Origin of the sequence: Amycolatopsis sp. lyj-109, assembly GCF_046548995.1 — a bacterium.
In the GTDB taxonomy this organism is placed as follows: Bacteria; Actinomycetota; Actinomycetes; order Mycobacteriales; family Pseudonocardiaceae; genus Amycolatopsis.
Genome location: NZ_JAJPWR010000023.1, coordinates 1 through 57,671, shown reverse-complemented (window position 1 = coordinate 57,671; position 57,671 = coordinate 1). Strand labels below are relative to the sequence as shown.

Annotated in this window: 39 protein-coding genes (1 of these 39 running past the window's edge); 21 read left to right on the top strand and 18 right to left on the bottom strand. The window is 71.7% G+C overall.

Annotation, left to right across the window (positions count from 1 at the left end; genetic code table 11):
* The 3 genes from ACLJQF_RS37835 to ACLJQF_RS37825 all read right to left on the bottom strand — a co-directional run.
* Positions 1–365: the beginning of a glycoside hydrolase family 13 protein gene (locus ACLJQF_RS37835; protein ID WP_410615093.1), read on the bottom strand. 1,186 nt of this gene lie to the left of the window's left edge; only the first 365 of its 1,551 coding nucleotides appear in the window; the start codon lies at positions 363–365; its stop codon lies beyond the left edge, outside the window.
* Positions 365–766, bottom strand: a complete 402-nt coding sequence (locus tag ACLJQF_RS37830) for a globin (RefSeq protein ID WP_410615145.1) — start codon at positions 764–766, stop codon at positions 365–367. Before ACLJQF_RS37830 ends, ACLJQF_RS37835 begins: the two co-directional genes overlap by 1 nt.
* Positions 767–857: 91 nt before the next feature.
* Positions 858–1,808, bottom strand: coding sequence for a mechanosensitive ion channel family protein (locus tag ACLJQF_RS37825; RefSeq protein WP_410615092.1), 951 nt, complete (start codon positions 1,806–1,808; stop codon positions 858–860).
* Between the two features lie 394 nt (positions 1,809–2,202).
* Between ACLJQF_RS37825 and ACLJQF_RS37820 the strand changes: the two genes are divergently transcribed.
* Positions 2,203–2,700: an HNH endonuclease gene (locus ACLJQF_RS37820; protein WP_410615091.1), complete on the top strand. Its 498-nt coding sequence runs from the start codon at positions 2,203–2,205 to the stop codon at positions 2,698–2,700.
* A 108-nt stretch (positions 2,701–2,808) separates the two neighbouring features.
* Here ACLJQF_RS37820 and ACLJQF_RS37815 read toward each other — a convergent pair whose 3' ends face one another.
* Complete coding sequence (locus ACLJQF_RS37815; RefSeq protein WP_410615090.1) at positions 2,809–3,180, bottom strand: hypothetical protein; 372 nt, start codon at positions 3,178–3,180, stop codon at positions 2,809–2,811.
* A gap of 286 nt (positions 3,181–3,466) precedes the next feature.
* On the opposite strand from ACLJQF_RS37815, the gene ACLJQF_RS37810 reads away from it, so the two are divergent.
* Entirely contained in the window at positions 3,467–3,721 is a 255-nt protein-coding gene (locus tag ACLJQF_RS37810; RefSeq protein ID WP_410615089.1) for a hypothetical protein, read from the top strand.
* Positions 3,708–4,196, top strand: coding sequence for a DUF5130 family protein (locus tag ACLJQF_RS37805; protein WP_410615088.1), 489 nt, complete (start codon positions 3,708–3,710; stop codon positions 4,194–4,196). Before ACLJQF_RS37810 ends, ACLJQF_RS37805 begins: the two co-directional genes overlap by 14 nt.
* Before the next feature lie 77 nt (positions 4,197–4,273).
* On the opposite strand, the gene pepN is transcribed toward ACLJQF_RS37805, so the two are convergent.
* On the bottom strand, positions 4,274–6,841 hold the full coding sequence (gene pepN / locus ACLJQF_RS37800) for an aminopeptidase N (RefSeq protein WP_410615144.1): 2,568 nt from the start codon (positions 6,839–6,841) through the stop codon (positions 4,274–4,276).
* A gap of 153 nt (positions 6,842–6,994) precedes the next feature.
* Here pepN and ACLJQF_RS37795 point away from each other — a divergent pair, with 153 nt between their 5' ends.
* Positions 6,995–7,615, top strand: coding sequence for a DsbA family protein (locus ACLJQF_RS37795; RefSeq protein ID WP_410615087.1), 621 nt, complete (start codon positions 6,995–6,997; stop codon positions 7,613–7,615).
* A gap of 40 nt (positions 7,616–7,655) precedes the next feature.
* On the opposite strand, the gene ACLJQF_RS37790 is transcribed toward ACLJQF_RS37795, so the two are convergent.
* On the bottom strand, positions 7,656–8,465 hold the full coding sequence (locus ACLJQF_RS37790) for an MBL fold metallo-hydrolase (RefSeq protein ID WP_410615086.1): 810 nt from the start codon (positions 8,463–8,465) through the stop codon (positions 7,656–7,658).
* Positions 8,462–9,184, bottom strand: a complete 723-nt coding sequence (locus ACLJQF_RS37785; RefSeq protein ID WP_410615085.1) for a 2-phosphosulfolactate phosphatase — start codon at positions 9,182–9,184, stop codon at positions 8,462–8,464. The genes ACLJQF_RS37790 and ACLJQF_RS37785 overlap by 4 nt, the downstream gene beginning before the upstream one ends.
* A gap of 45 nt (positions 9,185–9,229) precedes the next feature.
* On the opposite strand from ACLJQF_RS37785, the gene ACLJQF_RS37780 reads away from it, so the two are divergent.
* Together ACLJQF_RS37780 and ACLJQF_RS37775 are read left to right on the top strand one after the other, a co-directional pair.
* Positions 9,230–9,703 carry a ribose-5-phosphate isomerase gene (locus ACLJQF_RS37780; RefSeq protein ID WP_410615084.1) on the top strand — a complete coding sequence of 158 codons (474 nt, stop codon included), beginning with the start codon at positions 9,230–9,232 and terminating at the stop codon, positions 9,701–9,703.
* Positions 9,703–10,512 carry an Fpg/Nei family DNA glycosylase gene (locus tag ACLJQF_RS37775; RefSeq protein ID WP_410615083.1) on the top strand — a complete coding sequence of 270 codons (810 nt, stop codon included), beginning with the start codon at positions 9,703–9,705 and terminating at the stop codon, positions 10,510–10,512. Before ACLJQF_RS37780 ends, ACLJQF_RS37775 begins: the two co-directional genes overlap by 1 nt.
* Before the next feature lie 107 nt (positions 10,513–10,619).
* Here ACLJQF_RS37775 and ACLJQF_RS37770 read toward each other — a convergent pair whose 3' ends face one another.
* Positions 10,620–11,432: a hypothetical protein gene (locus tag ACLJQF_RS37770; RefSeq protein ID WP_410615082.1), complete on the bottom strand. Its 813-nt coding sequence runs from the start codon at positions 11,430–11,432 to the stop codon at positions 10,620–10,622.
* 145 nt (positions 11,433–11,577) lie between these two features.
* Between ACLJQF_RS37770 and ACLJQF_RS37765 the strand changes: the two genes are divergently transcribed.
* The 9 genes from ACLJQF_RS37765 to ACLJQF_RS37725 all read left to right on the top strand — a co-directional run bounded on the left by ACLJQF_RS37765 (position 11,578) and on the right by ACLJQF_RS37725 (position 22,855).
* On the top strand, positions 11,578–12,453 hold the full coding sequence (locus ACLJQF_RS37765) for a TIGR03619 family F420-dependent LLM class oxidoreductase (protein WP_410615081.1): 876 nt from the start codon (positions 11,578–11,580) through the stop codon (positions 12,451–12,453).
* A 5-nt stretch (positions 12,454–12,458) separates the two neighbouring features.
* Positions 12,459–12,905, top strand: a complete 447-nt coding sequence (locus tag ACLJQF_RS37760; protein ID WP_410615080.1) for a nuclear transport factor 2 family protein — start codon at positions 12,459–12,461, stop codon at positions 12,903–12,905.
* A 91-nt stretch (positions 12,906–12,996) separates the two neighbouring features.
* Positions 12,997–13,593, top strand: a complete 597-nt coding sequence (locus tag ACLJQF_RS37755) for a TetR family transcriptional regulator (RefSeq protein WP_410615079.1) — start codon at positions 12,997–12,999, stop codon at positions 13,591–13,593.
* 12 nt (positions 13,594–13,605) lie between these two features.
* Positions 13,606–14,094: a hypothetical protein gene (locus ACLJQF_RS37750; protein WP_410615078.1), complete on the top strand. Its 489-nt coding sequence runs from the start codon at positions 13,606–13,608 to the stop codon at positions 14,092–14,094.
* A 666-nt stretch (positions 14,095–14,760) separates the two neighbouring features.
* Positions 14,761–17,613, top strand: coding sequence for an AAA family ATPase (locus ACLJQF_RS37745; protein WP_410615077.1), 2,853 nt, complete (start codon positions 14,761–14,763; stop codon positions 17,611–17,613).
* A gap of 277 nt (positions 17,614–17,890) precedes the next feature.
* A complete protein-coding gene (locus ACLJQF_RS37740) occupies positions 17,891–18,919 on the top strand; it encodes a GDP-mannose 4,6-dehydratase (protein ID WP_410615076.1) in 1,029 nt (342 codons plus the stop codon).
* Between the two features lie 5 nt (positions 18,920–18,924).
* Positions 18,925–20,289, top strand: coding sequence for a glycosyltransferase (locus ACLJQF_RS37735; protein WP_410615075.1), 1,365 nt, complete (start codon positions 18,925–18,927; stop codon positions 20,287–20,289).
* On the top strand, positions 20,286–21,338 hold the full coding sequence (locus ACLJQF_RS37730; RefSeq protein ID WP_410615074.1) for a DegT/DnrJ/EryC1/StrS family aminotransferase: 1,053 nt from the start codon (positions 20,286–20,288) through the stop codon (positions 21,336–21,338). The genes ACLJQF_RS37735 and ACLJQF_RS37730 overlap by 4 nt, the downstream gene beginning before the upstream one ends.
* Positions 21,339–21,622: 284 nt before the next feature.
* Complete coding sequence (locus ACLJQF_RS37725) at positions 21,623–22,855, top strand: DUF222 domain-containing protein (protein ID WP_410615073.1); 1,233 nt, start codon at positions 21,623–21,625, stop codon at positions 22,853–22,855.
* Positions 22,856–23,846: 991 nt separating this feature from the next.
* On the opposite strand, the gene ACLJQF_RS37720 is transcribed toward ACLJQF_RS37725, so the two are convergent.
* From ACLJQF_RS37720 to ACLJQF_RS37700, 5 genes are all read right to left on the bottom strand, one after another.
* Complete coding sequence (locus ACLJQF_RS37720; protein WP_410615072.1) at positions 23,847–24,506, bottom strand: response regulator; 660 nt, start codon at positions 24,504–24,506, stop codon at positions 23,847–23,849.
* Between the two features lie 72 nt (positions 24,507–24,578).
* Positions 24,579–25,379, bottom strand: a complete 801-nt coding sequence (locus ACLJQF_RS37715; protein WP_410615071.1) for an ABC transporter permease — start codon at positions 25,377–25,379, stop codon at positions 24,579–24,581.
* On the bottom strand, positions 25,376–26,371 hold the full coding sequence (locus tag ACLJQF_RS37710; RefSeq protein ID WP_410615070.1) for an ABC transporter ATP-binding protein: 996 nt from the start codon (positions 26,369–26,371) through the stop codon (positions 25,376–25,378). The genes ACLJQF_RS37715 and ACLJQF_RS37710 overlap by 4 nt, the downstream gene beginning before the upstream one ends.
* A gap of 120 nt (positions 26,372–26,491) precedes the next feature.
* On the bottom strand, positions 26,492–27,685 hold the full coding sequence (locus tag ACLJQF_RS37705) for a macrolide family glycosyltransferase (RefSeq protein ID WP_410615069.1): 1,194 nt from the start codon (positions 27,683–27,685) through the stop codon (positions 26,492–26,494).
* 39 nt (positions 27,686–27,724) lie between these two features.
* The gene (locus ACLJQF_RS37700) at positions 27,725–28,396 is read right to left on the bottom strand and encodes a VC0807 family protein (RefSeq protein ID WP_410615068.1); all 672 of its coding nucleotides are present in this window, start codon (positions 28,394–28,396) and stop codon (positions 27,725–27,727) included.
* A gap of 300 nt (positions 28,397–28,696) precedes the next feature.
* Here ACLJQF_RS37700 and ACLJQF_RS37695 point away from each other — a divergent pair, with 300 nt between their 5' ends.
* The 3 genes from ACLJQF_RS37695 to ACLJQF_RS37685 all read left to right on the top strand — a co-directional run bounded on the left by ACLJQF_RS37695 (position 28,697) and on the right by ACLJQF_RS37685 (position 32,851).
* Positions 28,697–30,010: a histidine kinase gene (locus ACLJQF_RS37695; RefSeq protein ID WP_410615067.1), complete on the top strand. Its 1,314-nt coding sequence runs from the start codon at positions 28,697–28,699 to the stop codon at positions 30,008–30,010.
* A 15-nt stretch (positions 30,011–30,025) separates the two neighbouring features.
* On the top strand, positions 30,026–30,334 hold the full coding sequence (locus tag ACLJQF_RS37690) for a hypothetical protein (protein WP_410615066.1): 309 nt from the start codon (positions 30,026–30,028) through the stop codon (positions 30,332–30,334).
* Positions 30,335–30,439: 105 nt separating this feature from the next.
* A complete protein-coding gene (locus ACLJQF_RS37685) occupies positions 30,440–32,851 on the top strand; it encodes a beta-glucosidase family protein (RefSeq protein ID WP_410615065.1) in 2,412 nt (803 codons plus the stop codon).
* 207 nt (positions 32,852–33,058) lie between these two features.
* On the opposite strand, the gene ACLJQF_RS37680 is transcribed toward ACLJQF_RS37685, so the two are convergent.
* From ACLJQF_RS37680 to ACLJQF_RS37660, 5 genes are read right to left on the bottom strand one after another with little or no spacing between them, the layout of a single operon-like run.
* On the bottom strand, positions 33,059–34,279 hold the full coding sequence (locus tag ACLJQF_RS37680) for a cytochrome P450 (protein ID WP_410615064.1): 1,221 nt from the start codon (positions 34,277–34,279) through the stop codon (positions 33,059–33,061).
* Positions 34,276–36,021, bottom strand: coding sequence for a non-ribosomal peptide synthetase (locus ACLJQF_RS37675; RefSeq protein ID WP_410615063.1), 1,746 nt, complete (start codon positions 36,019–36,021; stop codon positions 34,276–34,278). The genes ACLJQF_RS37680 and ACLJQF_RS37675 overlap by 4 nt, the downstream gene beginning before the upstream one ends.
* Positions 36,018–38,789 (bottom strand): condensation domain-containing protein, encoded by a 2,772-nt coding sequence (locus ACLJQF_RS37670; protein WP_410615062.1) that lies wholly within the window; start codon positions 38,787–38,789, stop codon positions 36,018–36,020. The genes ACLJQF_RS37675 and ACLJQF_RS37670 overlap by 4 nt, the downstream gene beginning before the upstream one ends.
* On the bottom strand, positions 38,776–40,203 hold the full coding sequence (locus ACLJQF_RS37665) for a methyltransferase (protein ID WP_410615061.1): 1,428 nt from the start codon (positions 40,201–40,203) through the stop codon (positions 38,776–38,778). The genes ACLJQF_RS37670 and ACLJQF_RS37665 overlap by 14 nt, the downstream gene beginning before the upstream one ends.
* Before the next feature lie 35 nt (positions 40,204–40,238).
* Complete coding sequence (locus ACLJQF_RS37660; protein ID WP_410615060.1) at positions 40,239–41,030, bottom strand: hypothetical protein; 792 nt, start codon at positions 41,028–41,030, stop codon at positions 40,239–40,241.
* A gap of 222 nt (positions 41,031–41,252) precedes the next feature.
* Between ACLJQF_RS37660 and ACLJQF_RS37655 the strand changes: the two genes are divergently transcribed.
* The 3 genes from ACLJQF_RS37655 to ACLJQF_RS37645 all read left to right on the top strand — a co-directional run.
* Positions 41,253–42,734 carry an FAD-binding oxidoreductase gene (locus ACLJQF_RS37655; protein WP_410615059.1) on the top strand — a complete coding sequence of 494 codons (1,482 nt, stop codon included), beginning with the start codon at positions 41,253–41,255 and terminating at the stop codon, positions 42,732–42,734.
* 22 nt (positions 42,735–42,756) lie between these two features.
* Positions 42,757–45,504, top strand: a complete 2,748-nt coding sequence (locus tag ACLJQF_RS37650; RefSeq protein WP_410615058.1) for an acyltransferase domain-containing protein — start codon at positions 42,757–42,759, stop codon at positions 45,502–45,504.
* 38 nt (positions 45,505–45,542) lie between these two features.
* The coding region (locus ACLJQF_RS37645) for a type I polyketide synthase (RefSeq protein ID WP_410615057.1) at positions 45,543–57,671 on the top strand (12,129 nt) is incomplete at its 3' end.

The window sequence follows — 57,671 nt, the reverse complement described above, 5'->3', positions numbered from 1 at the left end:
CTGCCCGGCTCGGCGGCCATCGCCGACTTGAACCAGGCGTGCTGGTTGCTGGTGTGGTTGGGGACCACGTCGACGGTGACCTTGATGTTCCGCTTGTGCGCCTCGGTGAGCAGCACGTCGAAGTCGCCGAGGGTGCCGAACATCGGGTCGACGTCGCGCGGGTCGGCGATGTCGTAGCCGTGGTCGGCCATCGGGGAGCGGTAGAACGGCGTCAGCCACAGCGCGTCGACGCCCAGCAGCTCCAGGTAACCGAGCCGGGAGTGGATGCCTTCCAGGTCTCCGACGCCGTCGCCGTCCGAATCGGCGAACGAGCGTACGTAGACCTGGTAGAAGACGGCATCGCGCCACCAGGCCGCCGGTCTCATCAGACGAAACTGTTCATCATGCTGTGCGCGGCCATCTCCAGGTAGGCCCAGAGCCGGCTGCGGTACGGCTCTTCGAGGTTCTCTTCGTCGACGGCGATCCGGATGCACCGCAGCCAGGCATCCCGCTCGAGCGGCCCGATCTTGAACGGCCCGTGCCGCATCCGCAGCCGCGGGTGCCCGCGCTGGTCGGAGTAGGTGTGCGGGCCGCCCCAGTACTGGATGAGGAACAGCCGGAAGCGTTCCTCGGCGGGCCCGAGGTCCTCTTCGGGGTAGAGCGGACGGAGGATCTCGTCGCGCGCGACCTCTTCGTAGAACCGCCCGACGATCCGGCGGAAGGTCGGTTCGCCGCCGACCGCTTCGTAGAGGTTCGCCGGTTCGCTCACTGCAGACACGCCTTCCATTTTGCCCTTGGGGTGCGGGTTCCCGACGCCCGGTCCATTCATTACCGCTTCGTCGCGAACCCGCTCCCCAGCGTAATGGCGTCCGCGGCCGCTACTTCCCGCCCGCCGACGCCGACGGCGGGAACAACCGGCCGAGAGGCGGGTCGAAGCCGGCCTCCTCCAGGGCCGCCAGCAGCTGGGCGCGCAACGCCCGCTGCACCGCCCACTGCTTGCCGGGCCGCACCTTCACCGTGAGACGCAGCTGGAGGCCTTCCGGTGTGACGCTTTCCACACCCAGCATCTCCGGCGGCTCGAGGATGTTGTCCTTCAGCGCGTCGCTCTCGGTGGCGGTGGAGGCCGCGGCCGCGAGCACGGCCGCCGCGCGCTCGACGTCGGCGGTGTAGCCGAGGGGGACGTCGACGAGTGCCACCGCGAAGCCCTGGCTCGAGTTGCCGACGCGCAGCACCTCGCCGTTGCGGACGTACCAGACCGTGCCCTTGACATCGCGCAGCGTCGTGATCCGGAGACCGACGGACTCGACCGTGCCGGACGCCTCGCCGACGTCCACGACATCGCCGACGCCGTACTGGTCCTCGACCATCATGAAGATCCCGGACAGGAAGTCCTTGACCAGGTTCTGCGCGCCGAACCCGATCGCGACGCCGATGATCCCCGCCGAGGCGATGATCGGGCCCAGGTTGATGCCGAGTTCGCCCAGTACGAGGATGAACGCCAGGCCGTAGACCAGGAACGTCGACATCGACTTCAGCACCGAGCCGATGGTCATCGCGCGCTGGCGGCGCCGTTCGATGATCGCGGAGCCGAGCACCTCCGGGGCGCGCTCGCGCAGGGGGCGCAGCATCGACGGGAGCTTGCCGCCCGTCTTCGGCAGGGTCGTGACGCGGTTGATCAGCCTTCTCAGGATCAGGCGGACCAGGAACGCGATCACGATGATCATCAGGATCTTGACCGGCTTGGTGATCAGCCAGTTCGCCGAGCCCGCCAGCCACAGGTTGTTCGTGACGTCATACACCGTGTAACAGAACGTGCTGGGGTCCTTCACGCACGGCGGATCGGCGGAGGGAAGCAGGGAGAGCACGGGGGTTCGTTCATCCTTCCGATCGGGTCGGCCGCCCCAACGCCGAGTGGATGTTGGGTCGCGCGGATGTGACACGTCTTGTAACACACGTGCGCTGGGGGCCTGTTCTGTGGTCGACTATGCCTACGCCCCTGGAGGTGGTCGAGTGCCAGACCGACAACCCAGCCCCCGCGGCGTCTCCGGCCAAGCCACGGCCGACGAGACGCCAGAGGTGGTTCTGCGCGCCTATCCGGGGGGTTCCGCATCCGGCGGAGCCGTCCCGGCCGGGCCGGGGACCCGCCCAGGGGGAGTGACCCGCCCGCCCGGACAGCGTAGTAGAGGCCGGGATCCGGCCGCCCCGGCCTGGGGCCGGCGCCGGGTGCTCCTGCTCAACGCCACCTTCGAGCCGCTGACCGCGTTGCCGCTGCGGCGCGCGGTCGTGCTCGTGATGTGCGGCAAGGCCGAAGTGGTCCACGGTGACCCCGGCGGGACCGAGCTGCATTCGGCGAAGGTTTCGCTGCCGGTGCCCTCGGTGATCCGCCTCAGCACGTACGTGCGGGTGCCTTATCGGGCCAAGGTGCCGCTCACGCGCGCCGGGCTCATGCACCGCGACCGGTACCGCTGCGCCTACTGCGGAGGGCGGGCCGAGACGATCGACCACGTCGTCCCGCGCAGCCGGGGTGGCCCCCACAGCTGGACCAACTGCGTCGCGTGCTGTGCCAAGTGCAACCACCGCAAGGCGGACCGGCTGCTCTCGGAGATCGGCTGGCGGCTGCGGATCGTCCCGCGGGCGCCCCACGGCCCGCACTGGCGGCTGCTCGCGCACTCCAAGGAGGCCGATCCGCTCTGGCGGCCGTATCTCGGCTCTGCCGCCTGACCGCCGGACGACGGTAGAGCCCTGGACAAGCCGGCGCCCCGGCTGCCTGTGCGGCGGCCGGGGCGAGCCGGGTGCTTGCGCCGTGCGCGGGGGTCCTGGAGTACGGGGTCAGGCAGCGAGCGTGTAGTCGCTCTGGCAGGTGACGCGCGTGCCCATGGTGACGCGCGTGCCGCGAGTGACACGGGTGCCTCGCGTGACGCGGGTGCCGCAGGTGACTCGCGTGCCGGCCGTCACCCGCGTGCCCATCGTGACACGAGTGCCGCGCGTGACCCGGGTCCCTCGGGTGACTCGCGTGCCCGCCGTCACCCGGGTGCCCATGGTGACGCGGGTTCCTGCTGTGACGCGTGTACCGCGAGTGACGCGTGTACCCCGCGTAACCCTTGTGCCCGCCGTCACACGTGTTCCGGGCGCGAATTCGATGTCGCTCAGTGACGAGAAGGTTTCGGTGATCGCCTGTGCGGGCGTCTGGACGCTGTTCATGGCAGGGCCTCCTGGGACCGGTGCGTTACCTGCTGGAGCTGAGGAGCGGGGCGCAAGGCCCGTACAGGTGAAAAAGCTACGAGGATTTCAAGGTCCCGACAAGACGACAGCGGCGGGTGCGGCCGCCTGTACGTTGAGTTGCAACCTTTCGGCCCGACGGTCTTCGCCCCAACGTTCCAGTGGCCGCGAGCCAAGCGGCGGACGGCACTCGGCTTACGACGAACGGTCGAGTGCGCCGCGCGCGGTGGCTGAAGTGTTCTCGAGGTCATCCGATACGCTCACCGCCGTGAACGTTGTCGAGACGATCGTGGTCTTCGCCGTGATCCCGCTGGCCATCTACGGCCTCGCCGGGCTGCTGACGCTCCGGCGCAGGTCCGGCAGTGCCTCGCGGCACCGGTCCGGCCAGGCCTGGGAGTACCCGGCCATGTGGTGGAGCGCCAACCCCGAAGGGGCGGGCACGACCCACCGGCACGCCGGCACCGAGAACAGCGCGCCCGAGGGCGCCCCGACCGCGGCGGGAGGCGCTCGTGGCAACTGGTGAGCTGACGAAGCGCGTCGACGAGTCCGAACTGGGCTACGGCGAGGCCCTGATGGCCACCGGACGGGTGTCCGCGGCCAAGATGTACGAGCCGGAGGCGCCGTCCGGGCCGTTCACCACCCGCCAGCTGGCCCGGCTCGACGAGGCGCTGACGTTCGCGAGCCGCGAGACCGGCCTGGACTTCAGCCTGTACCTCGGCGAGCTGGGATCGGACAGCCGGGTGGCGGCGGAGAAGCTGCACGCGACGACGGCGGACCCGGCGAACGCGGTGCTGATCGCGGTCTCCCCGGGCGAGCGGCTGATCGAGATCGTCACCGGCAAGTCGGCGCACCTGCGCCTGCCGGACCGCGGCGCCAAGCTCGCGGTGGCGAGCATGGTGGCGTCGTTCAAGGAGGGTGACCTGGTCCGCGGACTGGTCAACGGCCTGGCGAACGCGCTGCGGATGCTGTCGGACCAGGCGGGCCCCGCGCCCCGCTGACCCGAGACACGAGAAAGGCCCCGCACGCCCCGGCTGGAACCGGGGAGTGCGGGGCCTTTTCAGGTCCGCGCTTGCGGTCAGGCTTGCGCGTCGAAGTCCCGCGCGGCCAAGGCGCGGACGATCCCCGCCCGCCCCTCGGAAACCAGCCGGCGCAGGGCCTGCGGGTGCTCGCCCGCCAGCCACTCGTCCGAAGCCGTCACCGTCTCGGGGCCGACCGCCCAGGACGGGTACAGCCCGATCGCGATCGGCTGCGCCCGCTCGCTCGAGCGTCGCTGCCACACCTCGTCGATCACCTCGAAGTACTTCGCCACGTACGACCCCAGCAGCGCCTTCTGCCCCGGGTGCGAGAAGCCCGAGATCAGCGAGTCGCTGACCGCGTTGGGCAGCTCGTCGTCGTGCACCGCGCGCTCCCACGCGTCCGCCTTGGCCTCCGTCGTCGGGCGCAACGCGCGAGCGCGCTCTGCCTGGCGACGGCCCGTCGCCGTGTTGTCGCGGGCCAGTTCCGCGTCGATCTCCGGCGCGGCCGCCTTGTCGTGGGCCACCAGCGCGTGCAACAGCCGCCAGCGCAGGTCCGTGTCCACCGTGAGACCCGGCAGCGGGGCCGACTCGTCCAGCCAGCCCGCCAGCACGTCCAGCGTGGCGGCGTCCAGCACCGACCCGGCCAGCGAGTTGACGAACGCCAGCTGGTGGTCCGAACCGGGCTCGGCAGCCCGGACCAGCTCCAGCAGCCGCGTGGTGAAGGCCGGCCAGCCCGTCGAGGCCGCCCACTCCTGCTCCGCGTACGAGTTCAGCGCCGTCTGGGCCTGCAGTAGCAGCCGCTGGACCACACCGACCTCGGTCTCCGTGTGGATGCCGCGCTGCACCAGCGTGACGAAGTCGCGGGCCTTCAGCTCGGCTTCGCGGGTCATCTCCCACGCCGCCGACCAGCACAGCGTGCGCGGCAGCGGCTCGGTGATGTCGGCGACGCGGTCGATCAGCGTGGTCAGCGACGCCGGGTCGAGGCGCATCGTGCAGTACGTCAGGTCGTCGTCGTTGACCAGGACCAGCCTGCCCGCGGGCAGGCCGACCAGGTCCGGCACCTCGGTGCGCTCGCCGTCGACGTCCAGCTCGACCCGCTGCGTCCGGACGATCTTGCCCGAGCCGTCCTCGTCGTAGATCCCGACGGCGACGCGGTGCGTGCGCAGCTCACCGGCGCCCGGCTTCGCCCCCGACTGCACGACGGCGAACGACGTGAACTTGCCGTCGGCGCCGACCTCGTAGCGCGGGCTCAGCGAGTTCAGCCCGGTGGTCTCCAGCCACTGCGCGCTCCACCACGACAGGTCGCGCCCGGACGCCTCCTCCAGCGCGCCCAGCAGGTCCGCCAGCGTCGCGTTGCCCCAGGCGTGCTTGCCGAAGTACACCTTGAGGCCGTCGAGGAAGTGGTCCAGACCGACGTAGGCGACGAGCTGTTTGAGCACGCTCGCGCCCTTGGCGTAGGTGATGCCGTCGAAGTTGACCTCGACCGCGTGCAGGTCGACGATGTCGGCCGCGATCGGGTGCGTCGAGGGCAGCTGGTCCTGCCGGTAGGCCCACGACTTCTCGATGTTCGCGAAGCTGGTCCACGCGTTCTTGTACTCGGTCGCCTCGCCCTGGGCCAGGACGCTCGCGAAGGTCGCGAACGACTCGTTCAGCCACAGGTCGTCCCACCAGCGCATGGTGACCAGGTCGCCGAACCACATGTGCGCCATCTCGTGCAGCAGCGTCTCGGCGCGCCGCTCGTAGGCGTAGCGGGTGACGCGGCTGCGGAAGACGTAGTCCTCCAGGAACGTCACCGCGCCGGCGTTCTCCATCGCGCCCGCGTTGAACTCCGGCACGAACAGCTGGTCGTACTTGGAGAACGGGTAGGGCGTGCCGAACTTCTCGTGGTAGAAGCCGAAGCCCTGCTTGGTCTCGGTGAAGAGGCGATCGGCGTCCATGTGCTCGGCCAGCGACGCGCGGCAGTAGATGCCGAGCGGGATGGTCTTGTGGTCGTCGGTGTACTCGTCGTGCCATTCGGCGTACGGGCCGGCGACCAGCGCGACGAGGTACGTCGAGATCCGCTCGGACACCTTGAACACCGTGCGGACGGCGCCTTCCGGCGTCTCTTCGGCGGACTCCACGATGGCGTTGGAGACGACCTTCCAGTCCTTCGGCGCGATCACCGTGAGCCGGTAGACCGACTTCAGGTCGGGCTGGTCGAAGCAGGCGAACATGCGCTTGGCGTCCGCCGTCTCGAACTGCGTGTACAGGTAGACGCCGTCGTCGACCGGGTCGACGAACCGGTGCAGGCCTTCGCCGGTGTTCATGTACCGGCAGTCCGCGGTCACGGTGAGCTCGTTGGACTCGGCCAGCCCGGCCAGCGCGATGCCCTTGTCTTCGACGTATGCGCTGACGTCGACGTCCGCGCCGTTCAGGGTGGCCGAGTGCACGCGGTCGGCGACGATGTCGACCCACGTCGATTCGCCGGCCCGGGCGCTCGAGAACCGGACGGTCGTCGTCGACGCGAAGGTCTTCTCCCCGGGTCCGCCGTGGCCGTCGGTCAGATCGAGCTCGATGTCGTAACCGGTGACTTCGAGCAGATCCGCGCGCAGCTTGGCTTGGTCGCGGGTCAGGTTGGGGGCGGGCACAGGCACCTCTGGTCGTTGGTATCGGTTTTCAACTCCCCGCATCCAATCATGGGGACGGGGTGGTGGGCGATAAGGGAACAACCCCGCGTTTCCCGGTGTTGGCCCGTCGTGTGGGGGTCCGCCCACATCGAGACGTGACTCAGGAGTGCCCCGATGACCGCTGCCGAGCAGCCCACGAAGGTCGATTTCTACTTCGACCCGATCTGCCCGTTCGCGTGGATCACCTCCCGCTGGATCCTGGAGGTGGAGAAGCACCGCAACCTGGACCTGAACTTCCGGATCATGAGCCTGTCGGTGCTCAACGACGGCCGGGACGAGCTGCCCGAGCAGTACAAGGAGCTGCTGGCGAAGGGCTGGGGCCCGGTGCGCGTGGCCGTGGCGCTTTCCCAGCTCAAGGGCGAAGAGGTGCTGCGGGAGTACTACACCGAGTTCGGCACCCGCTACCACAACCAGGGCATCAAGGACTACGACGCGGTGATCAAGGAGGCCCTCGCGGCGATCGGCGCGCCGGCCGAGCTGGCCGACGCCGCCCACTCGACCGAGTACGACGAGGCGCTGAAGAAGAGCCACCACGAGGGCATGGACCCGGTCGGCCAGGACGTCGGCACCCCGACGATCCACATCGACGGCGTGGCGTTCTTCGGCCCGGTCCTGACCTCGATCCCGCGTGGCGAAGACGCGCTGAAGGTGTTCGACGGCGCGGTGGCGCTGGCGAGCTACCCGGACTTCTTCGAGCTCAAGCGCACCCGGACGGGCGAGCTCAACTTCGACTGACGGGAAAGGGGGCACTTTCACGTGAAAGTGCCCCCTTCCGTCAGGGGGTGGCGAGGGCGGCCAGGGTGACGTCGCCGGGGTAGCGGGAGGCTGCCACGGCGGCCACCTCGGTCGTCTCGCCGCGGCCCACCCCCGCCTTCAGCGTGATCAGCTCGTGCAGGCCGTCGCGGTGGTAGCGGACGAACTCCGCGTCGACCGGTTCGCCGTGGCCGGGCACGACCACGCGGGGGGCCAGCGCGAGGATCGCGTCGAGGGCGTCCGGCCACGCGGTCAGGTCGGTCTCGTCGCTGAACGAGCCCGTGGTGAACCCGGACTCGGCGTGCTCGACGACGTCGCCGGCGAAGACGACCGCCGCGTCCGGGACGTGCACCACCAGGTCGTGGCCGGTGTGCGCGGGGCCGGGGTGGAGCAGCACCGCCGTGCGGCCGCCCAGGTCGAGCTCGACGCGGTCGGTGAGCGTGCGGTCCGGGGCCGTGATGGTCGTGCGCGCGATCGCCTCGGCGATCTCCGGCTTGCCCTCGCCGCGGTAGTGGGCCATCCACGAAGCACGGGTGGCTTCGGTGTCCCCGGACAGCTCGGCCGCGCAGCGCTCGTGCGCCCAGACCTCGCACGGCAGGAACGCCTCGGTGCCCCAGGTGTGGTCGAAGTGCGCGTGCGTGTACGCCACGGCCCACGGCAGCGGCGTGATCTCCCGGATCGCCGCGGCGAGCTCCGCGCCCTGTTCCACGTCGCCGCGCGTGTCGACGACCAGGCAGCGTTCGGTGCCGACGACCAGCCCGACGGTCAGGTCCAGCTCCTCGTAACGGCGTGCGTGCACGCCCTCGGCGACCTCGATCCAGCGGCCGGTCATGCGAGTATCCCTTCGTTCAGGACGGGAGCGGCATCGCTCACGTCGGATTGGGCGGCCAGGGCGACGTCGCCGCCGTGGCCGGATTCGATCAGTTCGCGCCCGGACACGCAGGTCGTCACCGCCGTGACGTCGACGGACCGCGCGGCGAGCGCCGCTTCGGCGGACAGCGAAAGGCCGAGCGCGGCCAGTGCGGCGGCGATCGCGCCGGCGCCCAGCTGGTCCTCGACGCACGGCCGCAGCGGCCCGGACGTTTCGCCCTGGCCGAAAATGTTCACTCCCCAGCGTTCCCCGGCCGCGATCAGCCCGATCGGGCCGCCCGCCTCGGCGGCCTTCGCGGCGACGGCGGAGGCGTTGCGCAGACAACCCGCGAGCACCTGCGCGCCGGTCGCCGCGGCGGCGTCGCACAGCGTCGCGCCGTTGGGCGAGGGGAGCGCCAGGAGGGTCCCCGGAGGGATTTCCGTCACAGAAGACGGCCGCAGGGTGAATTCGCCTTCGCCCGCGATGACCGCGCCGGCCGCGCGCGCCCGGGCGACGCCGCGTTCGTCGCGCCACCGGACCGGCAGCACGCGCCCACCGCGGCCGACCACCAGATCCGTGGTGGTGCCGAAGGAAAGCACGTCGACCACCACCAGCACCGCACATTCGCGACCGAGGGCGGCGACTCCTTCGGCACCCCAGTCGAGGCGCACGTCGCTGCCGGTCTGCTCCCAGATCCCCACCCCCGGAGCATGCCCGAAACCGGCCGTGGTGGCAGACTCCTGACCGTGCGTGTCTATTTGGGATCCGACCATGCCGGTTTCGAGCTGAAGAACCACCTGGTGGCTCACCTGGAGAAGCAGGGCCACGAGGTGACCGACATCGGCCCGCACGTCTACGACGCGGCCGACGACTACCCGGCGTTCTGCGTCGAGACGGCGCTGCGCGTGGTGGCCGACGACGGCAGCCGCGGCATCGTCGTCGGCGGCTCGGGCAACGGCGAGCAGATCGCCGCCAACAAGGTCCCCGGTGCCCGCGCCGGCCTGGCCTGGAGCGTCGAGACCGCGAAGCTGTGCCGGGAGCACAACCACGCCCAGCTGATCGGCGTCGGCGCCCGGATGCACACCGCGGAGGAAGCCGTCGAGATCGTCGAGGCGTTCCTGGCGACGGAGGTCTCGCCGGAGGAGCGGCACGCCCGCCGCGTGCAGCAACTGCTCGACTACGAGCGCACCGGGACCCCGCCGGCGTTGCCGGAGGCCTGATGCCCGAAGGGCACACGCTCCACCGGCTCGCGCGGCTGCACAAGCGCCGGTTTTCCGGCGCGCCGGTCGCGGTGAGCAGCCCGCAGGGCCGGTTCACCGCCGAAGCGTCCCGTTTGGACGGTCGGGTGTTCGTCGGCGCCGAGGCGTACGGCAAGCACCTCTTCCACGACTACGGCCCGCACGGCATCGTGCACATCCACCTCGGGCTCTACGGCATCTTCGGCGAATCCCCGCTGCCCGCGCCCGAACCGGTGGGCCAGGTCCGGCTGCGGCTGGCCGGCCGGACACATTGGACGGACCTGCGCGGGCCCACCCGCTGTGAACTGCTGGCCCCCGAACAGGCCGACGCGATCAAGGCCCGGCTCGGTCCCGACCCGCTGCGCCGCGACGCGAAACCCGAGCTGGCCTGGGCGCGCATTTCGCGGTCCAGGACGTCGATCGCGGCGCTGCTGATGGACCAGGCGGTGCTCGCGGGGGTCGGCAACGTCTACCGCGCCGAGGTGCTGTTCCGCCACGGCGTCGCGCCGCTGACGCCGGGCCGCGCGCTGGACCGCGCGTTGTGGGACGAGATGTGGGCCGACCTGGTGACCCTGATGCGCGACGGCGTCCGCGTCGGCCGCATCGACACCGTCCGGCCGGAGCACCTGCCGGAGGCAATGGGCCGCGCGGCCCGGGTGGACCGCCACGGCGGCGAGGTCTACGTCTATCGCCGCGCCGGCGAGCCGTGCCTGATCTGCGGGACGCCGGTGGCGAACTCCGAACTGGTGGGCCGCAACCTCTACTGGTGCCCTCGCTGCCAGCCGGCCTGACCGTCCGAAGCGCCCCAATGTGGCCTTCGGTGCGTCTGACGCACCCAAGGCGGCCTTCGGTGCGTCAGACGCAACCAAGGCCGCCTTGGGGCGCTTGAAGCCGGGGGTCAGAAGTCGAAGCCGCCCCCGTCGAAGCCTCCGCCGTCGAACCCGCCTCCGTCGAAGCCGCCGCCGCCCCAGTCGCCGCCGCCGTCGCCACCGTCGCCACCGAAGTCGCCGCCGCCGTCACCGCCGTCGCCGCCCGCGTCACCGGAGTCGAGCGCGTCCTGCTGGCCCGCGTCGTAGCCGGACTCCCAGGCCGAGGCGCTGGCGATGCCGCCCATGCCGGAGAACATCGCGCTGAACAGGAACATCGACCCGAGGCCCCAGGCACCGGCGACGAGCGCGGGCTTCCACCACGGCTCGCTGTACCAGCCCTGCGGCACCGGACGGCCCGCGACGCGGCCGCCGGGGTAGTAGTACGGCGTGTCCTGGCCGGCGTCGGGGGACGCGGCGTAGTGCTGGCCCTCGACGTCGACGTCCCGGCGCTCGGTGACCTTGCCGGCGCGCTCGCGCTCGGCTTCCTCCGGCAACTGCGGGCCGGGGTCCATGCCCATCGCGACGCGCGCGGCGCGGACGTAGTAGAGGCCTTCGACGGCGGTGTCCTTCACCAGCCGGGCCTGCTCGATCGTGCGGGCCTGCTCCATCTGGGAGCCGGCCGCGTTGTAGCGCTCGGCCGCGTCGGCCATCGCCTGCTGCGACGCGGTGTCCGTGCCGTTGAGGTTGAGGACCTGGCCGCCGAGCCGCTCGACCAGGCGCCGGGCGTCGGCCTTGGCGTCATCCAGCTCCCGCTGCCGGGCCGCGGCGCGCTGCCGCGAGAAATAGAGGCCGCCACCGACGATCACGACGACGAGCACGATCAGGAAGATCGCGGTGCCCATGGACCACTCCCAGAAGTTCGGGGCTCGGTGACCGGTGGTCACCTTTGAAACGGACAACGCGGACGCTACGCGCTGGGTTCCCGCCGAGTGATCAGGCCCACCGCGAGGCCTGGCCGAAGAAACTAGAACACGTTATAGTTCGGCCATGAAGTTCACCCTGTCGATCGCGATGAACCCCCTCGATCAGCTGGGCGAGCTCGCCCGGGCCGCCGAAGAGGCCGGCTTCGCCTCCATCGCCCTGCCCGACTCGCTCTTCTACGCCGAGACGGTGGACACGGACTACCCGTACACCCCCGACGGCAGCCGGTTCTGGACCGGGGAGACGCCCTGGGTGGACCCGCTCGTCGCGACCGCGTCGATGGGCGCGGTGACCAGCCGGATCCACTTCTACACGTCGGTGCTCAAACTCGGCTCGCGCAACCCGGTGCTGCTGGCCCGCCAGGTCGGCTCGGCGGCGGTGCTCACCGGCGGCCGGTTCGGCCTCGGGCTCGGCGTCGGCTGGCTGCCCCAGGAGTTCGAGTACTGCGGCGTGCCGTTCGAGCGGCGCGGCAAGCGCGTCGACGAGGCCATCGACGTGCTGCGGCTGATCCTCGGCGGCGGGATGGTCGAGTACCACGGCGAGTTCTACGACTTCGACAAGATCCAGATGAGCCCGGCGCCGCCGTCGCGGGTGCCGTTCTACATCGGCGGCCACACCGAAGTCGCGCTGAAGCGCGCCGCGCGGGTTTCCGACGGCTGGTCGTCGGCGATGATGAAGCTCGACGACCTGCGCTCCACCATCGCCCGGCTGAAGGAGCTGCTGGCCGAGCAGGGCCGTGCCGACGACCCGTTCGAGTACCAGGCGGTCTGCATCGACGCCTTCGGCCTGGACGGCTACCGCGCGCAGGCCGAAGCCGGCGTCACCGACGTGATCACCATGCCGTGGGTGTTCGACGGCGTCGGGTTCGACGCCCCCATCGAGCCGAAGCTCGACGCGATCCGCAAGTTCGGGGCCGAGATCATCGCGAAGTTCGAGGAGTGACTCCCATGGGCGTGCAGGTCAGCTGGGACACGGCGGCGGAGCAGCCGCCCGCGCGGCGCGCGGCGTTCGCGTCGATGACGGCGGTGACGGCGGGCGACAAGGAGGGCTGGCTGGCCCTGTTCGCCCCGGACGCGGTGGTCGAGGACCCGGTCGGCCCGTCGTTCTTCGACGAGGCGGGCAAGGGCCACCACGGCCGCGAGGGGATCAGCGCGTTCTGGGACAAGACGATCGCCAACGTCGAAAGCTTCGAGTTCACCATCCGCGACTCCCACGCGGGCGGCGACGAGGTGGCCAACGTCGGCACGATCACGACGTTCCTCCCGGGCGGCTACCGCGTCGACACCGACGGGGTGTTCGTCTACCGCGTCGGTGAGGACGGGCTGATCCGGTCGGTGCGGGCGTTCTGGGAGACCGAGCGCGCGATGGCGACCGCGCGGCAGGTGGACGCCTAGTCCGCTCCCGCTCCGACACGTACCGCAACCGCCCGGTTGCGGAAAGAGCGCATTCTGGCGATTGTTTGCTCAGCCGTGCTACTTTTTGCTCATGCAAGCAAAAACGTTCACCGAGAACGCCCGGCGGGCGCAGATCGTCCGCGCGGCGATCGAGACCATCGGTGAACTGGGGTATGCGAAGGCTTCGTTCGGGCAGATCGCGAAACGCGCCGGGCTGAGCAGCACCGGCATGATCTCCTACCACTTCGACGGCAAGGCCGACCTGATCGCCGAAGTCGTCCGGGACGTGCTGGCCACGAGCCTCGCCTACATGCGGGAGCGGATCGACGCGGTGTCCGGGCCGGCGGCGGAGCTGCGGGTCTACATCGAGTCGAACCTGGCGTTCGTCGCCGAGCACCCGGTCGAACTCACCGCGCTGCTCGACTGCCTGCGGCACGGCGGTGGCGGCGCCACCACCGCGGGCAACGACGACTGGTACCACGGCGCCGTCGACGTCCTGGAATCCTGCCTGCGCGACGGGCAGCGCACCGGCGACTTCGGCCGGTTCGACCCGCGCGTCATGGCGATCACCATCCGCCAGGCGATCGACGGCATCCACACCGAACTGATCCGGCGTCCCGCCACCGACGTCGACGCCTATGCCGCCGAGCTCGTCGCCATCGTCGAACGGGCCACCGCGACCGACTGAACTGGGGAAACCATGGCCACCTCGAACACCTCCGGGCGCGCACTGCGGCCGATCATCGCCCTGCTGTACCTGAACCTGCTGATCAGCGTCGCGTTCGCGGTGCTCACCTTCCTGCACAAGGACGGCATCCTCGACTACCAGGTGCTGCACTGGGAGTCGACCGGCCAGGCGAACCCGGCCGACCGGGCCGGAACGCGCTCGTCGCTGGAGAGCGTGCTGTGGATCCGCCCGGTGTCGGTGCTGGTCATCGCGATCGTCTACGTCCGGCTGGCGGGGCGGCTCAAGCTCGGCCGCCGCCGCACCTACGTCCGGCTGATGATCATCACCGTGCTCGGGCTGGCCGGCCTGGTGTACCTCGTGGCCGCGGCCGAGTTCCCGAACTGGATGCGGGCCGGCCAGGCGGGTCAGGCGCTGGTGCTGCTCGTGCTGTTCCTGCTGTTGTGCACGAAGAGCGTCCGCGGGTACTTCACGAAGCAGGGCCGCGTCCCCGAGAAGGTCTGAGACCGGGATCGGATTTTCGTTCACATTTTGTTTCCCGGGGCTTATTACGCGACGCCGGAAAATAATCAGGTTCCCCGGAAGTAAACGTTACTCAACAGCATCGCTCACCCGAATGCCCGAGTGCGGGAGCGGTGACTTCAACTGTGAGTGGAGCGCGGGTTCGTGCAGCTTCCGCCCGCTGTCCGGGGTGCCGGTGCTCGCCTTGGTGGAACGGGACCAATTGGACATCACTTGCGCGGCGAACCCCTGTTGTGCCTCGTTGCGGCACGTAGGGGCAGGTGGTAGCTTCTGATCGTTATCTCCTCGCGGTGAACCGGGCGATCAGGGCAGTAATCGTCCACTGGGAACCGTGCGGATCTGGGGTCTGGGGAAAGGTTGTCCGATGAACGTTTACCGCGGTCCTTCATAAGGGACGCCGAATAACACTTTGCCGCCGGCTCGTGCGCGAGTCGTCGGAGTTCGTCATCACCAGGCACTCGTCGGGGAGCGGTCTGCCGGGTTGATCGACCGTGAAGCATTGCGGGCGACGGCAGTTTGTTCGCCGCGCGCGCGGCTGTGCTGGTGATTCACGGAGAATTCCGGATTCGGCCCGTCTGGGGTGGGCCGAATCTGGGTCGTGGATCAGCCAATCCACCACGCAACGAATTCCTGGGGGCAGTACCCGTCATGCTCATCGAACGTGATTTCGAAACGGCGACGCTGAGTCAGATGCTCGCCGACACCCACTCCGGGGCCGGCGGTGTCGGCCTCGTCCTCGGCCCGGTCGCCAGCGGCAAGACCGCGCTGCTGGAGACCTTCGGCCGGCAGGCGGCGGCGACCGGCGCGGTCGTGCTGTCCGCGTCCGGCGCCCGGTCGGAAACGGCCGTCGGGCTCGGTGTCGTTTCGCAGCTGGTCCACACGCCGGGTGTCCGCGCGGACATCGCGGACCAGGTGTCGGCGTACGTGGAGGACGCCGAGGCCGACGCGACGCTGCTGGACAGCCGGTTCCTGCACCGCCTCTCCGGCGCGGTGATCGGCTGGTCGGCCGAGAGCCCGCTGGTGATCTGCGTCGACGACGCCCACCACGCCGATCCCGCGTCGCTGCAGTTCCTGCAGCACATGGCCCGGCGCATCCGGCCGGCCCGGGTGCTCGTGCTGCTCGCCGAGCGGGCCGATCCGGGCGAACGGCGCCCGGTCCGCCACGTCGACCTGATGCGGCGGCCGCACTGCCGCCAGCTGCGGCTGGCGCCGTTGTCCCGCAACGGCGTCGGCGTCCTGCTGGCCGGCAAGCTCGACGAGGGCCGGGCCCACGCACTGGCCGCGCGGTGCTTCGCGGTCAGCGGCGGCAACCCGCTGCTGGCCACCGCGCTGGTGCACGACACCCGGGCGGCCGGCACCGGCGAGGTCGTCGCGGGGGCCGCCTACCGGCACGCGGTGCTCAGCTGCCTGCACTCCAGCGAGCCGCGGGCGCTCGAACTCGCCCGGGCGCTGGCCGTCCTCGGCGACGACGAGCAGTCGCAGATCGCGCTGGCCGGCGGCATGGTCTCCTTCGCGCCGGCCACCACCGAGCCGGTGCGCCGGGCGCTGGAATCGGCCGGCGTGCTCGACGGGCACCGGTTCCGGCACGCCGAAGCCCGCGTCGCGGTGCTCGAGGAGCTCGACCCCGGGGTCCGGGCCGCGTTGCACGGCCAGGCCGCCCGCCTGCTGTTCGACCAGGGTGCCCGCCCGACCGCCATCGCCGCCCACGTGGTGGCGGGGAACCTGGACGAGCCGTGGACCGAGCACCTGCTGTCCGAGGCGTCGGAGGCGGCGCTGCTCGAGGACGACGTCGAACTGGCCCGCGCCTGCATCGCGCTGGCCAGCCGCTGCTGCACCGACGACCGCGACCGGGCGATCGCCAAGGCGTCGCTGGCCGACATCGAATGGCGGACCACCCCGGCGAAGGCGATGCGCCGGCTGCCGGAGCTGGTGCACGCGACCCGCGCCGGGCACCTGCCCGGCATCCGGGTCGTCGGCATCTTCGAGTTCCTGCTCTGGTTCGGCCGGGTCGACGAGGCCGTGGAGATCGCGAAGGCGTTCGGCGACCTCGTCGACTGCCGGGATCGCCGCACCCGCGGCGAGCTGCTGACGCTCGATTCGTGGCTGGCCAGCTCGGTGCCGGGGATGCGGCACCTGATCGAGCCGATGCTCGCCACGATCACCGGCGACCCGTCGTCGCCGCAGCTCGGGCTCGCGGTCAACTCGCAGCTGAAGGCGATCGACGCGCTGACCGGCACGGTCCGCGAAGGCCCGTCCGAGGCCGCCGTGCTCGACGCCGAGCAGGTGCTCGAAGGCACCCGGATGACCGACATCACCCTGCGGCACCTGGTGTTCGCGGCGACGGTGCTGATCTACGCCGAACGGCTCGACAAGGCCGCCACCTGGTCGGATCACCTGATGGCGCAGGCCGCCGGCCGCCCGGCCCCGACCTGGCAGGCGTCGCTGGCGGAACTGCGCGCGGAGGTCGCGCTGCGGCAGGGCGACCTGCCGCTCGCGGCCCGCAACGCGAAGATCGCGCTGACGAAGATGACCCCGGAGGCGTGGGGCATCGGGGTGGGCGCGCCACTGGCGACCCTGCTGGCCGCGCTGACCGAGATGGGGCGGCTCGACGAGGCGGCCGAGCTGCTCAACCAGCCGGTGCCGGACGCGCTCGGCGAGACCCGGTTCGGCCTGCACTACCTGCACGCGCGCGGCCACTACTACCTCGCGACGGGCCGGCTGCCGACGGCGCTGAACGACTTCCTCGCCTGCGGGGAGCAGATGGCCCGCTGGAACCTGGACCAGCCGTCCCTCGTGCCGTGGCGCTCCAGTGCCGCGGAGGTCTACCTGAAGCTGGGTGACCGCGAGAAGGCGCGTGAGCTCGCCGAGGCACAGGCGGCCATGCTCGGCCCGGGCTGTGGCGACCGCACCCGCGGCATCACCCTGCGGACACTGGCGCTGGTGGCCGACCCGGCACGGCGGCCGAAGGTGATGCAGGCCGCGGTGGACGTGCTCGAGAAGTCCGGCGCCAAGGTGGAACTGGCCCGGGCGCTGGCCGAGCTGAGCCGGGCGGGCGGAGAAGCCGCCACGGCGCGCACGGCCGACCGGGACGCCCGGGTGCTGGCCAAGGAATGCGGCGCGGAGCTGCTGCGGAAGACGTTCCTCGATGGCGGGGCGGACGACGTGGTGGTCTCCCTCCGCCGCCCGGTCGTCCCGGCCGACGTCAAGCTCCTGACCGACGCCGAGCAGCGGGTCGGCTGGCTCGCCGCGCGGGGCCTCACCAACCGGGAGATCGCCGGCCAGCTCTACATCACCGTCAGCACCGTGGAGCAGCACCTGACGCGGGTGTACCGCAAGCTGAGCGTCAGCCGGCGCCGCGACCTGGCGTCGGAGCCGCAGCTGCGGGTGCCGGAGCCGCAGGAGCGGCTGCCGGGCGTGCCCCGGCAGCCGGTGGCGGTCAACCACCGCGCGCCGGTCCCGCCGGTGCGCCGTCCACTGAGGCCGGTGCCGCCGGTCCGCTGACGCCGGTGCTGTCCAGGAGCCGGGATCCCGTGCGGGGTCCCGGCTCCTTCGTTCGCCGGGGGCCCCTAGGCGCGCCCCTAGGTTTCCCCGCGGGGCCACTGACTTGGCGCCGGATTCATTGACAATGAATCGGCGTCCCGCGAGCGTGGACGTCGTTGCCGGGCACCGGTTTCGGCGTGATCTTCGCGGCGGCGAGGTGCCCCGGAGCTGCTCGCACGGCGGCCGGATGACGCCACGGCGGGGGCTTTACTCGTTACGTGGCAGGGAAGGCACATTCATGGCGAAGCGTGCGTTGATCACGGGTATCACCGGGCAGGACGGGTCGTACCTGGCCGAGCACCTGCTGGCCGAGGGCTACCAGGTGTGGGGCCTGGTGCGCGGCCAGGCGAACCCGCGCAAGTCGCGGATCAGCAGGCTGGTCTCCGAACTCCACTTCGTGGAAGGAGATCTGATGGACCAGGTCAGCCTCGTGTCCGCGGTGGACTTCGTGCAGCCGGACGAGGTGTACAACCTGGCGGCCATTTCGTTCGTGCCGATGTCGTGGCAGCAGCCCGAACTCACCACCGAGGTGAACGGCATGGGCGTGCTGCGGGTGCTCGAAGCGGTCCGGATGGTCTGCGGCCTGGACAAGTCCCGGCCGACCGGCGGCGGGATCCGGTTCTACCAGGCGTCGTCGTCGGAGATGTACGGCAAGGTCGCCGAAACCCCGCAGAACGAGCAGACCATCTTCCACCCGCGCAGCCCCTACGGCGTCGCGAAGACCTACGGGCACTTCATCACCAAGAACTACCGCGAATCCTTCGGCATGTTCGGGGTGTCCGGGATCCTGTTCAACCACGAGTCGCCCCGCCGCGGCGCCGAGTTCGTCACCCGCAAGATCACCATGGCGGTGGCCGAGATCAAGCTGGGCCTGCGCGACAAGCTCTACCTCGGCAACCTGGAGGCGGTGCGCGACTGGGGGTTCGCCGGCGACTACGTCCGCGCGATGCACCTGATGCTGCAGCAGGACACCGCGACCGACTACGTGGTCGGCACCGGCCGGATGCACTCGGTCCGCGACGCCGTCCAGATCGCCTTCGACGCGGTGGACCTGAACTGGCGCGACCACGTGGTCGTCGACCCGGCCCTGGTGCGGCCCGCGGAGGTCGAAACCCTGTGCGCCGACCCGGAAAAGGCCCGTGCCGAGCTCGGCTGGAAGCAGTCGGTCGACTTCGAGGAGCTCATGCGGATGATGGTCGAGGCCGACCTGCGGAAGGCGTCGAACGAGCACAAGTACAGCGAGCTGATGCTCGCCGGGAGCTGGTGACGGCCGTGGTGCCCATCCTGTTCGCGTCGATCGCGGACGCCGGCATGATCAACCCGCTGCTCGTCATCGCCGGGGAACTCGCCCGCCGTGGCGTGCCGGACCTGTACTTCGCATCCACCGAGGATCGGCGCGCCGACGTCGAGGCGATCTCCGCCGCCAACCCGGTGAAGTTCGTTTCGTTCGGGGAACGGCTCGAGCGCCCGCCGGCCGAGTGGCACCCGGACCTCTACGCCGCGGCGACCCAGCCCGCGAAGCCGGGCAGCCTGACCGCGCGGCCGCAGAACGTCGTCGCCTACCTCGGCGGCGTCACCGACGCGAGCATCATGGTGACGATGTACGAGCGCGCGCTGGCCGTCGTCGACGAGGTGAAGCCGGCGCTGATGGTCATCGACTCGTCCAGCGTCTACCCGACCGACGCGGCGATCGCCCGGGAAATCCCGTACGTGTACAGCGTGCCGATCTCGGTGAGCGAGATCTTCGCCGAGCGCCTGCCGCTGAGCTACCCGAGCCCGAACACCGGGCTGCCGCGCGACCTTTCGGGCCGTCAGAAGCTGGCGAACCTCGGGTTCCGGCTGCGGCTGCTGTACGGCCTGCTGACGAAGGTACCGGCGCTCCAGTTCACCAAGGCCCGCAAGGAAGCCGGGATCCTGAACGCGACCGCGGGCCAGTCCGGCTACGCCGACCGCGCGCGGGCGATCCTGGGCTATTCGGTGTTCGGCATGGAGTACCCGTTCGACGCGGCGCCGTCGCACCTGCGGATGGTGGGCCCGGTCGTGCCGCCGCTGCCCGAGGCGGTGGCGCCGGACCCGGCGCTGCAGGCCTGGCTCGACGAGCGCGAATCGGTGGTGTACCTGGCGTTCGGCACCCACATGCGGCTGACGGCCCCGCAGGTCGCGGCGATCGCCGAGGCGGCGCGGCGGATCGGGCCCGAGCACCACGTGCTGTGGAAGCTGCCGAAGGACCGGCGCGCGTTGCTGCCGGCGGACCTGCCGCCGAACGTGCGGCTGGAGAATTGGGTCCCGTCCCAGTTCGACGTCCTGGCCCACCCGCACGTGCGCGCCTACTACCACCACGGCGGCGGGAACAGCGCGTACGAAGGGATCTACTTCGGCAAGCCGGGGCTGGTGCAGCCGTTCTGGATGGACTGCCACGACCACGCGGCGCGGGTGCTCGACAGCGGGTGCGGCCTGGTGCTCTCGTACGAGGAGACGATTTCCGCGGAAGCGATCGTCGCCAAGCTGCGCCGGGTGCTGGAGGAGAAGGACTTCACGGCCCGGGCCGAGGAATGGGCGGACCGCTTCCGCGCGGCGGGCGGCGCTCCGGCGGCGGCCGACACGGTGCTGGCGGCTCTCGGAAAGGAAACGGCATGACCGTCAAGTACCCGGTGTCGCAGCCGTACCTGAACGGCGACGAGCTGGCCAACGTCACCGACGCCGTCACGAGCGGCTGGATCTCTTCGCAGGGACCGTACGTGGCCCGGTTCGAGTCGGATTTCGCCGCTTACAACGGAGTCTCTTTCGGAGTGGCTTGCTCTTCCGGTACCACCGCGCTGACTTTGGCGTTGCGGGCGCTCGGGATCGGCCCGGGCGATGAGGTGATCGTCCCGGAGTTCACGATGATCGCCTCGGCCTGGGCGGTGACGTACACGGGCGCGACACCGGTGTTCGTCGACTGCGGCGACGATCTCGACATCGACGTGTCGCTGATCGAAGCGAAGATCACCCCGCGCACCCGGGCGATCATGCCGGTGCACGTCTACGGCCGTCGGTGCGACATGGATGCGATCATGGAGCTGGCCTACGAGTACAACCTGCGTGTCGTGGAGGACTCGGCGGAGGCGCACGGGGTGCGTCCGGTCGGGGACATCGCTTGCTTTTCCTTGTTCGCCAACAAGATCATCGCCTCGGGTGAGGGCGGGATCTGCCTCACGTCGGACGCGCGGCTGGCCGAGCAGATGAAGCACCTGCGCGGGATGGCGTTCAACCGGGACCACACTTTCCTGCACAAGAAGCTCGGCTACAACTTCCGGATGACGAACCTGCAGGCCGCGGTGGCCACGGCGCAGGTGGCGCAGCTGGACTCGATCTTGGCCCTGCGTACGTCGATCGAGGCCCGGTACGACGAAGGGCTGCGCGACATTCCCGGTGTCACGCTCATGCCCCGGCGTGATGTGTTGTGGATGTACGACCTGCTGTGCTCGCGTCGTGACGAGTTGCGGTCTTTCCTTGCTTCGGAAGGGATCGAGACGCGGGTGTTCTTCAAGCCGATGAGCCGGCAGCCGATGTACCTGGATCCGGTTTGGCCTTCCTTGCGGGCCAACCGGTTTGCCGAGGAGGGGTTGTATCTGCCGACGTACACGTCGTTGACGGAGGCGGATCAGGAGTACATCACTTCGCGGGTGCGGAAGTTCTTCAGCTGATTCGCTTGATCGGTGACTGGCCGCGCCAGGCTGTGGAGCTCGCGCGTGCGCGGGAGGATCACCTTGTTGCGCGCCGGATTCGCCGCGCTCAAGCGCCGGTCGGGTGCGAACTCGGGTCGGGTAGCTTTTCGATGCCACCATCGTCGAGCCGGCGATCTCCTCATCGCCGCACTCCGCGACGCCATCACCGGAAACCCTTGGCTGCCAACAACTATCGAAATAGCCCTGAATAGTCCCCCCGTTCGAGTGATGAACTCCTGTTCGATGCTCGGTAATCTTGATCTATGACCGACAACGCGGCTCACTCCTCCTTCGACGCGGTGGCACTCGCCGACCGCATCGGTGAGCTGCTCACGTGCATGCGGTCCGCCGAAGCCGAACTCGGTGCTCTGCTGGTGGACATTGAGCAGCGTGGGGTGCTGGAGCTGTTCGGCTACCGCTCCGCCGCCCGCCTTCTCGAGCACCTCGCCGACGTTCCCAAGGCCGCCGCCGAACGCATGGTCACACGGGCCCGCGCCCTCAACCCCGGCCGTAACCTCGACGGCACCCCGATTCCTGCCCTCGCGCCCGCCACCGGTGTGGCTGCTCGTGCAGGTCGGTTGAGCAACCCGATGATCGACGTGATCACCGGCGTCCTCACCCAGGTGCCACCCGAGCACCACGACAGCGCCGAGACCAACCTGCTGACCTTCGCCGAAGAGGCCGGGCACAAGCAGGTCGCCGCCCTCGCTGCCCGCATCCTCGCCCACCTGGTCCCCGACGGTCAGGAACCCGACACCACTGAACCGGTCGCCCCGGCCCGGGAACTGTTCCTGCGGCGGCGAAGATCCGGGGTCTGGGAACTGAACGGCAAATTCGACGACGAGACCGGCGCCCGTGCCAGCGCCCTGCTGGACTCCCTGGCCGAGCGCCGCACCGGCGAGGACGGCCCGGATCTCCGTACGCTGCCGCAGCGTTACGGCGATGCCTTCTCCGACGCGATCGACCTGGCCTTGAACTCCCCGACCCTGCCCATGCAGGCCGGGGAACGCGCCCATGTGATGGTTGCGGTCTCGTTGGAGGATTTGAAGGCCGGCGTCGGCACGGCCACCCTCGGAGACACCGGCACCATGACCGCTGCCGAAGCCCGCATCCACGCCTGCGACTGCATGATCATTCCCACGGTCCTGGGCGGCAAAAGCGAACCTCTGAACCTCGGCCGGCTCCGCCGCTCGATTCCCGCCGGACTCCGCCGAGCCTTGTTCCTGCGGGACCGTGGTTGCGCGTTCCCTGGCTGCCACCGACCCCCACGACACTCCCAGGGCCACCACATCCGCCACTGGGCTGATGGCGGCCCCACCAACCTGAACAACCTCGTGCTGACGTGCGCTCACCACCACCGGCTGCTGCACCGCTCCGGCTGGGAAGTCCGCATCGCCGCCGACGGCCTACCCGAGTTCATCCCACCAGTGTTCATCGACAAACGCCGAAAACCCAGGCGCAACAACCTCCACCAACCGCTCCCCTTCGCAGCCTGAGCCAACCGAACACGGGAAAGGCCCGCAGCCACACGGCTACGGGCCTACACCCACGCGAGCGACTGTCCTCAAAGGCCAGTTGCTCAGAACGGCAGCCAGGACCTACCCGGCACCGCGGACAACGCCGAACACGGCCTGATGTCCCCAAATCACGCGAGATGCCCTCCCAGCCACACGTGATGCCTCCCCCGTCACGCGACTGATCCCCCGGGTGGGCGGCTTCTAGTACTGCAGGGCGAGATCTTTGTTCGGTGCGGCCGAAGACAGCCTGCCAGGACAATCCTGGACGCCGGCCTGCCGATCTGCCGCAGCTGGTCGTGGGTGGTAATTCGGGTTAGAACCCGAATTACCACTCACGACCACCAGCCACGGCAAACGGTGACCTTGTTTCCCAGGTCACGCACACAAGTGTCCCTGTAGTACTAGCGGTCATTACAACACTGCATCTCGCCGCCCTGGTCCCAGGTCAGTGACCGGCGCAGCTGGGCCAGCGGGGTCGCGATCTTCGCGACCAGGGCGTCGCGGATCGATTGAACGCACCCATGATCAGGCCACCTTCCCCGTGCCCCGGTATTGCCGCGGTCCGCGGCTTCGGCCGGACGGTCGCTGATCACGAGCATCGGGGTGGCCATCCGCGGCCGGCGCTGATCCGGCCGCTGCGCAGCCCGCCCGCCACCTCACGCCGCAACCCACCCCGGGCCTATAGGTAGCGGGCTTGGTAGATGGTTTCGCAGGCACGTGCCACTCCGGCCCGCTGCGTAGCTTCCCTGCTGCCGATGCCTGAGTCCATCAACGCAAAAGTAGGTCGCCCGCTCCTCGATCAACGACCTGCCACGCCGCTCAGCTCGTCGACTTCGGTCACCCAAAGCGCACGGTCCCGATCCGGCCTGGACATGCGCAACTCCTGAACACTCGGGTGCTGCGACAACTCCTGGAATCCGCCGTGCATGATCAAGGCCGACCCCAACCCGCTGCCCGCAAGGGCCCCGCCTTACCCCTGCCGGACCTTGCTGCTCAAGTAAGTCAACACCGCCAGCACCCGCCGGTTGTCGTCCTCGTGCTGGGCCAGATCCAGCTTCGTGAAGATACTCGCCGTGTGCTTCCCCACCGCCGCCTCACTGATCGTCATCCGCTGGGCGATCGCCGCGTTCGATCGGCCCTCCGCCATCAGCTCCAGCACCTGGCGCTCCCGCGGTGTCAACGCGTCCAGCGGGTCCCGACGTGACCGGCTCGCGAGCAGCTTCGAGATGACTTCGGGATCCATTGCCGTCCCGCCCGCGGCCACCATGCGGAGTGCGTCCACGAACTGGTCCGCGTTCAGCACCCGGTCCTTCAGCAGGTACCCGATGGCGCCCGCGCCGTCCGCCAGCAACTCGCGCGCGTACGTCTGCTCCACGTGCTGGGACAGCACCAGCACCGGCAACCCCGGGCGTCGGCGGCGGGCCTCCAAGGCCGCGCGGATGCCTTCGTCGCTGAACTTGGGCGGAAGGCGGACGTCCACCACCGCGATGTCCGGTGCGTGGTCCTCGATCGCCTTCAGCAACTCCGTGGCGTTGCCGACCGCCGCCGCCACCGTGAACCCGTGTGCCTCCAGCAGCCGGGTCATGCCGTCTCGAAGCAGGTAGAGATCCTCCGCGAGGACTACGCGCACGAACCGCTCCTGGGGTTCCGGGCCGGGCGGGGCCGGGCTGGGTGTCCAACCGTACCGCCCGGTTACCCCGCGTCAGTCCAGTGCCCGCTTGAGGAACCCCCGGATGCCGAACGCACCGAAGATCAGCGTCGCCGCCACCATGACCAGCAGGGAGATCCACAGCGGGATCGACCGGACCTGGTCCGGCATCACCAGCCGCCTCAACGCCTCCGAGACGTAGGTGAGCGGGTTGGCCGCGCAGATCACCTGGAACCAGCGCAAACCGGACAGGCTCAGCCAGGGGAACTGGCCGGATCCGGTGAAGATCAGGGGCACCAGCAGGATGGTGAAGACCAGGTTGATCTGCCGGGGCGGCACGATCGTCCCCAGCACCATGCCCACGGCCGCGCCCGCCAGGGAACCCAGGGCGACGACTCCCGCGACGCCCGGTAGCGCCGCCGGGCTCCAGTGGACGCCGTCGAGGATCAGCAGGCCGATCGGGATCATCACCAGGCCCGCGATGATGCCGCGGATCGCGCCGAACAGCATCTTCTCCACCGCGACCAGGCGGATCGACAGCGGTGCCAGCAGCCGGTCCTCGATCTCCCTGGTCACCGAGAAGTCCAGCACCAGCGGTAACGCCGTGTTCTGCAGCGCCCCGGTGAACGCGTTCATCGCCACCATGCCGGGCAGCAGGACCTGGGCGTACCCCGCGCCCGCGTAGCCGATCTGCGACAGCACCTTGCCGAAGATGAACAACAGGAACAGCGGCTGGATGAGCATCTGGGCCAGGAACGGCAGCAGCTCGCGGCCGGTGACGAAGAAGTCGCGGCCGAGCACGGCGAAGAACGCGCGGGCCTGGCCGGGCTGCGGGGCGACAGTGGCGGCGGTCATCGGAGGTCCCGTCCGGTGATGGAGATGAACACGTCTTCGAGGGTCGGCTTGCCGAACGAGATGCCGGTGACCTCACACCGCTCGCGGCCCAGCACCGCCAGGACACCCGGCAGCAGCGACGCCGGTTCGGCCTCGGTGTAGAGGCGGAACCGGACGGCGTTCTCGTCGGCGGCCGCCCGGCCGGCGGCGGCGAGGCGCTCCACCCGCTCCACCGACGGCACCTGCTCGAGCTCCTTGACGACAGCGACGACGGCGTCGGCGGGCGAGTCGGCCAGGCCCACGCCCACGGTCAGCGTCGTGTTGCCGGGCAGCGACCGCGTCAGTGCGTCCGTCGTGTCCAGCGCCAGCAGCTTGCCGCGGTCGACGATGCCGACCCGGTCGCACAGCTTGGCCGCCTCCTCCATGTCGTGCGTGGTGACCACGACCGTGACGCCCTCGGCCGTCAGCTCGGCGACGCGCTCGTGCACGAACAGCCGCGACTGCGGGTCGAGCCCGGTCGCGGGCTCGTCGAGGAACATCACCTGCGGCTTGTGCATCAGCGCGCGGGCGATCATCACGCGCTGGGCCTGGCCGCCGGACATCTCGTCGACCCGCGCCTTCGCCCGCGGGCCGAGGCCCATCCACTCGATGAGCTCCTCGGCCCGTCGGTGCCGCTGCGCCCGGCCCATGCCGTGGTAGGCGGCGTGGAACAGCAGGTTCTGCCGCACGGTCAGCGACTGGTCGAGGTTGTTGCGCTGCGGCACGACGGCCAGCGCCTGGCGGGCCGCCGTCGCGTGCTTGACGACGTCGATGCCCGCCACCTCGGCGTGGCCGGACGTCGGCAGCGCGCGCGTGGTCAGCATGCTGACCGTTGTCGTCTTGCCCGCTCCGTTGGGGCCCAGCAGGCCGAACACCTCGCCGGTGGCGATGGTGAAACCGAGGCCGTCGACCGCAGGCCGTTCTGCTTTCGGGTACCTCTTGACGAGGTCCCGTACCACCACCGCGTCCGGCACGCCGGGCCTCCAGGAGATCAGTGTGGACAAAGAAGACAGGAAGAGGTGAGGAAGGGCCGTGGTGCTGGGGGACAACCTCGGCCCTTCCCCACAGGCGGCTGGTTCTGCCGAACCAGCGGGTCAGGAAGTGTGCTTGAGGTGCCGCTTGAGCTCGTCGGCCGCGCGCACCGCGCCACCGGCGGCGCGCACCTTCGCACCCATCGCCGCGACGGCGGCCCGCACGCGCTCGTCGCCCGCCGTCGTCTTGACGGCGTCGCGCAGCAGCTCCGGCGTCGGTTCCCGGCCGGCCAGGTTCGTGCCCAGGCCCAGTTCGGCGACCCGGTTGGCCACGGCGGCCTGCTCGACGCTCTGCGGCAGGGCCACCATCGGCGTGTCGAAGTACAGCGCCTCCATCGTCCCGCCCATGCCCGAGTGGGTGATGAAGGCCGAAGCGTGGGCCAGCACGGCCAGCTGCGGCAGCTGGGCGTGCGCCTCGATGTTCGGCGGCAGCTCGCCGAGCGAAGCCGGGTCGAGCGCGCCGATCGACAGCACGACGTGCCAGTCCTCACCGGTGAACGCCGTCACGACGGCCCGGAAGAAGTCCGGCCGGTCGTTGAACGCCGTGCCGAGCGAAACCAGCAGCACGGGCTTCCCGTCCGACGGCGGCTGCCACGCGCCCTGGAACGCCCGGTCGCCCAGGCACGGGCCGACGAACGCGAAGTGGTCGCCGAAGGTCTCGCCGAGGTACTGGAATTCCTTGGCCACGAACGCGATCGCGAACTCCTCGCGGCCGATGGCGAAGTCCGCCGGCGAGATCGCCGGGACGCCGTGGGCCTGCGTCAGCTCGGCGATCTTCTCCCGGAACGCGACGCGGGCGGGGTGTTGTTCGCTGAAGCCGTTTTCCTCGCCGAGGAACTTCGCCAGCGACCAGTGGTCGTTGTAGGCGAAGGACGGGAACAGCTCCACCGCGGGCACGCCCCACTTCGCCGCGAGCACCCGCCCGGTCGCGTACACGGTCCGGTCGTAGAGGATCAGGTCCGGGACGTCGCCGGCGAAGGCCGCCTCGAACACCGGGATGGTCGCCGTGCTTTCCATGACCAGCACCAGCGGCAGCCACGCGGCGAAGTCGGCGGGCGGGTCCTCGGTCCGCGGCTTCGGCGTCAGCGACGACTCGTACCGCAGCACCCGCGCCCCGGTCGGCGCCACGAGGTCCGCGAACTGGTCCGTCGTGGCGAAGGTGACGCGGTGCCCGCGGCGGACCAGCTCGGCGGCCACGTCCAGCGTCGGCATGACGTGGCCGTACGCGGGGATGGTCAGCAGCGCGATGTGTGCCATGGGAAAGCTCCTCGGATTGCGGGGGACGGCCGGGGGCCCTCAGGCGCGCAGGTCGTGCTTGCGGGTGTAGTAGGCCATGAAGCCGATGAGCCCGCCGAGGACCACGATCCACTGCACGGTCGTCACCAGGTTGATGTCGTCGAGCGGCAGCGTGTAGGCGAGCGCGACGCGGACGACCGCGTCGACGATCATGCCGATGCCGAACACGACGGTCAGCAGCCGCAGCCCGTGGCGCATCTGAGGCTCGGTGTCCCAGCGGCGCTCCCACACCTCGGCGCCGGCGCCGCCGCGCTTGGTGCGCGCGATGCTGACTCCGGCGTGCAGGAAGAACGGCTTCTCGAAGAACAGCGTGATCAGCATCCAGACGCCGAACATGGCGGTGAGCCAGCCGTCCTTGGCGAAGAAGAACCGCGCGTCGCCCGAAATCAGCGAAACGGCGGTGCCGATGACCATCATCGTCACCATGAAGAGGCCGAGCCCGTCGATCTTGCGGTAGCGAGCGAAGACGTACACGGTGCGGACCACCGGGACGATGCCACCGATGATCGCGGCGGTCAACAGCGGGACGCCGTTCTGGCGCAGGATGTAGTAGACGGCGAGCGGGACGATCAGGTCGAAGGCCGCGGAAGCGAACAGCGCCAGCCGCGGGTTGCGCGGTTCTCCGTGCGACGGCGCGTCGGCCTGCGTGCGTTGAATGCCGGCTTCGTTCATTGCTGCTCCTGGTGGTTCGCGAGTTCGTTCTCTTGCGGAACGCCATTCGCTTGCGTCGTGGCGCTGCTCCGGGGACAACGGTAGTGTCGCGGTCCCGGTCGGCGTGAGCCTGTTAGACCGAACATAGGGGTATGGCTTCCTATACCCCTATGAGTGGGCTTGGCCGATTGTGCGGCCCCTCCGGGCGCGCCCAGACTGGACCGACCTCGAGTGCGAGCGGGCCGGTCCGGCCCCTTGGAGACGGAGGGGGACGCGATGAGCCGACCGGGAACACTGTCCCGTGGCGAGTATGATCTGCCGATGTCGACGATTCCCCGGCGCAGCGCCTCGGCCGTCCGGCGGGGTGTCGCCGGAATGGCGCGGCTGGTCGTTTTCGCGCTGTTCGCGGCGGTGCAGGTGTGCGTTCTCACGCTGCCCGCGCTGTTCTGGCTGCCGGAATACGTCGCCGCCGCGGGACTCACCGTGCTGGTGGCCATTCCCGCGTGCCGCCTGCTGCCGGTGCTTTCCCGCAAATGCGCGCCGGCGCTCTACGGCCGCGTCATCGAATCGCCGTATCTGCCGTTGCCGGCCCTGGAACGCACCGAGAACGGCTGGTACTGGAACGGCTACGACTTCCACAAGTTCCGCTGGGTCTCGCTGGCCCAGCGGCGCGGCCGCTGGTTCTTCACCGACCCGGCCACCTGGCGGGACCTGGCCTGGCTGGTGGTCAACCCGCTGACCGGCGGCCTGCTGGCGGCCGTCCCGGTCGCCCTCTCCGCCTTCGGGGCGTTCCTGCTGGTCGCGCCGCTGACCGCGCCGCACCTGCCGGCCGGGGCGTGGTACTTCCCGCTGCCGGTGGACACCCCGGCCGGGATCGCCGCGACGGTCGTCGCCGGGCTGGCGCTGCTCGTGCTGGGGCTGGTGGCCGCGCCCGGTGCGGTCGGCCTGCACGAAGCCTGGACGCGGTGGCTGCTGGCGCCCGACGAGCGGGCCCTGCTGGCGCGGCGTGTGGAGCGGCTGTTCGCCACGCGGGCCGCGGCGATCGACGCGCAAGCCGCCGAGCTGCGGCGGATCGAGCGCGACCTGCACGACGGCGCCCAGGCGCGGCTGATCGCGATCGGCATCTCGCTCGGCACCGCGGAGATGCTGCTCGACACCGACCTCGACGAGGTCCGGCGGCAGCTGGCCGGCGCGCGGGAGCTGTCCGCCGCGGCGCTGCGGGAGCTGCGCGGGCTGGTGCACGGCATCCAGCCGCCCATGCTCGCCGACCGCGGCCTCGGCGCCGCACTCGAAGACCTCGCGATGGACGCCCCGGTGCCCACCGACGTCGAGGTCGGGCTGATCGGCCGTCCGGACGCGGCCCTGGAGTCGGCCGTCTACTTCTCGGTGGCCGAACTGCTGGCCAACGCGGCCAAGCACGCGGCGGCCAAGCGCGTGCGGGTGAGCGTCACCCACCGGCCTGGCGCGCTGCGGGTCGTCGTCGCCGACGACGGCAAGGGCGGCGCCGACTTCGGCCGCGGGACCGGGCTCGTCGGGGTCCAGCGGCGGATCGCGGCGTTCGACGGCGTCGTGGAATGTTCCAGCCCACCGGGCGGCCCGACCGAAATCACCATCGTCATTCCGTATGCCGAATAATTCAGGGGGATCAGGATGCGTCGAACGATTGTGGTGTGCCTGTTCGCCGTGGTCACTTCTCTTTCGGTGACCGGCTGCGATCATCTGATCGATTTGGGTTGTGCGGAACGGTCCTGTCATTTCAACCTCGTCAGCGGCGGAAAGGTGGACCTCGGCGGGCAGGAACTGAAGGTGCAGAAAATGGACAACAATTCCGTGACGTTCCTGTCGAACGGGATCAGCGTCTCGTTGTTCCAGGGCGTTGATCTCGACTTCCTGGGATACCACCTGCACCTCGGGGAGATCCGCGGCGGCGAAGCCAGCCTGGACGTCACGCGGAATTAGCGGGGAACTTCAGGGGTTACGGACCGTGCAGCAGTCACCTAGGTTGGTCGTCGATTGGACCAACTAGCGGCGGGGGCGACCCTTTCGCGGGTTTCTGGGGTGACTATGCGTAATGATCTTCTGCGAGCGCGCCCGCGCGCGGTGGCGGTCGTCCTCGCCGGCGTGGTGCTGACGTCCGCTTTGGTGGCATCCGGCGCCGCGGCCGACCCGGCCGCGAAGTTCTCGCCGCGGGTGCGGAGCCTGGTCGGCGAGCTGACCCTCGACGAGAAGCTTTCCCTGGTGCACGGCGGAAACGACCCGGACAGCGTCGGCGAAGCCGGGTACGTGCCCGGCGTGCCCCGGCTCGGCATCCCGTCGCTGCGGCTGGCGGACGGCTCGGCCGGCGTTCGGGTGGACAAGCCGTCGGTCGTCATGCCCGCGCCGGTTGCGCTCGCGTCCAGTTTCGACGAATCGCTCGCCACCCGCTACGGCGCCGGCGTCGGCCGCGAAGCCCGCGCGCTGGGCGCCGACGTCCTGCTCTCGCCGATGGTCAACACCATCCGGATCCCGTACGGCGGCCGCAACTTCGAGACCTTCAGCGAGGACCCGCTGCTGACGTCGCGGATGGCCGGCGCCGAGGTGCGTGGCATCGCCGGCCAGGGCACCATCCCGGTCGTCAAGCACCTCGCCGGGAACAACCAGGAGAACGACCGGCAGACCATCAACGTCGTGATGGACGACCAGACGCTGCACGAGGTCGAGCTGCCGGGGTTCGAAGCGGCGGTCAAGGCCGGCGCCGGCGCGGTGATGTGCTCGTACAACAACCTCAACGGGCCGTCCGCGTGCGCGAACGCCGACCTGCTGACCGGGATCCTGCGCGAGCAACTGGCGTTCCAGGGCTGGGTGATGTCCGACTGGCGGATGTCGCTGACCCCGGACAGCCTGCCCAAGGGCCTCGACCAGGAGATGCCGGCCGGGACCTACTTCGGCGACCAGCTCAAGGCCGCACTCACCGCGGGCACCATCCCGCAGTCCGCTTTGGACACCGCCGTCGGGCGGATTCTCGGCCAGCTGGACCGCTTCCACCTGCTGGACAACCCGGCCCGCCCGGCCCGCGACCTCGCCGGGCTGACGGCCACCGCCCAGGACGTCGCCCAGGCGGGCGCGGTCCTGCTGCGCAACGAAAAGTCGGCGCTGCCGCTGAGCACCGCGCGGTCCGGCAAGGTCGCCGTCATCGGCTACAACGCGAAGACGCCGAAGCTCAACGGCGGCGGCAGCTCCCACGTGCTCCCGTCCGCCACCCCGGCCGCGCCGGTCGACCTGATCAAGCAGCGCGCGGGCAGCACCACGACCTACACCCCGGGCTACGACCCGGCGGGCGACGTCGTGCCGACCGGCGCGCTGACCCCGGCGTTCACCCAGGGCGGCGGGCTGCCCGCCGGCGCGGAGGGGGTGTTCTACAACGGCACGATCACCGCGCCGAGCGAAGGTGACTACAGCATCCAGCTGCAGTCGACCGGGGGCGGCGGTTTCCTCCAGGTGGACGGGACGGCGAGCGGCCTGTTCGGCGACTCCATCGCGGGCGGCTACAGCGGGATCACCGTGCACCTGACCGCGGGGCCGCACACGCTGCTGCTGTACGGGTTCGCCGACTTCGTCAACCCGCTGAAGGTGAACCTGCACTGGATCACCCCGGCCGCGGCCCAGGCGAAGATCGACCAGGCGGTGACGGCGGCCAAGGCGGCCACCACCCCGGTCGTGTTCGCCTACGACGACAGCTCCGAAGGCCTCGACCGGCCGGACCTCTCGCTGCCCGGCTACCAGGACAAGCTGATCGACGCGGTCGCGGCGGCGAACCCGCGGACGGTCGTGGTGCTGAACACCGGGTCCGCGGTGAAGATGCCGTGGCTGGCCAAGACGGCCGCCGTGCTGGAGATGTGGTACCCGGGCCAGAAGGGCGCCGAGGCGACGACGGCGCTGCTGTACGGCGACGTCAGCCCGCAGGGCAAGCTGACCCAGACGTTCCCGGTGGACGAGGCGCACACGCTCGTCAGCGGCAGTGCCGGGCTCTACCCGGGCCAGGACGGCCAGGTGAAGTACACCGAGGGCGTCGACATCGGCTACCGCTGGTACGCGGACAAGAAGATGACCCCGTTGTTCCCGTTCGGCTTCGGGCTTTCGTACACGACGTTCGCCTACAGCGGCCTGACGGCGGCGAACGCCTCCGACGGCGGCCTGGACGTGAAGGTGACGGTGCGCAACACGGGCACCCGCACGGGAACGGAGGTGGCCCAGGTGTTCGTCGGCCCGAGCCCGCAGGTGACGGCCCCCCAGCCGCCGACGGCCCTGGGCGGCTACGCAAAGGTGACGTTGACGGCGGGTGCCTCCCGAACGGTGACGATCCACGTCGACCCCCGCCAGCTGTCCTACTGGGACGTGACGGCGAAGGCCTGGAAACGCGGCGCGGGCACCCGCGCGATCCGGGCCGGCTCGTCGTCCGCCTCGACGGCACCGAGCACCCGGGTCGCGGTGCGCTGAGGGTCGACACGCGTGATTGAAGAGTCGACACGCGTGATTGGAGGGTCGACACGGCGGTCGGGAGTGGTCTTGCCGTGTCGGCTCCGCAGTCACGCGTGTCGACCTCCTGATCACGCGTGTCGGCTGTGCAATCACGCGTGTCGACCCCTCGAGCACAGCAGAACGGCCGGCGCCCTGGTGGGGCGCCGGCCGTTTTGCGTGTGCTCGTCAGCCGTTCGTCACCGGTAGGTGGCGGAGGCCTCGGATGATCGCCGAGCGGCGGCGGTCGGCCGGGCCCGTCTGGTGGAGGCCGGGAAGGCGAGTGGCCAGGACGCGGAACGCGACGTCCGCCTCCAGGCGGGCCAGGGGCGCGCCCAGGCAGTAGTGCGAGCCGCCCGAGAACGAGAGGTTGTCCGGGGTGGTGGGGCGGGTGATGTCGAAAACGTCGGGGCGGGACCACACCTGAGGGTCGCGGTTGCAGCCTGCCGTGAGGACCACCACCGCCGTGTCCGCGGGGATGACCGTGCCGCCGAGCGAGACGTCCACTGTGGACACGCGGCTGGACTGCTGGACCGGTGCCTCGAACCGCAGTGATTCCTGCGCCGCCTGCGGGGCCAGGTCCGGGTCCGCGACCAGCTTCTCCCACTGGTCACGTCGCTCCAGCATGCTCTTCACGCCGACGCCGATGAGGTTCACCGTCGACTCCGCGCCCGCCAGGGTGAGCAGCTGGCACAGCGACACGAGCTCGTGCGTCGACAGCCGGTCCTCGGCGCAGGCGGTGAGCAGCCTGCTGACCGCGTCGTCGCCCGGGTGGGCCAGGCGCAGCTCCATCAGCTCGGTGAACAGCGCGTCGAGCTCGTCCAGGGACCGCTGCACGTCCGCGATGTGCTCCACCGAGGTGATCTCGTCGAAGATCGTGCCGAACTTCGGCCCGTGCTCGAGGTACCGGCCGAGGAACGGCTCGGGGATGTCGAAGATGGCCGCCACGACGGTGACCGGGATGAGGTCGGCGAACGACGTCATCAGGTCGAACTCGCGGCTCGTGTCGACGCGGTCGAGCAGCTCGTGGCAGATCGCGGTCAGCCGGTCGCGGAACCCGGCGATCGCCTTGGGACCCAGGAACGGCGTGGCCAGCTTCCGCAGCCGCGCGTGGTCGGCGCCGTCGGCTCCGAGCATCGAGTTGTCGAACGTCGTGATCACCGGGCTGATCGGCGTCCCGTCGGACTTGAGGACGCCGAACCGGCGGTCCCGCAGCACCTTCGTGGCCGTCGCGTGGTCGACCGTCGTCCACGCGCCGAGCTCGCTGCGGTGCAGCGGGCCCTTCGCACGGATCCGTTCGTAGAGCGGGTAGGGATCCTCCGGGCCGCGCAGCAGCAGGGCCAGCGGGTCGCCGAGTTCGCCGAGGGTCCACAGCACCCGCATCTGGGTGGTCATGTCCTGGACCGTCATGACTGCGTCCCGGCCGTGATCAGCCCGGCCACGCCCCGCACGGTCGGCGCCTCGAACACCTGGGAGATCCGCAGCTTGACGCCCAGGTCGCGGCTGATCCGCGAGCACAGCTGGGCGGCGGACAGCGAGTTGCCGCCCTGCCGGAAGAACGAGACGTCGGTGGCGATCGACGGCACGCCGATGATTTCGCGCAGGATCCGCGCCACGGCAGCTTCGGTTTCCGACAGCGGCACGTCGACAGTCGGCGCGGCCGCCGTACGCAGGCGCGAAGCGAGCGTGATCAGCGCCCGGCGATCGATCTTCCGGTCCTCCAGCACGGGCAGCCGTTCCAGCCGCTGCACCAGGGCGGGCACCAGGTAGCCGGGCAGCCGCTCGGCCAGGTGGGCGCGCAGCTCGTCCTCGCCCGGGGCTCCGGTGTAGAACAGGCAGAGGTCCTCGTACGCGCCGTCGGCGCCGGTCACCGGCACCACCGCGCACGCGCCGACCCCCGGCACGCGCCCGGCGTTCTGCTCGACGTCGTCCAGCTCGATGCGGTGGCCGCGGATCTTGACCTGGCGGTCCGCGCGGCCTTCGAAGTGCAGCAGGCCGTCGGCGGTCCGGCGGCCGAGGTCGCCGGTGCGGTAGACGCGTCCCGGTCCGGAGATCGAGACGAACTTCCGCGCGGTCAGCTCGTCGTCCTTGAAGTATCCCAGCGCCAGCCCGCGGCCGCCCAGGCAGATCTCGCCGCTTTCACCGACGTCGCACAGCCGATCGCCGTCGAGGACGTACGCCTGGGTGTGGGGCAGGGGGACGCCGAGCGGCACCTCGGTGCAGTCCTCGGGCCGCACGCGGTGGCAGGTGGCCGCGACGCTGGACTCGACCGGGCCGTACATGTTGTACAGCGGGATGTCCGGGTACGCCTCGACGAACCGGGCGGCGTGCCGCGCCGAGAGCTTCTCGCCGCCCGTGCCCACCGCGCGCAGGCCGACGAAGGCGTCGAGGTCGTTGTCGACCATGCTGTGGAACACCGCGGTCGGCGGGAAGATCGTGGTGACGCCGTGGATCGCGGTCAGGTCCCGCAGTTTCGTCGCCAGCTCCAGGGTGTCTTCGAGCAGGATCAGGGTGCCGCCGTTGAACAGCACGCCCCACGAGTCGAGGCCGAAGGCGTCCCACGTCGCCGCGAGCGCCTGCGGCATCACCGCGCCGGAGTCCAGCGGGGTGAACAGCCAGTCGTCGAACAGCCGGACGTTGCCGCGGTGCGCGGTGACCACGCCCTTCGGTGTCCCGGTGGTCCCGGAGGTGAAGAACACCGCGCAGGCGTCGTCGGCGCCGACGTCGACCGCGGCCGGCCGGGCGCCGAGGATCGGCTGCGATGGCGGCGACCACACCGACGGCCACGAGGTACCCCGCTCGGCGGCGACCACCGGCCCGCCGAGGTGCTCGATCAGCTCGCCGAGCCGGGCGGACGGCCACCGCAGGTCCAACGCGGCATACGCGGCACCGCACTTGAGCACCGCCAGCAGCGTCGCGAACAGCTCGGGGGTGCGGGGCAGCAGCACGGGCACGATCGAGCCGCGGTCGACGCCGCGGGCCTGCAGTTCGGCCGCGTAGGCGTCGGCGGTCTCCGCCAGCTCGCGGTAGCTGATGTCCCGGCCGCGGTGGTGCAGCGCGGTCCGGCTGGGCCATCGCGCGGCGCACCACTCGAACAGGCCGTGCATGGTCTCGGCCCGCGCGAACGGCACCGGGGTCAAGGACGTGCTCATCGGGTGCTCCCGGTGATCAGCTCCGCCAGCGCGGCCGGCGTCGGGTGGGCGAAGGCGGCGGACAGCTTCAGCCGGACCCCGGTCTGCTTCTGGATCCGCTGGACGAGCTGGGCGGCCAGCAGCGAATGCCCGCCGCCGGCGAAGAAGTTCGTGTCCTCGGTGACGTCGTCGCGCTTGAGCAGGTGCCGGAACATCGCCACGACGGCGTCGGTCGTGGCGTCCGGCGCGGTCTGCACCGGGGCTTCCGCCGTCGGCCCGGCCGCGGCGGCCAGCGCGGCGACCGCCGCCCGGTCCACCTCGTGCGCGGCCGTCTCGGGCAGCGCGTCGACCCGCAGGTACCAGGCCGGACGCGCTCCGGGCGGCAGCACCGCCTCGGCGTGCCGGGCCAGGTCGGCGGCGAGCTGCGGCTTGTCCGGCGCCTGCACGACGGCGACCAGGTCCTCGGCGCCGGGCCGCCGGGTCACCGCGGCCGCGACGACGTCGGTGTGCGCGGTGAGCGCGTCCTCCACGGTGGCCAGGTCGACGCGGGTGCCGCCGAACGTCAGCTGCCGGTCGAGGGGGCCGTGGACGTGCAGCGATCCGTCGGCGCGCCAGTGCGCGAGCACGCCGGTGGCCGTGCCCAGCTTCAGTTCGCCGCGCACGCCCAGGGGCAGCCGCCGCCCGTCCGGCGCGACGACGTCGGCGTCGAGGCCCGCGACCGGCACGCCGTCGGTGAGCACCCAGCGGCCCCCGGAGGAGAACACCGTGTGGACGTCCGCCCCGAGCGCGTGCAGGGTGCGGACGAGCGGGCCGGGCGCGGGTTCGGCGCCGATCAATGCGGTACGGCCGTCCAGCGCCTCGCCGAGCTGCTCGACGACCCGGGCCCAGACGGCCGGGGTGGCGTGCACGACGCCGACGTCGTGGCGGGTCAGCAGCCCGGCGAGCAGGTGGCCGTCGGTGCGGGCCGCGTCCGGCGCCACGACCAGCGGTGCACCGCCGGCCAGGGCCACCGGCAGTTCCGCGTCGGAAAGCCACAGCACCGGGCGGGCCGCCACCAGCCCCGCAACCTGCCGGACGGAGTCGGCGAGTTCCCGGTGGGTCACGCCGGGGAGCGCCAGGCTGTCCGGGGACACCGCCGAAGCGTCCGGGTCGATGGCCACCGTGACGGCGTAGGAGATTTCCTCGGCGCCCAGCACCAGTTTCGCGTCGGTGACGTCCGTGGTGACGGTGGCTCCGGCCAGCCAGCTGCCGAGGATCGCGGCCGCGAAGTCCGGGCCGCGCGGAGCGGCCACGGCGACGACGTCACCCGGTCCGGTCCCGGCGTCGGCCAGCATGGTCGTGACCGCCGACGCGGCCCGCCAGAGATCCCGGTAGGACGTCGTGCCTTCGTCGGTCACGATCGCCGGTGCGCCGGGGTTTTCCCGGGCGTGCCGGGCGATCGCGGTGAGCACGGTCTCCGTCCCGGCCGGAACACCGGGAGTGTCGAGGACCGCGTGGTCGGTGGCGCCCCAGCCGTCCAGTTCACGCAGCGGCCGGTCCGGCGCGCTCGCCGCCGCGACGAGCAGGGCGTCGTAGCGCTCCAGCAGCAGCTCGACCTCGCCGCGGCCGAGCACCTCGGCGCCGTAGACCGCCTTGACGCGGCTCTCCTGCGCCGAGGGCAGGATGACGAACTCGAGGTCGAACTTGCTGTGCCCGGGGTCGATTTCGACGACTTCGGCGGGTGCACCGCCGAGGCTCGTGGCGGCTCGCCCGCCGAAGGGCAGGTAGTTGAACACGTGCCGGAACAGCGTGGTGCGCCAGGACGAACCGGCGCGCTCGACCTCCGGCAGCAGGACGTCCATCGGCACGTCCGCGTGCGCGATCGCCTCGAAGAACAGGTCCCGCACCCGGCGGCTGAACGCGCGGAACGTCTCGGCCGGGTCGATCCGCACGCGCAGCGGGACGATGTTGACGTGGTAGCCGATCGCGCGCTGGGCCTGCTGGCTGCGGACGTTCACCGGGAAGCCGACGGCGAGGTCGGGGCCGGCGCCGTGGGCGTGCAGCAGCAGGTAGTAGGCGGCCAGCAGCACGACGACGTCGGGGGCCTTGAGTTCCTTCTGCAGGGCGGTGACGACGTCCTTGGCAGCCGCGGAGAACGGGCGGACGAGCTGCTCGCCGCGCAGGGTCGGCTGCGCGCTTTCCTGGCCGCCGCACCACAGGCCGGGCCCGCCCGCGTCGAAGTCCCGCAGGTGCTCGCGCCAGAAGGCGAGGCTCGCCGGCTTCGGCTCGGACTCCGGCCAGAGCGGGACGGGCGGGCCGGCGTCCGGGAGGTCCCCGGCGAGCACCGCGTCGTAGGCGGCGGCGAGCTCCTCCAGGAAGATCGACATCGAGGTGCCGTCGAAGATGAGGTGGTGCACGGCCACGCCGACCGAGTCGTGCTCAGGGCCGTGGTACAGGCCGACGCGCAGCAACGGCGATCCGTCCAAAGTGAACGGTCGCGTGATCAGCTCCCGCAGCCCGGCGTCGACGTCGGCGCACTCCGGACCTTCCAGCCGGATCGGGACGGCCGGGAGCACCGACTTGGTGAGCCGCGTGTCACCGGCGTGGAAGACGGTCCGCAACGCGTCGTACCGGCGCACCAGCTGCGCGACGGCCTCCTGCAGGACGGCCCGGTCCAGCCGGCCCGCGACCCGCAGCGCCACGCCCGGCACGTTGTTGACGCCTTCGCCGGGCACCAGCCGTTCGAGCAGCCAGAGCCCTTCTTCCTTGCGGGTCGCCGGAATCCGCGGCATCTCCTCAGCGGTCCGCATGTCCGGTCCCTTCGGGGAGGTCTTCGACGGTGACGAAGGCGTGCGGAACCGCCTCGGCGGGCAGCCGCACGGCGAGGTACGCGCGCAGCTCGGCGACGAACGTGCTCGTCTTCGCCGCGCGCGAGGGGGCGTTCGCGTACGCGGTGAACGGCAGTCCGGGCGTGGTGACCGAAGCGGGAACGGTCACCGGCTCGCCGTCTCGGGTGTAGACGACGTCGACCAGGCCGGGTCCGCCGGCCGACCAGGTCACCGCGGCCCGGTAGCCCCGCCGCCGGCCGATCTCGTGGAGGTCTTCCGGGTCCGGTGCGGTCACCGCGATCGGTGTGGTGCCGGTGTCGAGCTTCGCCAGCGCGGCCAGTTCCCGCGCGACCCGGCCGTTCGGCACGCCGGTGATCCGCGCGGACGGCGGCCGGACGTCGCTCAGCAGCGTTTCCAGCGCGGCCGGGTCCCAGGCCTGCGTATGTGCGGGTTCGACCGTCTCCGCGGGTTCCTTGCGCAGCACGGCGTCGTAGCGGTGCCGGCTCAGCTCGTTGTGGTGGCGGGCCCGCTTCAGCCGGACGTCCGCCGCCGCGATCCCGGGCAGCGACGCGGCCAGCGCCGGGAAGAAGTCCGGGTCGACGAGCAGTTCCTTCTCTTCGAGGACGCTGTTCTCGACCAGTTCGCGGGCCGTTTCCGGGGAAGCCGCCACCTCCTCGGCCAGCACCGCGGCGCGGAAGGCGCGCAGCAGCCGCAGGTTCCGCACGTCGCCGACGAACACCGCGCCGCCGGGCACGATCAGCGCGGCGGCCTGGCGCAGGACGTCCGCGAGGTAGCCGATGCCGGGGAAGTACTGGACGACGGAGTTGATCACCACCGTGTCGAAGTGGTTTTCGGGGAGCCCGGAGAAGTCGTCGGCCTCGCGGTGCTGCAGCGTCACGTGGGCCAGCGCGGGGTCGGCGGCGACCTGCCCGGTGAGCGTCTCGATCACGGCCGGGGAGAAGTCCGTCGCCGCGTACTCTTCGCACGACGGCGCGAGCTTGGCCATCAGCAGGCCGGTGCCGACGCCGATCTCCAGCACCCGGCGGGGGCGCAGCGCCTGGATCCGCTCGACGGTCGCGTCCCGCCACTCCCGCATCTGCGCCAGCTCGATCGGCAGCCCGGTGTAGGTGCTGTGCCAGCCCACGAAGTTCTCCCCGAGCCCACCGGACTCGGGGAGTTCGCCGTACACCCATTCGTAGATGAGCTGCCACTCCTCGACGCGCGCGCGGTCGTCGCCGGTTCCGGCGAGCGGGTCGCGGGGCACGACGTGGGCGACGAGCCGCCCGGTCCCGGGTTCGCGGGTGACACTGGCCCGCGCGACACCGGGGTGCCCGGCGAGCGCGGCTTCGGCTTGGCTTTCCGTGCCGGTGCCCAGACCGGTCGGTGACGTCGGCATCAGCTCTCCTGCGGGGATCTTTTCGAAAAGGACAGTCAGGGGAGCAGGCCGCGGACGGCCTGCGCGACCTCCGGCTGGCTGAGCAGGCCGGAGTGGTCGATGTCGAACCGGATCTCGCGCGCGCCGATCTCCAGCGCGCCGGGCAGTTCGGCGGAGCGGATCACGTCGACGCCGCCGAGGTCGCCGGGGACGGTGACCTGGGAGGCGGCCACGAGGTAGGTCAGGTAGCTGCTGAACCACGCGACCAGTTCGTCGGCGCGGTCGGCGTCCAGCTCGACCCGCTCGAACGCCGTGGTGCCGACGTCGCGGTAGAGCCGCACGAACTCCTTCGTGAGCGTCTCGAGGTCGTCGTGGGTGCGCTGGGCGGCCTCGCCGGCGGCGTGCGCGTCCCGCACCTCGTCCTCGGTGAGCACCGCGGCCAAGGCGTCCACCACGCGGAAGAAGCCGTAGTACAGCACGGTGAAGCCGGTGGCGGCGGTCGGGTCGAACAGGACCACCCGCGGTTTCGCCTGCCAGGTGGCGATGCGCTCGGCGATGGCGAGGGCGAACACGCTGGACGCGCAGTAGCCGAACACCGCCTTGATCTCGGCGCCGCTCGCGCGCAGCTCCGTGGTCCAGCGGTCGAGGTAGTCGTCCCCGGTCATGCCGATCTCGTCGCCGACGGCGGGCGGCAGGCTCTCCCAGATGCCGTACGGCGTTTCGAGGTGCTTCGCGAGCTCGGCGAATCCCGCCTCCGGCCGCCCGGTGACCGTGAAATCAACCGTGATGATTACTTCCTTGTCGTCGGCATTCTCGTCGATCGGGTGCCATGAATGGAGTTCGGCCACGATTGCCCGCCTTTGTCTTTCAATAGCACAGTTTTGGCAGAATAAAGATTTCCGCAGCATGAAGCTAGCAGCGGCCGACCTGGGCGGTAACCCCTAACGCGCCCCTAAGAAACGCCAGGTCGAGCCGCGGTTTCGGGCGGTTAGGGGTTGGAGCGGCCGTCGGCGCCACCGTAGTGTTCGGTGAAACTGGGGAATGACTTGAGCGCGGAATGAGGGCGATCGATGGGTGCGGTGACCGTTCTGCCGGAGGACGCCCGATACGCCGATCTCGTGCGCGGGGTCAACCAGCGCTGGGTCGGCAAGCCCGACTACGTCCGCGTGCCGACCTCCACCGAAGAGGTGGTGGAGGCGGTCGGCGCGGCCGTGCGCGAGGGACGGCGGATCGCCGTCCGCAGCGGCGGTCACTGCGTCGAGGAGATGGTCGGCACATCCGACGTCCAGGTGGTCATCGATCTGTCCGAACTGAACCGCATCGGCTTCGACGCCGAACGGGACGCCTTCTTCGTCGAGCCCGGCGCGACCGTGGGCCAGGCCTACCGGACGCTCTACAAGCGCTGGGGCGTCACGATCCCGGCCGGTTCCTGCCCGAGCGTCGGCCTGGGCGGGCACATCGCGGGCGGCGGGTACGGCCCGCTGTCGCGCAAGTTCGGCTACGTCTCCGACCACCTGTACGCGGTCGAGGTGGTCGTGGTCGACGCGGATGGCACGGCCCGCGCGGTGATCGCGACCCGCGACGAGAACCACGATCTCTGGTGGGCGCACACCGGCGGTGGCGGCGGCAACTTCGGCGTCGTGACGCGCTATTGGCTGCGGACCCCCGGCGCGGCCGGTGCCCCCGAGGCGCTCCTGCCCACCCCGCCCGCCCGGCTGCTGGTGCAGCAGGACGTCTGGGTCTGGGACATGCTCGACGAAGCCGCGTTCACGCGCCTGCTGCGCAACCACGGCGAGTGGTACGAACGCAACAGTGACCCCGGCTCCCCGTACGAGGACCTCTACAGCGGCCTGTGGTGCGGGACGCGCGCGTCCCAGTTCGTCGCTATGTCGACACAGATCGACAGTGCCGCCCCGAACGCGGCCGGCCTGCTCGACGACTACGTCGCCGCGATCCGCCGTGACCTCGGCGTCGCCCCGGCGCTGAGCAGCCGCCAGGAGCTGCCCTGGCTGCACGCGACGTCGTGGGGCGGCATCGCCGACAGCGGCGACCACACGCTGAGCTTCAAGATCAAGGCCGCCGACCTGCGGAAACGCTGCACCGACGAGCAGGCCGCGAAGCTGTATGAGCACCTGCTGCGCGAGGACTACGGCAACCACCGCGCCGGCGTGATGTTCGTCGGCTGCGGCGGCCGGATGAATGCCCTCGCGCCGGACGAGACGGCGATCGCGCAACGGGACAGCATCCTCAAGCTCGTCTACTCCACGCACTGGGACGCCTCCGAGCAGCCGGAGCCGCACCTGGCGTGGCTGCGCGAGTTCTACGCCGACGTCTACGCGGAGACCGGCGGCGTGCCGGTGCCGGACGAGCGGACCAACGGCTCCTACGTGAACAACCCGGACTTCGACGTGCAGGACGAGCGGTGGAACGGCTCCGGACTGGCCTGGCACGAGCTCTACCACCAGCACAACTACCCGCGGCTGCAGGCCGTCAAGGCGCGGTGGGACCCGGGCGACGTGTTCCGGAACCCGTTCTCCGTGCGGCTCCCCTGAGCCCGACCCCGGGAGGTAACGAGTGGCCACCCCGACCCTGACCACCGAGCACGAGCACACCGGCAGTGGTCACGACGTCGTGCCGCTGATCGTCTCCGCGGACAGCAAGGCGGGCCTGCGGTCGAAGGCCCACCGCCTCGCGCGGTACCTCGCCGACCACCCGGACACGCCGTTCGAGGCGTTCGCGCGCTCGGTCGCGGCCGAGGACACCGGGCGGGCGCACCGGGCCGTGTTGCTGGCCGGGGACCGCGACGGTGGCCGGCGCGGGCTGGAAACCCTGGCCGCCGGGCAGAACCCGCCCGACGTCGTGCGCGGCAGCGCCCGGCGCGCCGAGCGGGTCGTGTTCGTCTTCCCCGGCCAGGGTTCGCAGTGGCCGGGCATGGCGCTTGATCTGCTGGAGTGGTCGCCGGTGTTCGCCGCGGAACTCGCCCGCTGCGACGCCGCGCTCGCCCCCTTCGCCAATTGGTCCATTATGGACGTCCTTCGTGGACGGCCCGATGCGCCGACGCTCGAAGACGGCGCCGACGTCGTGCAGCCGGTGCTGTTCGCGGTGATGGTGGCGCTGGCCGCGCTGTGGCGCGCGCACGGTGTCGAGCCGGCCGCCGTCGTCGGGCACAGCCTCGGCGAGGTGGCCGCCGCCTGCGCGACCGGTGCTCTTTCGCACGCGGACGGCATGCGCGTGGCCGCTCTGTGGAGCAGTGCGCAGGCGACCCTGTCCGGCCGCGGCGACATGATCTCGGTGCCGCTGCCGGTGGCCGAGGTGCGCGCCCGGCTGGCCGGCCGCGACGGGCTGGACCTCGGCGCGGTGAACGCGCCGTCGTGGGTGGTCGTCTCGGGCGATTCCTCGGCGGTGGAGGAACTCCTGACCGAGCTGACCGCCGAGGGCGTGCGGGCCCGGCGCATCCCGGTCGGCCTGGCCGCGCACTCGCGGCACATCGACGACATCCGCGAGCGGCTGCTGGCCGACCTCGCCCCGCTGACGCCGTCGTCCACCGTGGTCCCGTTCCACTCGACGGTGACCGAAGGCCCCCTCGACACCGCCGCGCTCGACGCCGGCTACTGGTTCCGGAACCTGCGCAACCCGGTCCGCTTCGACGAGGCCACCCGCGGGCTCGTCGAGCAGGGTCACGGCGTCTTCGCCGAGATCAGCCCGCACCCGGTGCTCACGGTCGCGGTGCAGGACACCGTCGACGCGCTCGACGGCCGGGCCGTCGTCCTCGGCACGATCAGCCGTCGCGAGGACGGCCCGCGCTCCTTCCTCGGCTCGCTCGCCGCGGCCTACGTCTCCGGCGCGAGTGTCGACTGGACCGCGGCCTTCCCCGGCGCGGTCGAACGCCTGGCCCTGCCCGGTGCGGGCACGGACGACACGGTCGCGGCCGCCGGGCTGCTCGCCGCCGGGCACCCGCTGCTCGGCGCGGCCGTCGAACTCGCCGAAGACGGCGGGTGGCTGTTCACCGGCCGCCTCTCGGCCGCGCAGCACCCGTGGCTCGCCGGGCACACGGTGCTCGGCCGGACCGTGCTGCCGTCGTCGGTGCTCGTCGAACTCACCCTGCACGCGGCGTCCGAGCTGGGCTGCGCCCGGATCGAGGAGCTCACCCAGCACCTGCCGGTCGTCTTCGCCGAAGAAGCGCTCTGCTTCCAAGTGCGGATCGGCCCGGTCGACGACGCTGGGGCGCGCCGGATCGGCGTGTTCGCCCGGCCCGACTCGGTCGGCGGGGCCCAGGGCGGGCCGTGGACCCGGCACGCCACCGGGATCATGGCCGAAACCGCGGGCTCGGCGGCTGCCCCGGAGCCCCTGGCCTGGCCGCCGCCGGGTGCGGTCGCCGAGGACGCCGGCGCCGCCCGGGACCGCCTGCGGGCCTACGGCATCGAGCTGGGCCCCGAGTTCGGCGGCCTGACCGGTGCCTGGTCGCTCGACGGCGAGCTGTTCGCCGAGGTGGTGCTGCCGGCGCCGGCCGGGAGCGGCGCGGGCTACGGCATCCACCCGGCGCTGCTGGACTCCGCGCTGCAGGCGGTCGCCCTGTTCCCCGCCGCGGCGGAGTCCGACGGCTGGCTCGCGACCTCGTGGAGCGGGCTCGCCCTGCACACGGCCGGGCCTTCGGCGTTGCGGGTCCGGGTACGTGCCACCGGACCGGATTCGGTCTCGGTTTCGGCCACCGACCTCGTGGGACGGCCGGTGTTCACCGCCGAGAACGTCGTGCTGGGCGCGCTGCCGCAGGAGTACGTCCGGGCGCCGCACACCGAACCGGCCGGCCGGGGCAGGCCAGACGGCGGGTTCGCCGCGAAGGTGGCCGCGCTGCCCGCGCCTGCCCGCGCCGAACTGCTGCTGGACCTGGTCCGCGAGCACACCGCAGCGGTGCTCGGCCGAGATATCGACGGCGGCGACGACACCTTCACCGAACTCGGTTTCGAGTCGCTGACGGCGGTGGCGCTGCGCAACCGGCTCGCCGAGGCGACCGGGCTGAAGCTGCGCACCACCCTGGCCTTCGACTACCCGACCCCGGCCGCCCTGGCCGGGCACCTGCTGGAAGCGCTGAGCCCCGCGGACTCCGACGTGCTGGCGGATCTCGACCGGCTGGAGGCGGCGCTGTTCGGCGAGCCGGGCGGCCCGCCGCTGCACGGCCGGGTCAAGGTCCGGCTGCGGGACCTGCTGTTCCGGCTGGACGGCGCGGTGGACGAGCGCGACCCCGAACCCGGGGATGCGCCGCTCGACGCCGCGTCGGACGACGAAATCTTCGCACTGCTCGATCGGGAGCTCGACCTGTCCTGAGACGGGTCCGGCGGACAACGCAGGAGAGTTGACGGCACATGGCGAACGAGGACAAGCTCCGCGACTACCTGAAGCTGGCCACGGCGGACCTGCGCCAGGCCAAGCAGCGGTTGCGGGACTTCGAGGCGCGGGAGACCGAGCCGATCGCGATCGTCGGCATGGGCTGCCGCTTCCCGGGCGGGATCGACACGCCGGAAGCGTTGTGGCGCCTGGTGTCCGAGGGCGAGGACGTCATCGGGGACCTGCCCGCCAACCGGGACTGGGCGTCGCTCTACGACCCGGATCCCTCGCGGCCGGGCACGTTCTCCATGCGCGGCGGCGCGTTCCTGCACGACGCCGACCGGTTCGACGCCGGCTTCTTCGGTATCTCCCCGCGCGAGGCCCTCGCCATGGACCCGCAGCAGCGGCTCCTGCTGGAGACGTCGTGGGAGGCCCTCGAACGCGGCGGCATCGACCCGCGGACGCTGAAGTCGAGCCGCACCGGCGTGTTCGTCGGGGCCATGCAGCAGAACTACGCGCCGAGCTCGCACCGGGTCCCCGAATCGGTCGAGGGCCACCTGCTCACCGGCACCATCACCAGCGTCGCCTCCGGCCGGATCGCCTACGTCCTCGGCCTGGAGGGGCCCGCGGTCACCGTCGACACCGCGTGCTCGTCCTCGCTGGTCGCCCTGCACTGGGCGGTGCAGGCGCTGCGCCGCGACGAGTGCTCGCTGGCGCTGGCCGGCGGCGTGACGGTGATGGCGACGCCGGGCATCCTCATCGAACTCAGCCGACAGCGCGCGCTCTCACCGGACGGTCGCTGCAAGCCGTTCTCCGCGGACGCCGACGGCTTCGGGGCCGCCGAGGGCGCCGGGATGCTGGTCCTGGAACGGCTGTCCGACGCCCAGCGGCACGGGCACCCGGTGCTCGCGGTCGTGCGCGGCTCGGCGGTCAACTCCGACGGCGCGTCGAACGGGCTCAGCGCTCCGAACGGGCCGTCGCAGGAGCGGGTCATCCTCGACGCGCTCGCCGACGCCCGGGTGGCGGCGAGCCAGGTCGACCTGATGGAGGCGCACGGCACCGGCACCCCGCTCGGCGACCCGATCGAAGCGCAGGCGCTGCTGGAGACCTACGGCCGCGGCCGGTCGCCGGAGCAGCCGCTCTGGCTGGGCTCGGTGAAGTCGAACATCGGGCACACCCAGGCCGCGGCGGGCGTCGCCGGGGTGATGAAGGCCGTGCTGGCGCTGCGGCACACGACCCTGCCGCCGTCGAAGCACGCCGGCCGTCCGACGTCCGAAGTGGATTGGACGGCGGGCACCCTGCGGCTGCTGGACACCGGCGTCGAGTGGCCCGAACGCGACCACCCGCGGCGCGCGGCCGTCTCTTCTTTCGGCATCTCCGGCACCAACGCGCACCTCATCCTGGAGGAACCCGAGCGCCCCAAGGCGGCCTTGGTTGCGTCTGACGCACCGAAGGCCGCCTTGGTTGCGTCTGACGCACCGAAGGCCACATTGGGGCGCTTGGGGCCAGTGCCGTGGGTGGTCTCGGGTCGTACGGCGGAAGCCCTGCGGGCGCAAGCCGCAGCGCTTGCGTCCAGCGTGGCCGGGCTGGGACTGCCCGAGGTGGGATACTCGCTGGCCGTGACGCGGTCCCGGTTCGAGCACCGGGCCGTCGTGGTCGGCCACGACCGGGCCGAGCTGCTGCGCGGGCTCGCCGCCGTCGCCACGGACGCGCCGGACGATTCGGTGGTGTCCGGGGTCGCCGGGAAGCCGGGCAAGGTCGCGCTGGTGTTCCCCGGGCAGGGTTCGCAGTGGGCCGGGATGGCGCTGGAGCTGGCGGAGTCGTCGCCGGTTTTCGCGGCCCGCCTGGACGAATGCGGTTCCGCGCTCGCGTCCTTTGTGGACTGGCAGCTGCGCGATGTACTGGCTGACGCGGAGGCCTTGAGCCGGGTCGACGTCGTGCAGCCCGCGCTGTTCGCGGTGATGGTTTCGCTGGCCGAGTTGTGGCGCTCGTACGGTGTCGTGCCCGACGCCGTGGTGGGGCATTCACAGGGTGAGATCGCGGCCGCGGTGGTGGCGGGCGCGCTGTCCCTTGAGGACGGTACCCGCGTGGTCGCGTTGCGGAGCAAGGCGATCCTCGCTCTCGCCGGACGCGGTGGCATGGTCTCCGTGGCCGCGCCTCTCGCGACCGTCGAGGCGCGGCTGGCCGAGGGGCTGTCGATCGCCGCGGTGAACGGCCCGGCCGCGGTGGTGGTCTCCGGCGCGCCGGAGGCCCTCGATGCGTTGCTCGCGTTCTGCGAGGCCGACGGCATCCGCGCCAAGCGGATCCCCGTGGACTACGCCTCGCACTCCGCGCAGGTCGAGGAGATCCACGACGAGCTGCTGACCGTGCTCGCCCCGATCACGCCGCGGACGGCCGAGATCGGCTTCTTCTCCACCGTGACCGGCGACTGGGCCGAAGGCGCCGACCTGGACGCGCAGTACTGGTACACCAACCTCCGCAGCACCGTGCGGCTCGACGACGCCGTGCGGGCGCTGACCGAGCGCGGGTTCGGCACGTTCATCGAAGCCTCGCCGCACCCGGTGCTGACGATGGCCATCGGCGAGACGGCGACCGCGCTCGGCACCCTGCGCCGCGGCGACGGCGGCCTAGCCCGGTTCCAGCGGGCCCTCGGCGAAGCGCACTGCGCCGGCGTCGCGGTCGACTGGACCCCGGCCTTCCCCGGCGCGAGCCGCGTGGACCTGCCCACCTACCCCTTCCAGCGGGAAAGCTTCTGGCTGCGCACCGAGGCGGGGCACGGCGGCGAGACCGGTCCCGCCGACGCCCGGTTCTGGGACGTCGTGGACCGCGCCGACCCGGCGGACCTCGCGGGCACCCTCGGCGTGGCCGTCGACGCGCCGCTGGACGAAGTCCTCCCGGCACTGGCCGCGTGGCGGCGCCGCCGGACGGCCGAATCCACTGTGGACTCCTGGCGGTACGGGATCTCCTGGCAGCCCGCGGACCTGCCCGCCGCGACGCCGTCCGGGCGCTGGCTGGTCGTCCGCGGCGAGGACGGCACCGGCCAGGACGTCGTGGACACCCTCGCCCGCACCGCCGACGTCGAAACTCTCACGCTCACCCCGGCCGACGACCGCGCCACGGTGGCCGAGCGGCTGGCCGGACCGTTCGACGGCGTCCTGTCCCTGCTCGCCGCCGACGAGCGTCCGCACCCGGAGTTCCCGGAGAGCCCGGCCGGGCTGATCCTGACGCTCGTCCTGGCCCAGGCGCTCGGCGACGCCGGGGTCGCCGCCCCGCTGTGGGTGCTGACCCGCGGCGCGGTCCGCACCGGGCCCGCCGACGAGCTGCCGGGGATCGAGCAGTCGATGCTCTGGGGCCTCGGCCGGGTCCTCGCGCTGGAGCACGCCGACCGCTGGGGCGGTCTCGTCGATCTGCCCCCGGAACCCGGCCCGGCCGAACTCGACCGGCTGGGCCGGATCCTCGCCGCCCGCGGCGACGAGGACCAGATCGCCGTGCGGCCGGGTGGCCTCCGCGTCCGGCGGCTGCGGACCACCGGCCGGGGCGAACGGCCGCAGCACTGGCGGCCCGAGGGCACGGTGCTCGTCACCGGCGGCACCGGCGCACTCGGCACGCACGTCGCCCGCTGGCTCGCCGCGGAAGGCGCCCCGCACCTGGTCCTGACCGGCCGCCGCGGGCCGGACGCGCCCGGCGCCCGTGAACTCGCCGCCGAACTGGAAGCCCTCGGCACCCGCGTCACCCTGGCGCGCTGCGACGTCGCCGACCGCGACGCCCTCGCCGCGCTGCTGGCCGGCCTCGGCGAGCCGGTCCGCTCGGTGTTCCACGCCGCGGGCACGGTCGAGCTGCTGCCGGTGACCGAGACGGCCCTGCCGGGGTTCGCCGAGGTCGTCCGCGCGAAGGTCGCCGGGGCCCGGCACCTCGACGAGCTGCTCGGCGACGACCTCGACCGGTTCGTGCTGTTCTCCTCGATCGCCGGGGTCTGGGGCAGCGGCGACCACGCCGCCTACTCCGCCGCCAACACCTTCCTCGACACGCTGGCCGAGCGTCGCCGGGCCCGCGGTGCCACCGCGACGTCGATCGCCTGGGGCGTCTGGGCGCCGACGGAGATCGAGGGCCGGGGCGGGATGTCCGAGGGCGTCGACCCCGGTCAGCTGGCCCGCCGCGGGCTGCCGCTGATGGACCCGGCCACGGCGATCACCGCCCTGCACGAAACCCTAGGTCACGACGAGACGTTCACCGTGCTCGCCGACGTCGACTGGGCTCGGTTCCTGCCGGTGTTCACCGCCGGCCGCGCCCGGCCGCTGTTCGACGACCTGCCCCAGCTCAAGCGACTGTCGGAACCCGCCCGGCCGGAGCCGACGCCGCCGGCCGCGCAGCTCGCCGGGCTCTCGGGCGACGAAGCCGGGCGGGCGCTGCTGGACCTGGTCCGCGCCCAGGCCGCCGCGGTGCTCGGGCACGCGAGCGGCGACGCCGTCGAGCCGGACCGGCCGTTCACCGACCTCGGCTTCGACTCGCTGACCGCGCTCGACGTCCGCAACCGGATCGCCGCCGCGACCGGCCTGCGGCTGCCCGCGACGCTCGTCTTCGACCACCCGACGCCGCTCCGGCTGGCCGCGCACCTGCGGGAGGTGGCCCTCGGCACGCGCACCGAACAGGCCGCCGTCACCCGCGTGCCGACCGCCGCCGACGAGCCGATCGCGATCGTCGGCATGGGCTGCCGCTACCCGGGCGGCGTGCGGTCCGCGGACGACCTGTGGACCCTCGTCGCCGAAGGCCGCGACGCCATCTCCGGGTTCCCCGCCGACCGCGGCTGGGACCTGGCGAAGCTGTTCGGCGGTGACGCCGACGAGCAGGGCACGTCGACGGTCCGCGAAGGCGGCTTCCTGCACGACGTCGCCGACTTCGACGCCGGCTTCTTCGGGATCTCCCCGCGCGAGGCGCTGGCCATGGACCCGCAGCAGCGGCTCCTGCTGGAGATCGCGTGGGAGACCATCGAGCACGCCGGGATCGACCCGGTCACCCTGCGCGGCGAGCCCGCGGGCGTCTTCGTCGGCGCGAACTACCAGGACTACCACGCCCGGATGCGGGAGATCCCGGACGGCCTCGAAGGGCACCTGCTCACCGGCAGCGTGTCCAGCGTGCTGTCCGGGCGGGTCGCCTACACGCTCGGGCTGGAGGGGCCCGCGCTGACCATCGACGCGGCTTGCTCGTCTTCGCTGGTGGCGCTGCACCTGGCCGCGCAGGCCCTGCGCCGGGGCGAGTGTTCCCTGGCCCTCGCGGGCGGGGTCGCGGTGATGGTGACGCCGTCGTCGTTCACCGCCTTCAGCCGCCAGCGCGGGCTGGCCGCCGACGGGCGCTGCAAGGCGTTCGGGGCGGGTGCCGACGGCATGGGAATGGCCGAGGGTGCCGGTCTGGTGCTGGTCGAGCGGTTGTCCGACGCGCGGCGCCTCGGCCACCCGGTGCTCGCCGTGCTGCGCGGCAGCGCGCTCAACCAGGACGGCGCGTCCAACGGGCTCAGCGCCCCCAGCGGCCCGGCCCAGCAGCGCGTCATCCGCGCCGCACTCGCCGACGCCGGACTGTCCACATCGGACGTCGATCTGGTCGAGGCGCACGGTACCGGCACCGCGCTGGGCGACCCGATCGAGGCGCAGGCGCTGCTGGCCACCTACGGCCAGGATCGCGCGGAGCCGCTGTGGCTCGGCTCGCTCAAGTCGAACATCGGCCACACCCAAGCGGCCGCGGGGGTCGCCGGGGTGATCAAGACCGTGCAGGCGCTGCGGCACGGCGTGCTGCCGCGGACGCTCCACGCGGAACCGCCGTCGTCCCATGTGGACTGGGAGAGCGGGGCGGTGCGGCTGCTCGCCGAGCCGCGCCCGTGGGAGCGGCCGCGGCCGCGCCGGGCCGCCATCTCGTCGTTCGGCATCTCCGGCACGAACGCCCACGTCATCCTCGAACAGGGTGACGCCGGTCTTGTGCCGACACGCGAGCCCGCGGTGGTGCCGTGGGTGCTGTCCGCGAAGTCTGCCGAGGCGTTGCAAGCTCAGGCCGCCGCCCTCCGGGATCGTGCGGTCGAGGACAGCGTCGCCGACATCGCGTTCTCGCTGGCCGGCTCGCGCACCGGCTTCCCGCACCGGGCGGTCGTCACCGGCCATCGGGCGGCGTTGTCCGACGGGCTTTCCGCACTGGCCGAGGGGCTCCCGGCGGCGAATGTGGTCACCGGGGCGGTGGCACCCGGCCGGACCGCGCTGGTGTTCCCCGGGCAGGGTTCGCAGTGGGCCGGGATGGCCCTGGAACTGGCGGAGTCGTCGCCGGTGTTCCGGGCCTGCCTCGACGAGTGCGCTTCGGCCCTGGCGTCCGTTGTGGACTGGTCGCTGCCGGACGTGCTGGCCGATGCCGGGGCGCTGACCCGGGTCGATGTCGTGCAGCCCGCGCTGTGGGCCGTGATGGTGTCGCTGGCCGGGTTGTGGCGCTCCTTCGGTGTCGTGCCGGACGCGGTGGTGGGTCACTCTCAGGGCGAGATCGCCGCCGCCGTGGTTTCGGGGGCACTGTCCCTCGAGGACGGCGCCCGCGTGGTTGCGCTGCGCAGCAAAGCCATCCTGGCGTTGGCCGGAGGCGGCGGCATGGTGTCGGTCGCGGCATCCCCGGAAGCGGTCGAGGCGCGGCTGACCGAGGGGCTGTCGATCGCCGCGGTGAACGGCCCGGCCGCCGTCGTCGTCTCCGGCGAACCCGGCGCGCTGGACGTGCTGCTCGCCGCGTGCGAGGCGGACGGCGTCCGCGCCAAGCGGATCCCCGTCGACTACGCGTCCCACTCGGCGCAGGTCGAGCGGCTCCACGCCGAGCTCTTGGACGTGCTGGCCGCGATCCGGCCGCGGACCGGCGACATCCCGTTCTTCTCCACGGTCACCGGCACCTGGCTCGACGGCGCCGAGCTGGACGCCGGGTACTGGTACACGAACCTCCGCGAGACCGTCCGGCTCGACATCGCGGTGACCACGCTCGCCGCGGAAGGCTTCGCCACGTTCGTCGAAGCTTCGCCACACCCCGTGCTGACCACGGCGATCGGCGAGACCGAGGGGGTCGAGGCGCTCGGGTCCCTGCGCCGCGACGACGGCGGGTACGAGCGGTTCCTCCGGTCGCTCGGCGAGGCCCACGTGCGCGGGGTCGCGGTCGACTGGACGCCCGCGTTCCCCGGCGCCCACCGCGTCGAGCTGCCCACCTATGCGTTCCAGCGGCGTCGCTACTGGCTCGACGCGGGCACGGTGCCGCAGCCGGCCGCCGATCCGGTGGACGCCGCGTTCTGGGCCGCCGTGGACGGCCTCGACCTCGACGCCGTCGCGGGCACCCTCCACGTCGAACCCGGCAGTACCCTGGTCGAGGTCCTGCCCGCGCTGACCCGGTGGCGCGACCGGGCCCGCACCGCGTCCGAAGTGGACTCCTGGCGCTACCGCATCGAGTGGAAGCCCGTGGCCACGCCGTCCGCGCCGGAGCTGTCCGGGCGCTGGCTGGTCGTCGTCCCGGGCGATGACGACGCCGGTGTCCCGGCGGCTCTCGCCGCCCACGGTGCCGAGCCGATCGTGAGGTCCGAGTGCACCGGCGCCGAGGGGTACGCCGGGGTCGTCTCGCTGCTCGCCCTCGACGAAACCGCCGGAGCCACCGCCAACCTCGCGCTGGCCCAGGCGATGGCCGGGAGCGGAACGCCGTTGTGGCTGCTGACCCGCGGCGGCGTCACCGGGGACGACATCTCGCCCGCCCAGGCGATGACGTGGGGCCTGGGCCGGGTGATCGGCCTGGAGCTGCCCGGCAGCTGGGGCGGGCTCGTCGATCTCCCCGCCGAGGCGGACGCCATGACAGCGACGTTGCTCGCCGCCGCACTGTCCGGAGTGGACGCCGAGGACCAGATCGCGATCCGGCCGTCCGGGCTGCTCGCGCGACGGCTGGTCCGCGCGCCCTTCACCCCGCAGGCCGAGCGGTGGAAGCCGCGCGGCACGGTCCTGATCACCGGCGGCACCGGCGCGCTGGGCGGCCACGTCGCCCGTCGTCTCGCCGCCGACGGCGCCGGGCACCTGGTGCTGACCAGCCGTCGCGGCCCGGACGCCCCGGGGGCCGCCGACCTCGAAGCCGAACTCTCCGCGCTCGGGACGCGGGTGACGATCGCCGCCTGCGACGTCGCCGACCGCGACGCCCTCGCCGCGCTGCTGGCGGACCTGGACGGGCCGGTGCGTGCGGTCGTCCACGCCGCCGGGCTGCCGCAGGCGACCTCGGTCCTGGACACCACCCCGGCCGAGTTCGCCGCCGTGATCAGGGGCAAGGTCGACGGCGCCCGCAACCTGGACGAACTGCTCGGCGACGATCTCGACGCCTTCGTGCTCTTCTCCTCCAACGCCGGGGTCTGGGGCAGCGGCGGCCAGGGCGCCTACGGCGCGGGCAACGCCTACCTCGACGCTCTCGCCGAGCAGCGCCGCGCCCGCGGGGCCGCCGCGACCTCGGTCGCCTGGGGCTTCTGGGGCGGGGGCGGCATGGCGGGCGACGTCGAGCTGGAAGACCAGCTGCGCCGCCGCGGCCTCCGCGAGATGGCGCCGGAAGCCGCGGTGGAGGCACTCTGCCAGGCCCTCGACGCGCGGGAGGTCTTCCTGGCCGTCGCCGATGTCGACTGGGCCCGGTTCGCACCCGGCTTCACGCTCTCCCGGCGGCGTCCGCTGATCGAGGACATCCCCGAAGTCCGCGCGCTGCGGGAAACTTCCGAAGAGCCGGAGCGGTCCGCGCTGGCCCGCCGGATCGCCGGGCTGGGCGAACCCGAAGCCCGGCGGCTGCTGCTGGACCTCGTGCGCGGCCAGGCCGCGGCGGTGCTGGGGCACGACTCGGCGGCGGCGGTCCCGGCCGGACGGGCGTTCCGGGAACTCGGCTTCGACTCGCTGACCGCGGTCGAGGTGCGCAACCGGATCACCGCGGCCACCGGCCTGACCCTGCCCGCGACGGTCGTGTTCGACCACCCGAACCCGGCCGCGCTCGCCGGCGAACTGCACCGGCTGCTGCTGGGCCGCACCGGAACCGCGGTGGTCACCGCGGCCGCGGCCGTCGACGAGCCGGTCGCGATCGTGGCGATGGGCTGCCGGTTCCCCGGCGGCGTGCGCTCGCCGGAGGACCTCTGGCGGCTGGTCGCCGACGGCGTCGACGCGCTGACGGAATTCCCCACCGACCGTGGCTGGGACCTGGCCTCGTTCGGTGCCGCCGACCTCGCCGGGGTCGGCGGGTTCGTGGCCGGCGCGGCGGAGTTCGACGCGGGCTTCTTCGGCATCTCGCCGCGGGAAGCCCTCGCGATGGACCCGCAGCAGCGGGTGCTGCTCGAGACGTCGTGGGAGGTCTTCGAACGGGCCGGGCTGGACCCCGCCACCCTGCGCGGCAGCCGGACCGGCGTCTTCGTCGGGGCCAGCACTTCCGGCTACGGAGCGAACCTCGAGTCCGGTTCCGAGGGGTACCTGCTCACCGGCGAGGCACCCAGCGTGATGTCCGGGCGGCTCTCGTACACCTTCGGGCTGGAGGGCCCGGCGGTCACGGTGGACACCGCGTGCTCGTCGGCGCTGGTCGCGCTGCACCTGGCCGGGCAGGCGCTCCGCCAGGGCGAATGCGACCTGGCGCTGGCCGGTGGCGTGGCGATCATGGCCAAGCCGATGGCGTTCCTGGAGTTCGCCCGCCAGCGCGGCCTGGCCGCGGACGGCCGCTGCAAGGCGTTCGCCGACGCCGCCGACGGTACCGGCTGGGGCGAGGGCGTCGGTCTGGTGCTGCTGGAGCGGCTGTCGGACGCGCGGCGCAACGGGCACTCGATTCTCGCCGTGGTCCGCGGTTCGGCGGTGAACCAGGACGGCGCGTCGAACGGCCTGAGCGCGCCGAACGGCCCGTCGCAGCAGCGGGTGATCCGGGCCGCGCTGGCGAACGCCGGTCTGTCCACTTCGGACGTCGACGCGGTCGAGGCGCACGGCACCGGCACCCGGCTGGGCGACCCGATCGAGGCGCAGGCGTTGCTGGCCACCTACGGCCAGGACCGCGACGAACCGCTGTGGCTCGGCTCGGTCAAGTCCAACCTGGGCCACACGCAGGCCGCGGCCGGGATGGCCGGGGTGATCAAGACGGTCGAGGCCCTGCGCCACGGCGTCCTGCCGCGCACCCTGCACGTCGACGCGCCGTCGTCCCAGGTGGACTGGTCGGCCGGGGCGGTCGAACTGCTCACCGAAGCCCGCGGCTGGCCGGAGCGCGACCGGCCGCGCCGCGCCGCCGTCTCGGCGTTCGGCGTCAGCGGCACCAACGTGCACACGATCCTGGAGCAGGCGCCCGGCGTCGCACCGGCCCCCGAACCTTCGCCGACGGACGCGGTGCTGCCGTGGGTGCTGTCCGCGCACGACGAGGATGCTCTCGCCACCCTGACCGCGCAGGTCCGCGAGCTGGCCGCCAACCCGGTCGACATCGGCTTCTCGCTGGCCACCACCCGGGCCCGGCTCGGCCGCCGCGCGGTGCTGCTCGGCGACGACGTCGTCACCGGCACCGCCGACCCGGACGCGGTGCTGGCCGTGCTGTTCACCGGCCAAGGCGCCCAGCGAGCCGGCATGGGCCGGGGCCTCCACGAGCGGTTCCCGGTCTACGCCGAAGCGTTCGATGCCGTGCTCGCGCACTTCGGCCCGGAGCTGCGCGCGGCCTTCGACGACGCCGAGCTGCTCGACCGGACGGAGTTCACCCAACCCGCACTGTTCGCGGTCGAGGTCGCGCTGTTCCGGCTGGCCGAGTCGGTCGGCGTCCGGCCGGATTTCGTGGCCGGGCATTCGATCGGCGAGATTTCGGCCGCCCACGTCGCCGGGGTGCTCTCGCTCGAAGACGCCTGCCGCCTGGTCGCGGCCCGGGCCGCGCTGATGCAGGCCCTGCCCGCCGGTGGGGCGATGGTGTCGATCGCCGCTTCCGAGGCCGCCGTCCTGTCCGTTGTGGACGGTTGTGACGGCGTGTCCGTCGCGGCGGTGAACGGCCCGTCGTCGGTGGTGATCTCCGGGGTCGAAGCCGTGGTGCTGGACATCGCCGCCGGATTCGCCGCGGACGGCGTCAAGACCAAACGGCTCACCGTGAGCCACGCGTTCCACTCGCCGCTGATGGACCCGATGCTGACGGAGTTCCGCGCGGTCGCCGAAACCCTGACCCACCACCCCGCCGAAATTCCGGTGATCTCGAATGTGAGCGGTGCTCTCGCCGAGCCGTTCACGGCGGACTACTGGGTCCGGCACGTCCGCGAGGCCGTCCGGTTCGCCGACGGTGTCTCGACCCTGAAGGCCGCCGGTGCCGGAATCTTCCTCGAACTGGGCCCCGACGGGGTCCTCAGCGCGCTGGTCGACGGCATCGCCGTCCCCGCCCTGCGGCGCGACCGCTCCGAAGAGAGAGCACTGCTCTCGGCATTGAGCACTGTTCACGTCCACGGTATCGACGTCGACTGGGCCGCGTTCTTCCCCGGCGGCCGCCGCATCGACCTCCCGGCCTACCCGTTCCGGCGCGACCGCTACTGGCCACGCGCCGGGGCGGCCCGCGGCGACCTCGGGGCGGCCGGCGTCGGTGCGCTCGAACACCCGCTGCTCGGCGCGGCGGTCGAGCTGGCCGGCGACGAGGGCATCGTCCTCAGTGGACGGCTGTCGCTGGAGACGCACCCGTGGCTGGCCGGGCACGCCCTGTCCGGCACGGTCCTGCTGCCCGGCACCGCGCTGCTCGAACTGGTGGTGCAGGCCGGTGACCAGGCCGGCTGCGACGTCGTCGACGAGCTGACCTTCGCCGCGCCGCTGGTCCTCCCCGCCCGCGGCGCGGTCACCGTCCAGGTCTCGGCCGGCCCCGCAAGCGCCGACGGCCGCCGCCCGATCACGGTGTCCTCCCGTCCCGCCGGCGCCGACGCCGCCTGGACCCGGCACGCCACCGGCAGCATCAGCGTCAGCCAGGGGGCACTTTCACGTGAAAGTGCCCCCCAGTGGCCGCCGCCGGCCGAGACCCCGTGGCCGCCGGGCCGGCGCAGTGATGCCCCTCCAATCACGTGTGATGCCTCGCCAATCACGTGTGATGTCCCTCCAGACACGTGTGATGCCTCGCCAATCACGTGTGATGTCCCTCCAGACACGTGTGATGCCTCGCCAATCACGTGTGATGTCCCTCCAGAC

Bases quoted from the DNA above. Each gene is read 5' to 3' on its own strand.
- ACLJQF_RS37830 (WP_410615145.1), bottom strand. From the start codon at position 766: ATGGAAGGCGTGTCTGCAGTGAGCGAACCGGCGAACCTCTACGAAGCG.
- ACLJQF_RS37815 (WP_410615090.1), bottom strand. From the start codon at position 3,180: ATGAACAGCGTCCAGACGCCCGCACAGGCGATCACCGAAACCTTCTCG.
- ACLJQF_RS37795 (WP_410615087.1), top strand. From the start codon at position 6,995: ATGACCGCTGCCGAGCAGCCCACGAAGGTCGATTTCTACTTCGACCCG.
- ACLJQF_RS37790 (WP_410615086.1), bottom strand. From the start codon at position 8,465: ATGACCGGCCGCTGGATCGAGGTCGCCGAGGGCGTGCACGCACGCCGT.
- ACLJQF_RS37775 (WP_410615083.1), top strand. From the start codon at position 9,703: ATGCCCGAAGGGCACACGCTCCACCGGCTCGCGCGGCTGCACAAGCGC.
- ACLJQF_RS37770 (WP_410615082.1), bottom strand. From the start codon at position 11,432: ATGGGCACCGCGATCTTCCTGATCGTGCTCGTCGTCGTGATCGTCGGT.
- ACLJQF_RS37765 (WP_410615081.1), top strand. From the start codon at position 11,578: ATGAAGTTCACCCTGTCGATCGCGATGAACCCCCTCGATCAGCTGGGC.
- ACLJQF_RS37760 (WP_410615080.1), top strand. From the start codon at position 12,459: ATGGGCGTGCAGGTCAGCTGGGACACGGCGGCGGAGCAGCCGCCCGCG.
- ACLJQF_RS37755 (WP_410615079.1), top strand. From the start codon at position 12,997: ATGCAAGCAAAAACGTTCACCGAGAACGCCCGGCGGGCGCAGATCGTC.
- ACLJQF_RS37750 (WP_410615078.1), top strand. From the start codon at position 13,606: ATGGCCACCTCGAACACCTCCGGGCGCGCACTGCGGCCGATCATCGCC.
- ACLJQF_RS37745 (WP_410615077.1), top strand. From the start codon at position 14,761: ATGCTCATCGAACGTGATTTCGAAACGGCGACGCTGAGTCAGATGCTC.
- ACLJQF_RS37740 (WP_410615076.1), top strand. From the start codon at position 17,891: ATGGCGAAGCGTGCGTTGATCACGGGTATCACCGGGCAGGACGGGTCG.
- ACLJQF_RS37730 (WP_410615074.1), top strand. From the start codon at position 20,286: ATGACCGTCAAGTACCCGGTGTCGCAGCCGTACCTGAACGGCGACGAG.
- ACLJQF_RS37725 (WP_410615073.1), top strand. From the start codon at position 21,623: ATGACCGACAACGCGGCTCACTCCTCCTTCGACGCGGTGGCACTCGCC.
- ACLJQF_RS37715 (WP_410615071.1), bottom strand. From the start codon at position 25,379: ATGACCGCCGCCACTGTCGCCCCGCAGCCCGGCCAGGCCCGCGCGTTC.
- ACLJQF_RS37705 (WP_410615069.1), bottom strand. From the start codon at position 27,685: ATGGCACACATCGCGCTGCTGACCATCCCCGCGTACGGCCACGTCATG.
- ACLJQF_RS37700 (WP_410615068.1), bottom strand. From the start codon at position 28,396: ATGAACGAAGCCGGCATTCAACGCACGCAGGCCGACGCGCCGTCGCAC.
- ACLJQF_RS37695 (WP_410615067.1), top strand. From the start codon at position 28,697: ATGTCGACGATTCCCCGGCGCAGCGCCTCGGCCGTCCGGCGGGGTGTC.
- ACLJQF_RS37690 (WP_410615066.1), top strand. From the start codon at position 30,026: ATGCGTCGAACGATTGTGGTGTGCCTGTTCGCCGTGGTCACTTCTCTT.
- ACLJQF_RS37685 (WP_410615065.1), top strand. From the start codon at position 30,440: ATGCGTAATGATCTTCTGCGAGCGCGCCCGCGCGCGGTGGCGGTCGTC.
- ACLJQF_RS37680 (WP_410615064.1), bottom strand. From the start codon at position 34,279: ATGACGGTCCAGGACATGACCACCCAGATGCGGGTGCTGTGGACCCTC.
- ACLJQF_RS37675 (WP_410615063.1), bottom strand. From the start codon at position 36,021: ATGAGCACGTCCTTGACCCCGGTGCCGTTCGCGCGGGCCGAGACCATG.
- ACLJQF_RS37670 (WP_410615062.1), bottom strand. From the start codon at position 38,789: ATGCGGACCGCTGAGGAGATGCCGCGGATTCCGGCGACCCGCAAGGAA.
- ACLJQF_RS37665 (WP_410615061.1), bottom strand. From the start codon at position 40,203: ATGCCGACGTCACCGACCGGTCTGGGCACCGGCACGGAAAGCCAAGCC.
- ACLJQF_RS37655 (WP_410615059.1), top strand. From the start codon at position 41,253: ATGGGTGCGGTGACCGTTCTGCCGGAGGACGCCCGATACGCCGATCTC.